This is a genomic window from Bacteroides sp. 44_46, from assembly GCF_001915465.1.
In the GTDB taxonomy this organism is placed as follows: domain Bacteria; phylum Bacteroidota; class Bacteroidia; order Bacteroidales; family Bacteroidaceae; genus Bacteroides; species Bacteroides clarus.
Genome location: NZ_MNQO01000015.1, coordinates 56,963 through 114,633, shown reverse-complemented (window position 1 = coordinate 114,633; position 57,671 = coordinate 56,963). Strand labels below are relative to the sequence as shown.

At 45.3% G+C, this 57,671-nt stretch carries 52 protein-coding genes, 2 tRNA genes and 1 pseudogene (1 of these 55 cut by a window edge); 25 read left to right on the top strand and 30 right to left on the bottom strand.

Features of this window, described 5'->3' with window-relative positions:
• The 4 genes from BHV73_RS07655 to BHV73_RS07640 form a co-directional block, all read right to left on the bottom strand.
• A protein-coding gene (locus BHV73_RS07655) for a Nif3-like dinuclear metal center hexameric protein (protein WP_087411961.1) crosses the window boundary here: on the bottom strand, positions 1 to 381 show its start. 714 nt of this gene lie to the left of the window's left edge; 381 of the gene's 1,095 nt are visible here — the first part of the coding sequence; it begins with the start codon at positions 379 to 381; its stop codon lies off the left edge, out of view.
• A 44-nt stretch (positions 382 to 425) separates the two neighbouring features.
• Positions 426 to 1,232 carry an ABC transporter permease gene (locus tag BHV73_RS07650; RefSeq protein ID WP_087411960.1) on the bottom strand — a complete coding sequence of 269 codons (807 nt, stop codon included), beginning with the start codon at positions 1,230 to 1,232 and terminating at the stop codon, positions 426 to 428.
• A 140-nt stretch (positions 1,233 to 1,372) separates the two neighbouring features.
• Positions 1,373 to 1,651, bottom strand: coding sequence for a hypothetical protein (locus tag BHV73_RS07645; protein ID WP_022219109.1), 279 nt, complete (start codon positions 1,649 to 1,651; stop codon positions 1,373 to 1,375).
• Positions 1,652 to 1,673: 22 nt separating this feature from the next.
• Positions 1,674 to 2,294, bottom strand: coding sequence for an ABC transporter ATP-binding protein (locus BHV73_RS07640; RefSeq protein WP_087411959.1), 621 nt, complete (start codon positions 2,292 to 2,294; stop codon positions 1,674 to 1,676).
• A gap of 101 nt (positions 2,295 to 2,395) precedes the next feature.
• On the opposite strand from BHV73_RS07640, the gene BHV73_RS07635 reads away from it, so the two are divergent.
• From BHV73_RS07635 to BHV73_RS07625, 3 genes are all read left to right on the top strand, one after another.
• Complete coding sequence (locus BHV73_RS07635; RefSeq protein WP_009120918.1) at positions 2,396 to 2,935, top strand: ferredoxin domain-containing protein; 540 nt, start codon at positions 2,396 to 2,398, stop codon at positions 2,933 to 2,935.
• 167 nt (positions 2,936 to 3,102) lie between these two features.
• The gene (locus BHV73_RS07630; RefSeq protein ID WP_087411958.1) at positions 3,103 to 4,218 is read left to right on the top strand and encodes an agmatine deiminase family protein; all 1,116 of its coding nucleotides are present in this window, start codon (positions 3,103 to 3,105) and stop codon (positions 4,216 to 4,218) included.
• A 34-nt stretch (positions 4,219 to 4,252) separates the two neighbouring features.
• Positions 4,253 to 5,137, top strand: coding sequence for a carbon-nitrogen hydrolase (locus BHV73_RS07625; RefSeq protein WP_022219112.1), 885 nt, complete (start codon positions 4,253 to 4,255; stop codon positions 5,135 to 5,137).
• A 15-nt stretch (positions 5,138 to 5,152) separates the two neighbouring features.
• Here BHV73_RS07625 and BHV73_RS07620 read toward each other — a convergent pair whose 3' ends face one another.
• The 3 genes from BHV73_RS07620 to BHV73_RS07610 all read right to left on the bottom strand — a co-directional run bounded on the left by BHV73_RS07620 (position 5,153) and on the right by BHV73_RS07610 (position 8,548).
• Positions 5,153 to 5,533 carry a GtrA family protein gene (locus BHV73_RS07620; RefSeq protein ID WP_286737567.1) on the bottom strand — a complete coding sequence of 127 codons (381 nt, stop codon included), beginning with the start codon at positions 5,531 to 5,533 and terminating at the stop codon, positions 5,153 to 5,155.
• A 20-nt stretch (positions 5,534 to 5,553) separates the two neighbouring features.
• Positions 5,554 to 7,311, bottom strand: a complete 1,758-nt coding sequence (gene aspS / locus BHV73_RS07615) for an aspartate--tRNA ligase (protein ID WP_087411957.1) — start codon at positions 7,309 to 7,311, stop codon at positions 5,554 to 5,556.
• A 193-nt stretch (positions 7,312 to 7,504) separates the two neighbouring features.
• Positions 7,505 to 8,548, bottom strand: a complete 1,044-nt coding sequence (locus BHV73_RS07610) for a diacylglycerol/lipid kinase family protein (protein ID WP_009120923.1) — start codon at positions 8,546 to 8,548, stop codon at positions 7,505 to 7,507.
• 206 nt (positions 8,549 to 8,754) lie between these two features.
• Here BHV73_RS07610 and spt point away from each other — a divergent pair, with 206 nt between their 5' ends.
• The 3 genes from spt to BHV73_RS07595 all read left to right on the top strand — a co-directional run bounded on the left by spt (position 8,755) and on the right by BHV73_RS07595 (position 11,712).
• Positions 8,755 to 9,942, top strand: coding sequence for a serine palmitoyltransferase (spt, locus tag BHV73_RS07605; RefSeq protein WP_009120924.1), 1,188 nt, complete (start codon positions 8,755 to 8,757; stop codon positions 9,940 to 9,942).
• Positions 9,943 to 10,040: 98 nt separating this feature from the next.
• A complete protein-coding gene (locus tag BHV73_RS07600) occupies positions 10,041 to 10,847 on the top strand; it encodes a M48 family metallopeptidase (protein WP_087411956.1) in 807 nt (268 codons plus the stop codon).
• Between the two features lie 184 nt (positions 10,848 to 11,031).
• Positions 11,032 to 11,712, top strand: coding sequence for a hypothetical protein (locus tag BHV73_RS07595; protein ID WP_087411955.1), 681 nt, complete (start codon positions 11,032 to 11,034; stop codon positions 11,710 to 11,712).
• A 61-nt stretch (positions 11,713 to 11,773) separates the two neighbouring features.
• Here BHV73_RS07595 and BHV73_RS07590 read toward each other — a convergent pair whose 3' ends face one another.
• Together BHV73_RS07590 and BHV73_RS07585 are read right to left on the bottom strand one after the other, a co-directional pair.
• On the bottom strand, positions 11,774 to 12,130 hold the full coding sequence (locus BHV73_RS07590) for a lipocalin-like domain-containing protein (RefSeq protein WP_009120928.1): 357 nt from the start codon (positions 12,128 to 12,130) through the stop codon (positions 11,774 to 11,776).
• A gap of 22 nt (positions 12,131 to 12,152) precedes the next feature.
• Positions 12,153 to 12,491, bottom strand: a complete 339-nt coding sequence (locus tag BHV73_RS07585; RefSeq protein WP_087411954.1) for a hypothetical protein — start codon at positions 12,489 to 12,491, stop codon at positions 12,153 to 12,155.
• A 198-nt stretch (positions 12,492 to 12,689) separates the two neighbouring features.
• Here BHV73_RS07585 and BHV73_RS07580 point away from each other — a divergent pair.
• A tRNA-Pro gene (locus BHV73_RS07580) sits at positions 12,690 to 12,764 on the top strand.
• 287 nt (positions 12,765 to 13,051) lie between these two features.
• Here the strand turns inward: BHV73_RS07580 and BHV73_RS07575 are convergent.
• Positions 13,052 to 13,762, bottom strand: a complete 711-nt coding sequence (locus BHV73_RS07575; protein ID WP_087411953.1) for a tRNA1(Val) (adenine(37)-N6)-methyltransferase — start codon at positions 13,760 to 13,762, stop codon at positions 13,052 to 13,054.
• Between the two features lie 170 nt (positions 13,763 to 13,932).
• Here BHV73_RS07575 and lon point away from each other — a divergent pair, with 170 nt between their 5' ends.
• Genes lon through BHV73_RS07560 form a run of 3 tightly spaced genes read left to right on the top strand, consistent with a single transcriptional unit; the run spans position 13,933 to position 18,679 of the window.
• The gene (lon, locus tag BHV73_RS07570) at positions 13,933 to 16,404 is read left to right on the top strand and encodes an endopeptidase La (protein ID WP_009120938.1); all 2,472 of its coding nucleotides are present in this window, start codon (positions 13,933 to 13,935) and stop codon (positions 16,402 to 16,404) included.
• A 5-nt stretch (positions 16,405 to 16,409) separates the two neighbouring features.
• On the top strand, positions 16,410 to 17,540 hold the full coding sequence (tgt, locus tag BHV73_RS07565) for a tRNA guanosine(34) transglycosylase Tgt (RefSeq protein WP_087411952.1): 1,131 nt from the start codon (positions 16,410 to 16,412) through the stop codon (positions 17,538 to 17,540).
• The gene (locus BHV73_RS07560; RefSeq protein WP_087411951.1) at positions 17,537 to 18,679 is read left to right on the top strand and encodes an LptF/LptG family permease; all 1,143 of its coding nucleotides are present in this window, start codon (positions 17,537 to 17,539) and stop codon (positions 18,677 to 18,679) included. The genes tgt and BHV73_RS07560 overlap by 4 nt, the downstream gene beginning before the upstream one ends.
• A 230-nt stretch (positions 18,680 to 18,909) precedes the next feature.
• Here the strand turns inward: BHV73_RS07560 and BHV73_RS07555 are convergent, their stop codons facing one another.
• Complete coding sequence (locus BHV73_RS07555) at positions 18,910 to 19,413, bottom strand: redoxin domain-containing protein (protein ID WP_005654168.1); 504 nt, start codon at positions 19,411 to 19,413, stop codon at positions 18,910 to 18,912.
• Between the two features lie 276 nt (positions 19,414 to 19,689).
• Here BHV73_RS07555 and serB point away from each other — a divergent pair, with 276 nt between their 5' ends.
• Positions 19,690 to 20,919, top strand: coding sequence for a phosphoserine phosphatase SerB (serB, locus tag BHV73_RS07550; protein WP_009120941.1), 1,230 nt, complete (start codon positions 19,690 to 19,692; stop codon positions 20,917 to 20,919).
• Between the two features lie 210 nt (positions 20,920 to 21,129).
• Positions 21,130 to 22,437, top strand: a complete 1,308-nt coding sequence (locus tag BHV73_RS07545; protein WP_022219120.1) for a DEAD/DEAH box helicase — start codon at positions 21,130 to 21,132, stop codon at positions 22,435 to 22,437.
• Between the two features lie 13 nt (positions 22,438 to 22,450).
• Here BHV73_RS07545 and BHV73_RS07540 read toward each other — a convergent pair whose 3' ends face one another.
• Genes BHV73_RS07540 through BHV73_RS07525 form a run of 4 tightly spaced genes read right to left on the bottom strand, consistent with a single transcriptional unit; the run spans position 22,451 to position 26,558 of the window.
• On the bottom strand, positions 22,451 to 23,239 hold the full coding sequence (locus tag BHV73_RS07540; RefSeq protein WP_022219121.1) for a DUF4738 domain-containing protein: 789 nt from the start codon (positions 23,237 to 23,239) through the stop codon (positions 22,451 to 22,453).
• Positions 23,240 to 23,254: 15 nt separating this feature from the next.
• Positions 23,255 to 24,568, bottom strand: a complete 1,314-nt coding sequence (locus BHV73_RS07535) for a UDP-glucose dehydrogenase family protein (protein ID WP_009120944.1) — start codon at positions 24,566 to 24,568, stop codon at positions 23,255 to 23,257.
• Positions 24,569 to 24,571: 3 nt separating this feature from the next.
• Positions 24,572 to 25,120 (bottom strand): dTDP-4-dehydrorhamnose 3,5-epimerase, encoded by a 549-nt coding sequence (gene rfbC, locus BHV73_RS07530; RefSeq protein ID WP_009120945.1) that lies wholly within the window; start codon positions 25,118 to 25,120, stop codon positions 24,572 to 24,574.
• A 4-nt stretch (positions 25,121 to 25,124) separates the two neighbouring features.
• Complete coding sequence (locus BHV73_RS07525) at positions 25,125 to 26,558, bottom strand: capsule assembly Wzi family protein (protein WP_255380067.1); 1,434 nt, start codon at positions 26,556 to 26,558, stop codon at positions 25,125 to 25,127.
• 244 nt (positions 26,559 to 26,802) lie between these two features.
• Between BHV73_RS07525 and BHV73_RS07520 the strand changes: the two genes are divergently transcribed.
• Together BHV73_RS07520 and BHV73_RS07515 are read left to right on the top strand one after the other, a co-directional pair.
• Positions 26,803 to 27,894, top strand: coding sequence for an HU domain-containing protein (locus BHV73_RS07520; RefSeq protein ID WP_255380063.1), 1,092 nt, complete (start codon positions 26,803 to 26,805; stop codon positions 27,892 to 27,894).
• A 45-nt stretch (positions 27,895 to 27,939) separates the two neighbouring features.
• Positions 27,940 to 28,461, top strand: coding sequence for an FHA domain-containing protein (locus tag BHV73_RS07515; protein ID WP_009120949.1), 522 nt, complete (start codon positions 27,940 to 27,942; stop codon positions 28,459 to 28,461).
• Here the strand turns inward: BHV73_RS07515 and BHV73_RS07510 are convergent.
• The 4 genes from BHV73_RS07510 to BHV73_RS07495 all read right to left on the bottom strand — a co-directional run bounded on the left by BHV73_RS07510 (position 28,439) and on the right by BHV73_RS07495 (position 32,387).
• Positions 28,439 to 28,891, bottom strand: a complete 453-nt coding sequence (locus BHV73_RS07510) for a hypothetical protein (RefSeq protein ID WP_009120950.1) — start codon at positions 28,889 to 28,891, stop codon at positions 28,439 to 28,441. The genes BHV73_RS07515 and BHV73_RS07510 overlap by 23 nt on opposite strands.
• A 296-nt stretch (positions 28,892 to 29,187) precedes the next feature.
• Complete coding sequence (locus BHV73_RS07505; RefSeq protein ID WP_039950337.1) at positions 29,188 to 29,622, bottom strand: DUF6078 family protein; 435 nt, start codon at positions 29,620 to 29,622, stop codon at positions 29,188 to 29,190.
• Positions 29,623 to 29,784: 162 nt separating this feature from the next.
• Positions 29,785 to 31,263, bottom strand: a complete 1,479-nt coding sequence (locus BHV73_RS07500; RefSeq protein ID WP_009120952.1) for a tagaturonate reductase — start codon at positions 31,261 to 31,263, stop codon at positions 29,785 to 29,787.
• Between the two features lie 62 nt (positions 31,264 to 31,325).
• Positions 31,326 to 32,387: a LacI family DNA-binding transcriptional regulator gene (locus BHV73_RS07495; protein WP_009120953.1), complete on the bottom strand. Its 1,062-nt coding sequence runs from the start codon at positions 32,385 to 32,387 to the stop codon at positions 31,326 to 31,328.
• Between the two features lie 230 nt (positions 32,388 to 32,617).
• On the opposite strand from BHV73_RS07495, the gene uxaC reads away from it, so the two are divergent.
• The gene (gene uxaC, locus BHV73_RS07490) at positions 32,618 to 34,024 is read left to right on the top strand and encodes a glucuronate isomerase (RefSeq protein ID WP_009120955.1); all 1,407 of its coding nucleotides are present in this window, start codon (positions 32,618 to 32,620) and stop codon (positions 34,022 to 34,024) included.
• A gap of 140 nt (positions 34,025 to 34,164) precedes the next feature.
• On the opposite strand, the gene BHV73_RS07485 is transcribed toward uxaC, so the two are convergent.
• Positions 34,165 to 34,857 (bottom strand): HAD family hydrolase, encoded by a 693-nt coding sequence (locus tag BHV73_RS07485; protein WP_087411947.1) that lies wholly within the window; start codon positions 34,855 to 34,857, stop codon positions 34,165 to 34,167.
• Positions 34,858 to 34,935: 78 nt separating this feature from the next.
• On the opposite strand from BHV73_RS07485, the pseudogene BHV73_RS07480 reads away from it, so the two are divergent.
• From BHV73_RS07480 to BHV73_RS07465, 4 genes and pseudogenes are all read left to right on the top strand, one after another.
• Positions 34,936 to 36,318 (top strand): annotated as a pseudogene (locus BHV73_RS07480) (peptide MFS transporter).
• A gap of 159 nt (positions 36,319 to 36,477) precedes the next feature.
• Positions 36,478 to 37,281 (top strand): MBL fold metallo-hydrolase, encoded by an 804-nt coding sequence (locus BHV73_RS07475; RefSeq protein WP_087411945.1) that lies wholly within the window; start codon positions 36,478 to 36,480, stop codon positions 37,279 to 37,281.
• 92 nt (positions 37,282 to 37,373) lie between these two features.
• Positions 37,374 to 37,446, top strand: a tRNA-Lys gene (locus BHV73_RS07470).
• Between the two features lie 102 nt (positions 37,447 to 37,548).
• The gene (locus BHV73_RS07465) at positions 37,549 to 38,106 is read left to right on the top strand and encodes an NAD(P)H-dependent oxidoreductase (RefSeq protein WP_087411944.1); all 558 of its coding nucleotides are present in this window, start codon (positions 37,549 to 37,551) and stop codon (positions 38,104 to 38,106) included.
• Between the two features lie 79 nt (positions 38,107 to 38,185).
• Here the strand turns inward: BHV73_RS07465 and BHV73_RS07460 are convergent, their stop codons facing one another.
• Positions 38,186 to 39,892: a phosphoethanolamine transferase family protein gene (locus BHV73_RS07460; RefSeq protein WP_286737550.1), complete on the bottom strand. Its 1,707-nt coding sequence runs from the start codon at positions 39,890 to 39,892 to the stop codon at positions 38,186 to 38,188.
• Complete coding sequence (locus BHV73_RS07455; RefSeq protein WP_286737549.1) at positions 39,879 to 41,072, bottom strand: BamA/TamA family outer membrane protein; 1,194 nt, start codon at positions 41,070 to 41,072, stop codon at positions 39,879 to 39,881. Before BHV73_RS07455 ends, BHV73_RS07460 begins: the two co-directional genes overlap by 14 nt.
• 195 nt (positions 41,073 to 41,267) lie before the next feature.
• Between BHV73_RS07455 and BHV73_RS07450 the strand changes: the two genes are divergently transcribed.
• The 3 genes from BHV73_RS07450 to BHV73_RS07440 all read left to right on the top strand — a co-directional run bounded on the left by BHV73_RS07450 (position 41,268) and on the right by BHV73_RS07440 (position 43,746).
• Positions 41,268 to 42,554 carry an NAD(P)/FAD-dependent oxidoreductase gene (locus BHV73_RS07450; RefSeq protein WP_286737548.1) on the top strand — a complete coding sequence of 429 codons (1,287 nt, stop codon included), beginning with the start codon at positions 41,268 to 41,270 and terminating at the stop codon, positions 42,552 to 42,554.
• Positions 42,555 to 42,611: 57 nt separating this feature from the next.
• Positions 42,612 to 43,040 carry a DoxX family protein gene (locus BHV73_RS07445; RefSeq protein ID WP_087412042.1) on the top strand — a complete coding sequence of 143 codons (429 nt, stop codon included), beginning with the start codon at positions 42,612 to 42,614 and terminating at the stop codon, positions 43,038 to 43,040.
• Positions 43,041 to 43,188: 148 nt separating this feature from the next.
• Complete coding sequence (locus BHV73_RS07440; protein ID WP_009120964.1) at positions 43,189 to 43,746, top strand: DUF3332 domain-containing protein; 558 nt, start codon at positions 43,189 to 43,191, stop codon at positions 43,744 to 43,746.
• A gap of 104 nt (positions 43,747 to 43,850) precedes the next feature.
• On the opposite strand, the gene tamL is transcribed toward BHV73_RS07440, so the two are convergent.
• The gene (gene tamL, locus BHV73_RS07435) at positions 43,851 to 46,163 is read right to left on the bottom strand and encodes a translocation and assembly module lipoprotein TamL (RefSeq protein WP_009120965.1); all 2,313 of its coding nucleotides are present in this window, start codon (positions 46,161 to 46,163) and stop codon (positions 43,851 to 43,853) included.
• An 80-nt stretch (positions 46,164 to 46,243) separates the two neighbouring features.
• On the opposite strand from tamL, the gene BHV73_RS07430 reads away from it, so the two are divergent.
• Positions 46,244 to 47,005: an RNA methyltransferase gene (locus BHV73_RS07430; RefSeq protein ID WP_009120966.1), complete on the top strand. Its 762-nt coding sequence runs from the start codon at positions 46,244 to 46,246 to the stop codon at positions 47,003 to 47,005.
• Here BHV73_RS07430 and BHV73_RS07425 read toward each other — a convergent pair.
• The 6 genes from BHV73_RS07425 to BHV73_RS07400 form a co-directional block, all read right to left on the bottom strand.
• Positions 46,956 to 47,360, bottom strand: coding sequence for a hypothetical protein (locus BHV73_RS07425; protein ID WP_073212641.1), 405 nt, complete (start codon positions 47,358 to 47,360; stop codon positions 46,956 to 46,958). The two genes, BHV73_RS07430 and BHV73_RS07425, sit on opposite strands and share 50 nt — an antisense overlap.
• Positions 47,360 to 48,295: a DUF4296 domain-containing protein gene (locus BHV73_RS07420; protein ID WP_286737542.1), complete on the bottom strand. Its 936-nt coding sequence runs from the start codon at positions 48,293 to 48,295 to the stop codon at positions 47,360 to 47,362. The genes BHV73_RS07425 and BHV73_RS07420 overlap by 1 nt, the downstream gene beginning before the upstream one ends.
• Entirely contained in the window at positions 48,292 to 48,921 is a 630-nt protein-coding gene (locus BHV73_RS07415) for a lipoprotein signal peptidase (protein WP_009120968.1), read from the bottom strand. The genes BHV73_RS07420 and BHV73_RS07415 overlap by 4 nt, the downstream gene beginning before the upstream one ends.
• 2 nt (positions 48,922 to 48,923) lie before the next feature.
• A complete protein-coding gene (locus BHV73_RS07410; protein WP_004290962.1) occupies positions 48,924 to 49,304 on the bottom strand; it encodes a TraR/DksA family transcriptional regulator in 381 nt (126 codons plus the stop codon).
• 33 nt (positions 49,305 to 49,337) lie between these two features.
• Positions 49,338 to 52,826, bottom strand: coding sequence for an isoleucine--tRNA ligase (gene ileS, locus BHV73_RS07405; protein ID WP_286737506.1), 3,489 nt, complete (start codon positions 52,824 to 52,826; stop codon positions 49,338 to 49,340).
• Positions 52,827 to 53,042: 216 nt separating this feature from the next.
• A complete protein-coding gene (locus BHV73_RS07400) occupies positions 53,043 to 54,578 on the bottom strand; it encodes a carbon-nitrogen hydrolase family protein (protein WP_286737504.1) in 1,536 nt (511 codons plus the stop codon).
• Positions 54,579 to 54,729: 151 nt separating this feature from the next.
• On the opposite strand from BHV73_RS07400, the gene BHV73_RS07395 reads away from it, so the two are divergent.
• The gene (locus BHV73_RS07395) at positions 54,730 to 55,911 is read left to right on the top strand and encodes an alkaline phosphatase family protein (RefSeq protein ID WP_286737851.1); all 1,182 of its coding nucleotides are present in this window, start codon (positions 54,730 to 54,732) and stop codon (positions 55,909 to 55,911) included.
• A 47-nt stretch (positions 55,912 to 55,958) separates the two neighbouring features.
• Positions 55,959 to 56,081 carry a hypothetical protein gene (locus BHV73_RS07390; RefSeq protein WP_259319598.1) on the top strand — a complete coding sequence of 41 codons (123 nt, stop codon included), beginning with the start codon at positions 55,959 to 55,961 and terminating at the stop codon, positions 56,079 to 56,081.
• A 72-nt stretch (positions 56,082 to 56,153) separates the two neighbouring features.
• Here BHV73_RS07390 and xylE read toward each other — a convergent pair whose 3' ends face one another.
• Complete coding sequence (gene xylE / locus BHV73_RS07385; RefSeq protein WP_009120972.1) at positions 56,154 to 57,629, bottom strand: D-xylose transporter XylE; 1,476 nt, start codon at positions 57,627 to 57,629, stop codon at positions 56,154 to 56,156.
• Positions 57,630 to 57,671: the final 42 nt, after the last annotated feature.

Below are 57,671 nucleotides of genomic sequence, written 5' to 3'. Positions count from 1 at the left end.
AGCTTCCAGTACACGTACATTCTTCAATCCTATTTTCTCGGCAATCTTGAAATTTACTCCTTCCGGCGCATTATCAAGGTTGGTGTGGGCGGAATAAATGACAATGTCGTTCTTGATGGCTTTCAAGATACAACGTTCCACATAATCCTTTCCTGTAATGGATTTATAACCTTTAAAAATGAGCGGATGATGCGATATAACAAGATTATATCCTAACGCAATCGCTTCATCCAATACGGCTTCAGTAACGTCAAGACACAACAAAGCCCCTGTTGCTTCCGCATCTGTCAATCCTATTTGCAGGCCGGCATTATCAAATCCGTCTTGCAATGGCAGAGGCGCGAACCGTTCAAGGGCGCTTACTATCTCCTTAATTTTCATTATCAGTAGAAAATTTGGTTGCAAATATACGAAAAAGTAGTGAACTACGATTTACTTTTTACTTTTTTTTCTATCATGACAGGTTGTAGCTTTCCGTAAGCGTCGAAAGACTTACGCGAAGCCAATGAAATGGTTATCATCAGCGAAAGCATAGATGCCGTAAATGTGATAACCATAATCATCATCTGATATTTGATAGCGACATTCGGACTGCTCCCACCCAATATCTGTCCGATCATTGTTCCGGGAAATGCGACCAAGCCCATGACGGAGATATTGGCGATGAGCGGACTAAATGCCTTGATAATGGCCTGACGGATAAACGGTGCTTGCGCTTCGGTACGGGTAGCCCCGTTGCCAAGCAGATAACGGTAAAGTTGCTGTTCACGTTTCAATCCGCTATAATAAGTATTTAGGGCTATGACATTGCTGGATAGCATATTCCCCATCAGTATACCGAAAATTGGAATGAAATACTGGGCACTGAACATATTTTCAAGACGCAGCACGATTCCTATGAAATACATTCCCACACATGCCACACTACACAGAAAGCCTATGGATATAGGTATCAGTAATATCTTGCGTTTCAGTTGTGTGCGTGCCAATGCCGTTTGCGAAGCTACGAGTATCATGACGATTACCCATAGAAAATTAATCCACGGATTATTCCACAGAAAAAGGAATTTCAGATAGACGCCGATGAAGAAAAGCTGCACAATCATACGCGCCGTACCGATGAGAGTTGCACGCAGCAGACCTGTCTTGAACTTCCATATATAGAATAAGGGTATTAATAGTAGAAGTAGTCCGATGCCCAGGCTGAGGTATGATATGTCGATAGTTCCCATAAATATTTCCGATAGCTTGTAATGCAAAGGTAGCGCTATTAATAAATTACAGAAGAATTTATTAATAAATTTCCAGGAATTTATTAATAAATCTTGGAAAATTCATTAGTATTTCGGTAGGCCTTTTTTTTCTTATGGAATTAGCGGGTAAATATGAAAACCAATACAGACGCAGTAAGAATACAAATTCCCATAATAATCAACATCATCCGCACGGTGTACCTCTGCTCGGAATATTCCTTTTGCCGGGTAAGTCTGGTTATCTTTTCCATGTCTTCTGCTGTTGTGTTTCGTGGCATACCATGCCCTTTGTACATTTTATCTAAACGCTCATTGAGACGTTCCCGGCGAAGAAGACGTAAATTGCGATTCTCCTTATCACGGCGTATCATATCAAAGACAAATCCGGCAAAACTCATGGTTTTATTTTTATCAGGTTGATTACATTATTATATGCCGGTCACATCCTTCGGCAAAATCTTTGTCGTGTGACACAGCCAGCACAGCGGTTCCCTTACGGGTTTGATGCCGTAAAAAGGCAAGTACTCTCTCCGTAGAGCCCGAGTCGAGCGCAGAGGTTGGCTCGTCTACGATGATTAAAGGTTTGTTAATCATGGAAGCTACGGCTATCATCATACGTTGGCGTTGTCCGCCGGATATCTCATTTACACGCTTATAATATAGTTCTCTTTCAAGTCCTAATTCCTCAAAGCAGTTGAATAATTGTGCTTCGGAAAACGGTGTGGTTCGATTGGCTTTTAGACCGAAAGGTAGTTGAATCATGTCTCTTACCCACTCTAATGGAAGTGCCAATTCTTGTGGAATCCAAGCTATTTGTTTGCGAATGAGGTCTATGCTGTTTTTATCCAATATGATGTTATTGACAGTAATACGTCCTTCTTTTAACGGAGTAAAACCCAGTATGGCATTGAGAAGAGATGTCTTCCCGCATCCCGACGAACCGGAAATGCTGGCAATCTCTCCCCTTTTCAATTGCAGGTTGAATTTGGAGAATAATATCTCATCACCGTATGCAATACTGGCATCCTCTATTTGTAGCATAAATAAATACTTTAGTCTTTATTGCAAAGGTAAGGAAAAAAGATTTGCAAAGATAACTTTATACTTTTATCTTTGTATCACTAATTAATTCAGGAAAAAGTATGATACAAAACGAACGGGATTGCCGCCATGAACATGTGCTCAATGTGGCGAGACAAATGATGACCGCCGCACGTACGGCGCCTAAAGGAAAAGGTGTAGATGTAATTGAAACTGCGCTGGTTACGGGAGAAGATTTGAAAAAGCTTTCGGAAAAAATGATTGCCATGGCCGAAGAGCTGGGCATGAAGTTCTTTCTTCGTGATGCTGCAAATGTCTTACAGGCCGAATGTGTCGTTATAATAGGTACGCGCGAGCAGGCACAAGGCTTGAACTGCGGACATTGTGGTTTTCCAACTTGTGCCGGACGTTCCGAGGGGGTACCATGCGCCTTGAATACAGTTGATGTGGGGATTGCCGTCGGATCGGCTTGCGCTATGGCCGCCGATATGAGGGTAGATACCCGGGTAATGTTTTCTGCGGGGTTGGCTGCGCAGCGAATGAATTGGCTGAAAGATTGCAAGGCTGTATTCGCTATTCCGGTCAGCGCATCTTCCAAGAATCCGTTCTTTGACAGAAAGCCTAAGGAAGAAAAGAAATAAATGTATTCCGAACCTTAAGTCGAGATATGGAAACGTAGAGCTGAGATTCAGAATTCTAAAGTAGAACTAGGGAAATGCAGAATAGGGCTTTACGAAGATTGAGATTCAGGAATATCGGTACTCGAGTTTCATTGCCTTACTTAACGAATTAAATGACTTAGAATGATATGGGATATTTTGTCGGACTTCCCCTGGGTGGAGGAACGGAAAAAGATTGCCAAGTGCGTTTTGGCAAGAATATGACCTTCCAGGTGGAAACACGTGCTCCTCACCTGCCTGCAGAATGGACTTTACAGAGCGGTATACAGCTTACATGGCCTCATGCGAATACCGACTGGGCTTATATGCTGGAAGAGGTACAGCGATGTTTTATTGCCATTGCTTCCGAAATAGCAAAGCGGGAGTTGCTGCTAATCGTAACTCCGGAACCGGAGGAAGTAAAAAAGCAAATCTCCATGATGGTCAACATGGATAATGTTCGTTTTCTGGAGTGTGAGACGAATGATACTTGGGCACGCGACCATGGAGCTATCACTATGATAGATACGGAAGGGCCTTCTCTGCTTGATTTTACATTTAACGGTTGGGGCTTGAAATTCGCTTCGGACAAAGACAATCAAATAACACGCCGGGCTGTTGAAGCCGGAATTCTAACAGGCCGATATGTGAACCGTTTAGGTTTTGTGCTGGAAGGTGGTTCCATTGAAAGTGACGGTATGGGAACATTGCTTACCACTTCGGAGTGCCTGCTGTCGCCTAACCGTAACGGTCAGTTAAATAAAGTGGAGATTGAGGAGTATCTTCGCTCCGCCTTTCATCTTGAACGGGTACTTTGGCTGGATTATGGATATTTGGCCGGAGATGATACGGACAGCCACATAGATACGCTTGTCCGTTTGTGCTCGCCGGATACGATTGCTTATGTGCAGTGCCGGGATGTGAATGATGAACATTATGAGGAATTGTATCGAATGGAAGAGCAGCTTAAAACGTTCCGAACACTCGCAGGAGAACCTTATAAACTGTTGGCACTGCCAATGGCTGATAAAATAGAAGTGGAGGGAGAAAGGCTGCCGGCTACGTATGCTAACTTTTTGATAATGAATGATGCAGTGTTATATCCTACGTATAATCAGCCGGAGAATGATATCCGTGCCAAAGAGGTGTTGCAAGAAGCTTTTCCCGGACATGAGATTGTAGGTATAGACTGTCGTGCTTTGATAAAACAACATGGTTCGCTGCACTGTGTCACGATGCAATATCCGATAGGAGTAATCAGATAGACAAAAAGAAAAACATTCAAAAGAAATATAGATTATGAGAAAAATAAAAGTCGGTATTATTCAGCAGGCAAATGTTGCGGATATGCGCATTAATCTGATGAATCTGGCCAAGAGCATCGAAGCATGTGCCACTCATGGTGCACAGTTAGTGGTGTTGCAGGAACTGCACAACTCACTCTATTTCTGCCAGACGGAGAATACCCAACTGTTTGACTTGGCGGAACCTATTCCCGGACCGTCAACCGGTTTCTATTCAGAGTTGGCGGCTGCCAACAACATTGTATTGGTAACCTCGTTATTTGAAAAACGCGCTCCGGGTTTATATCATAATACGGCTGTTGTTTTTGAACGTGACGGAAGCATTGCCGGGAAATATCGCAAGATGCACATTCCGGACGATCCGGCTTATTATGAAAAGTTCTATTTTACCCCCGGAGATTTGGGATTTGAACCTATACAGACGTCTTTGGGGAAATTGGGCGTTTTGGTTTGTTGGGACCAGTGGTATCCCGAAGCTGCTCGTCTTATGGCGCTGAAAGGAGCCGAATTACTGATTTATCCTACCGCTATCGGTTGGGAAAGCAGTGATACAGATGATGAGAAAGCCCGTCAGCTCAACGCATGGATAATCTCTCAGCGTGGACATGCCGTAGCAAACGGTCTTCCGGTTATTTCGGTGAATCGTGTGGGACATGAACCCGATCCTTCCATGCAGACAAACGGTATCCGGTTTTGGGGAAATAGCTTTGTGGTTGGGCCACAAGGTGAATTTTTGGCACAAGCAGGTAATGAGCAGCCGGAAAATATTGTAGTGGAAGTGGATATGGAACGTTCGGAGAATGTTCGCCGTTGGTGGCCGTTCTTGCGCGACCGCAGAATCGATGCTTATGAGGGATTGACCAAACGCTTCTTAGATTAAAGGAAAGGAATGCTTTTATTTGAACGTGACCTTTCTGTTCATCAAGAAGTTAACTCCGCCATATACAAATAGTCCCAAGAACTGGGCGAGATATTCATCACAATTCAACCCCTCTACCAATCCGATGAGGAAAAGGAATTGTGCGCAATAAGCCATTCCGAAGGCTATGGAAAAGAGCAGCACTTGTCGCCAAGTGTTGCTCTTTTTTTCTGTTGGGAATATCCAATACTTGCACCAGATAAAGTTATGAGTCTGTGCCAGTATATATGCAGTGACATTGGAGAGTATGTAATTAATATCCAATCCATCCATCATTATCCAGATGGTGATTGCTGTTATTAAGGCGTTTAGCGTACCGATTACTGCAAAACGGCAAATACGTGTGGACTCTTTCACTCTCTCCTGTTCTCTGGTTTTTATTCTTTTACCTCAACAATAAGGTTCAGTTCATCCAATTGCTTTTGGTCGATGGCCGAAGGCGCATCCAACATGACATCGCGGCCGGAGTTATTCTTCGGGAATGCAATGCAGTCACGGATACTGTCGAGGCCGGCAAAGATGCTTACCCAACGGTCAAGGCCGTAAGCCAAACCGCCATGAGGAGGTGCGCCGAATTTGAAGGCATTCATCAAAAAGCCGAACTGTTCTTCAGCCTTTTCCGGTGTGAAGCCCAATATTTCGAACATCTTAGCCTGCAATTGGGCATCGTGGATACGGATAGAGCCACCCCCCACTTCAATACCGTTACATACCATATCGTAAGCATCGGCACGAACAGCCGCAGGATCTGTGTCCAACAAAGGAATATCTTCATCTTTCGGATGCGTAAACGGATGATGCATAGCCATTAAGCGACCTTCTTCTTCACTCCATTCGAACATGGGGAAGTCGACTATCCAAAGCAATGCAAACTTATTCTTGTCGCGTAAGCCTAATTGATTACCCATTTCAAGACGAAGTTCGTTCAGTTGCTTGCGGGTTTTCATTACATCATCACCGCTCAAGATAAGAATCAAGTCGCCGGGTTTTGCGCCAAAGGCTGCTTTCATATCTTGCAGAATTTCTTGTGTATAGAACTTGTCGACACTCGATTTTACAGTACCGTCAGCTTCTATACGGGCATATACCATACCCTTTGCTCCGATTTGCGGTTTCTTTACGAATTCGGTCAAGGCGTCCAATTGTTTGCGGGTGTAGCTTGCGGCGCCTTCCGCACAAATACCGCCGATATATGCGGCATTGTCGAATACAGAGAAACCATGGCCTTTCATGATGTCCATCAATTCCACAAACTTCATACCGAAGCGCAAATCGGGTTTGTCGCTACCATAATATTTCATGGCATCCGCCCAAGGCATCCGCTGGAACGGTTCTGTCAACTCAACACCACGAATTTCCTTGAAAAGGTACTTTGCCATACCTTCAAAAAGCTCGATTACATCGTCTTGTTGTACAAAAGACATTTCACAGTCGATTTGTGTAAATTCCGGTTGGCGGTCGGCACGGAGGTCTTCGTCACGGAAACATTTCGCGATTTGGAAGTAGCGGTCAAAGCCTGAAACCATCAGTAATTGCTTCAATGTTTGAGGGCTCTGCGGCAGTGCATAGAATTGTCCCGGGTTCATACGTGAGGGAACAACAAAGTCGCGCGCGCCTTCCGGGGTGGAACCGATGAGAAGAGGAGTCTCTACTTCAATGAATCCTTTGCTATCCAGATATTTACGTACCTCGATTGTCATTTTATGGCGCAACTCCAGATTCTTGCGTACTGCGGCGCGGCGTAAGTCCAGATAACGGTATTTCATACGGATATCATCGCCGCCGTCCGTATTATCTTCGATTGTGAAAGGCGGAGTTAAAGCTGAATTAAGTATATTCAGTTCTGAAACAATGATTTCGATATCTCCCGTAGGAATATTTTTGTTTTTGCTGAAACGCTCATTTACCGTTCCTACTATTTGAATTACGAATTCACGGCCCAAGCGGTTGGCCTGCTCGCAAAGTTCGGCATCTACTTCTTCATTAAATACTAATTGGGTGATTCCGTAACGGTCGCGAAGGTCCACGAATGTCATACCTCCCATTTTACGGCTGCGCTGTACCCAACCTGCCAGCGTCACTTGCTTATTAACGTCGGAGATACGCAATTCTCCACAGGTGTGTGATCTATACATATTATTATATATAACTTTATAATTTATTCTTTTGGCTATACAATGCCCTTTACTGCATAAATATCATGCAAAAATACATAAAACATATTACAGACGTATCAAAACAGAAGAGTTTATTTTAAAAAATAACCGTATCTAGCAGTTGACAGTAAAATTATCAATCCTAAAACAGCTGCAACGTCACTCGTAGAGTTTAATTCTTTCTGAGTCTTTTTATTTGTTCCTTGCCTTTATCCAATATCCTTCTATTCGTATGGGTAATGTCTTCCATTATGGCTTCATTTATTTGTTTCAGGCCATTGATGTAATCCTGGGCACGTTGCAATACGTTTGAAGTGTCTTTTTCGGCATTCTTGGGTACAATAACCTGTAAGCCTCTTTTGAGGATATTCACATCGATGTTTTCTCCCATCATCATCGGGTCTCCATCGAAATGTATCACTCCCGGTTTGGAACGGTGAATACGAAGTGTTTTACAACGGAAAGTCTTTATACGGCTGTTTTGGTCGATAGTCTTGTTGAACAACTGGAATGATAATGCCGGTACGTCCAATACGGTAAAAGGCTCCAAAATAGTAACATCCAGCAATCCGTCATTTAACGTGGCCTGTGGGGTTATATAGGCGTTATTCCCATATTGTGAGGCATTGCCGCATGCTATCAGGAAAGCTTTGTATCGCGAGGTACTGCCATCCATCTCCAACTCATATGTTTCCGGCTTGTACTTGAGGCTTTCAAGCAGTGTCTTCTCCAGATATATGAGCGGGCCTCTCCTGCCGGCTTTGGAAAATTGCAGACTGACAAATGCGTCGAATCCTACTCCGCAGGTACAGAAAAAAGGAACATCATTGATTTTACCATAGTCAATGATATCTATCAATCCCTCATTGATAATATCAATTGCTTTTTTTGCCTCCATGGGAATCTGCAGATGGCGTGCCAACCCGTTGCCGGAACCGCATGGGATGATGCCCAATGCCGTTTTAGTGTGCACCAATGAGCGTGCTATCTCGTTGATTGTTCCGTCTCCGCCGATGGCAACAACGGCAAAAACCTCTTCTTTAGCTTTCCGGGCGGCTATTTCAACGGCGTGCCCCGCCCATTCCGTATAAATTACTTCCGGTATGTAGCGGCTCTTATCCAGCTTTTCATCGAGCCATTTCAATATTTGCTCCTTACCCTGCGTACCGGATATGGGATTTATTATAAATGATATTTTCTTTTTACTATCGTCCATTTAAACGGATATTACTATGGGGTTTTCTGTCATGCAAAAGTAATATAAATCCTTTAAATTTTAACCATATGAATCTCTTAAAACGAGTTAGAGCAGATTTTTTAGAGTAAATGGAACAGATAACAACATATTTTGCTATCTTTGCCCCCTGTTTTTAAGAACTTGTTTTTAATAGAATTAAATATTCATTATATAAAAGACATTTCATGGGTTTACTGCAAGACAAATTCGCGAAATATGATTTGCCGCAACAATTTATGGCAAAAGGGGTATACCCTTATTTCCGCACAATTAACAGCCACCAGGATACAGAGGTGATGATGGATGGCAAAAAGGTTCTGATGTTCGGTTCGAACGCATATATGGGACTGACATACGACAAACGAATCATTGACGCTTCAATAGCTGCCACTGAAAAATATGGTACAGGTTGTGCCGGTTCCCGTTTTCTGAATGGTACTCTTGATATACATGTTGAATTGGAAAAGGAATTGGCCGAATTCGTAGGCAAAGACGAAGCTCTTTGTTTTTCTACCGGTTTTACTGTAAATGAAGGTATTATTCCCGCGGTGGTAGGACGTGGTGATTACATTATTTGTGATGACCGTGACCATGCTTCTATCGTAGACGGACGCCGCCTTTCTTTCGCTACACAATTAAAGTATAAGCACAATGATATGGAAGACCTTGAAAAGGAACTCCAGAAGTGTGAGCCGGATGCCGTAAAGCTGATTGTTGTAGATGGCGTATTCTCAATGGAGGGTGATTTGGCTAATTTGCCGGAAATCGTTCGTTTGAAAAAGAAATATAATGCCAGTATTTATGTGGACGAAGCTCACGGTTTGGGTGTATTCGGTAAGCAAGGCCGTGGTGTTTGCGACCATTTCGGAGTGACCGAAGATATCGACCTGATAATGGGAACTTTCAGTAAGTCATTGGCTTCTATCGGCGGTTTTATCGCGGGTGACAAAGATGTCATCAATTGGTTGCGTCACAATGCCCGTTCTTATATATTCCAGGCAAGCAGTACGCCGGGAGCAACGGCTGCAGCCCGTGAAGCTCTCCATATTATTAAATCAGAACCGGAACGCATTCAACGCCTGTGGGATATTACCAATTACGCATTGAAGAGTTTCCGTGATGCCGGTTTTGAGATTGGCGAAACCGAATCGCCTATCATACCTTTGTATGTGCGTGATACGGAAAAGACATTTGTTGTAACGAAGATGGCTTTTGATGAAGGTATCTTTATCAATCCGGTAATTCCGCCTGCATGCGCTCCTCAAGATACATTGGTACGCGTAGCATTGATGGCTACTCATACTAAGGAACAGGTAGATTATGCCGTTGAGAAGTTGACTAAATGCTTCAGGGAATTGGGAATAATCAAGTAAAAGAATGAAGAATTAAAGCAAAGATAAAAGCCGTTTAATCGTGGGTCGGTTAAACGGCTTTCTTTTATAAAATAATCCATTAAAACAAACCAAACAACATGAAAAAACAAATTCTGATTTTCGCCGCTATTGTATGCGGAATGACTTACACTACAACTGCCTATGCGCAGTTTAAAATTGGCGGTAAGAAAATAAATGTAGGTAAGGTTGTTCAGGCCGGCACTGATGCCGCTAAAGCTATAACTCTTTCGGATGCGGATATTGTAGCTATGAGTAAGGAGTATATGCAATGGATGGATACTCACAATCCTTTGACCAAACCTGATACGGAGTATGGTAAACGTCTGGAAAAACTGACCGGGCATATTAAAGAGGTGGATGGTCTGAAAGTAAACTTTGGCGTTTATGAAGTTATCGACGTGAACGCTTTTGCTTGCGGTGACGGCAGCGTACGTATTTGCGCCGGGTTAATGGATATTATGACGGATGATGAAGTGATGGCTGTGGTAGGTCATGAGATAGGCCATGTAATTCATACAGACTCCAAAGATGCTATGAAGAGCGCTTATCTTCGTTCTGCAGTGAAGAATGCCGCAGGCGCTGCAAGCTCTACCGTATCAAAGCTGACTGATTCCGAGTTAGGCGCTATGGCGGAAGCTTTGGCGGGTGCGCAATACTCCCAAAAGCAGGAAGCGGAAGCGGACGATTACGGTTTTGAATTTTCTATAAAGAATAATTTGGATCCTTATGCCATGTATAATGCTTTGAATAAACTGCTGGAACTTTCAGCGGAAGCTCCCAAGGAGTCTAAATTCCAAAAGATGTTTTCATCTCATCCGGATACGGCGAAACGAGTAGCTCGTGCTAAGGAGAAAGCTGATGAATATATGAAAAACAAGCAATAAGAGATTGTATTTCCAAATTACAGAGAGAGGCAGGATTTCATTTGAATTCTGCCTTTTTTCTTGATAATAAAAGGATAAAACGTACTTTTGCTTTGATTTACCGGTTTTACTTGTCTGATTGCTTTGATATTGAATTTATTTTAGTATGTTTGCTGTTATTATTAATGAAAAGCACAACATTTGAATGAAAAAGCAAGATTTCCTTTTCGTCCTAATCGTAATCTTCTTACCTTTTTTCGTGAGTGATGCGGTTTACGGCTGGTATAAGTCTTTCAATGCCACACATGGTATGGTAATGAGTTTCCTGAAATTCGGAGTGCTTGCTACTTTAGGTGAGATGCTGGGGCTTCGCATCAGTGCCGGAGTATATAACAGAAAAGGATTCGGAGTACTTTCCCGTGCGGTTGTATGGGGTATTTTAGGGATGGGAATCAATATGGCGATGATTATCTTTTCTAAAGGTGTGCCACAGTTTATGGAGTATATGGGGATGGCGGATGCTTCGGTGATAATTAACGGCGGTTTCTGTTTGGACAAGTTATGGATTGCTCTGGCTATATCTGTTGCCATGAACACAATCTTTGCTCCTGTATTCATGACATTTCACAAGATAACGGATACACATATTCTGGATTGTGGCGGTTCGCTTCGCAGTCTTATTACCCCTATCCCGATGACGCGTATTATTACGCATCTTAATTGGGATGCGCAATGGAATTTTGTTTTTAAGAAAACGATTCCTTTTTTCTGGTACCCCGCCCACACCATTACTTTCTTGTTACCGGGCGAGGTAAGAGTTTTGTTTGCCGCTATTTTGGGTGTTGTGCTCGGGGTGCTGCTGGCTATTGCTGCAAGAATGAAATAATGGTTCTTTGGGTATAAAAAGGAAGGGGAATACGGACTGTTGCGCATTCCCCTTTATTATCTTACTTTTCTCTTACATAACGTAGTGTATAGCCGTAATTGGAATTTAAGATTAATGAGTCAGCCGTAAGTTTCTCAATTCTTAAGGTGTCTATCCCCTCTATCTCCATACCGTTACCAATGCTTTTTACCGTGAGATAAAGTTCATCTCCTTGTTGTTCCCAATATTTATATACCAGCGTAGCCATATTAATGGAAGATGCATCCCCGCCCTCTTCCAGTTTGATACCCTGCATTTTTCCCGGCTGTCCTTCGATAGGCATTACCCATGAGCCAATGATAGAGTCTTTGCTTTGCTTTTCATTACAAGCGGCCATTGCAATAACCAATACGGCGGCTGCCAATAAAAGTTTCTTCATACTATATGTTTTTAAAAGTGAGTTAATGTATTTTCGTTATGGCAGATGCAATGTTAATGCCGGGTTCATCTTCGGTAACCGTGTACGAAACCTCTAATGTATCTCCTACTGATAGTCCTTCTTCCAAGGCTATATCCTGATCCATTGTACTTATATATAAGGTATCGTTTTTCGGGGTAACCATTGTGAATCCATTCATGGTAGCATCCATAACTACGCCTTGTGCATGATATACGGAATCGTTAATCTCCTCTGTACCGGGCTTTGCGCTTTCCTGTTCTGTATTTCCGGCTTTATTTTTGCAGGAAGCACATCCCAACAGAATAACGGTAACAAGTAAAATAGGTTTGGTCAACTTCATATTCTCTGATTTTATTAAGATTATTTCTACAAAAATAGATATAAAAGAGAACGTATCAAAGAGGCAGAGAATAATTAACTGTTCCCGTATATTGTTTCCCAGACTTTTATAATTTTATTTCAGATAAAATCATAAAAAGATTTGGTCTATATCAAAAAAGATTTTACCTTTGCACTCGCTTTTAAGAAGTAAAGCACTCGGGGTGTAGCGCAGTCCGGTTAGCGCACCTGCTTTGGGAGCAGGGGGTCGTGGGTTCGAATCCCGCTACCCCGACAGAAAACGAGCCACTGAAATTCAGTGGTTCGTTTTTTTTGTATCATAGATACTCTCCGACGACGATGGATTATACATAAATAAACCGGGTTTGTACTTTTGCCCTTCACCTTCCACACACCTGTTTATACGGGTTAGCGGGTGAATCCTTGTTCTTTTGCTATATAAGGAATTGCCTCGTGAGATAAATAAAACCATCTCCCGAGACGAATTAATTCGTCTCACAAGACAAATATATCCGTTTCTCAGGATGAATATATTCATTCCGCAAGACGAATTTGCACAGCTTACATTCTCAAATAAAAGTCTTTGGTCAGGGCGATGTACTCCGGGGTAAACTGTCCGTGCTTCTCTCCTTCTATGTAAAGACTGTCCTCGATACATGGTACATCCTGATAGCCGAAAGTCAATAACACGCGCCGGCAAGGTTTTCCGGGTTTGGTAAAAACATACAAGCGGCGATGTGGATGAAAATTATACTTCCAGGCTGTATCAACCACCGTCTTTTCAACTTCCGCCGGAATGATAATGCTTATACTTCCCCGTTCCGATAAGAAATGCGCCGAATGTCCGAAGAGCAATTCATAGCTCAGTTCACTCGTGTGCCGTGCCATGCAGCGCTGATTGTCCGGGCATTTCAGGGCATCGACAAAATAAGGCGGGTTGGAAACAATCAGGTCGAATTTGTCTTCCGGATGATACTTGCGGAAGTCACAGCATACCACTTCCATCCGATGGTTCCAGGGGGACGATTGAATATTCTCTTGGGCTTGCGCCGCCGCTGCCGGGTCTATTTCGACAGAGGTAATTGCGGCTTCCGGATTACGCTGCGCTAATTGTAAGGATATTAGACCACTACCCGCTCCTACATCAAGAATTCGTTTAGCACCTTGAACCGGAGCCCACGCCCCTAATAGCACTCCGTCTGTACCTACTTTCATGGCGCATTTGTCGTGCCGGACGGTAAATTGTTTGAACTGGAAATAAGGATTCGGCATATTTGTTTTTGTTAATCGGACTCAAAAATAATCAAAGCCGCCCAAATAGCGGCAATTTTGGCATCGTTTTTGTCTTTTTAAAGAAAGGAACGCCTATTTAATAGAAGAAATAGCTAACTTTGCAGACGCCTTATTGGCCTGCCAATATGACATAAACTAAAAAGAATGAGATGAAGAAAAGAAATTACTTGAGTGATATCGAAGATAGGAATGAAAATGCGTTTTCTGTAATTGCTGATTTTGAGGGGAATGAAGAACAATTGATGGATATTGAGGTTGATGAAATCCTGCCGGTATTACCTCTGCGGAACATGGTTTTGTTTCCGGGTGTGTTTATGCCGGTGTCTGTCGGAAGAAAATCTTCCCTGAAATTGGTGCGTGAGGCAGAAAAGAAAGGTACATATATCGCCGTGGTGTGTCAGAAAGTAGCTGATACGGAAACGCCTTTGTTTGAGGACCTGCATACAATCGGTACGGTTGCCAAGATTGTCCGTGTGCTGGAAATGCCGGATCAAACGACTACCGTTATCCTGCAAGGCTCCAAGCGCATTGAATTGAAAGAGATAACGGAAGTTACTCCATATTTGAAAGGACGTGTAAGCACGCTTAATGAGGAAATTCCCGCAAAAGACGATAAGGAGTTCCAGGCATTGGTAGAAGCGTGTAAAGACTTGACCGTACGCTATATCAAATCTTCGGATATGTTTCCGCAGGATTCTGCATTTGCCATCAAGAACATTACCAACCCGATGTTTCTGGTGGACTTTATCTGCACCAACCTGCCCTTGAAGAAGGATGAAAAGATAGAGTTGCTGCGCATTGACGCATTGCGTGCCCGCACCTATCGTTTGCTCGAAATTCTGAACCGGGAAGTTCAGCTCGCCGAAATCAAGGAATCTATCCAGATGCGCGCCCGCGAGGATATAGACCAGCAACAACGCGAGTATTTCTTGCAACAGCAGATTAAAACCATTCAGGATGAACTGGGTGGCGGCAGCCAGGAGCAAGAATTGGAAGAGATGCGTAAAAAAGCGGAAACCATAAAATGGAATGAAGAAGTAAAAAGCACCTTCCTGAAAGAAGTGGATAAGTTGGAGCGCATGCATCCGCAATCGCCCGATTACAGTGTGCAACTGAACTATCTGCAAACCATGATGAGTCTGCCGTGGGGCGTTTATACAACGGATAATCTGAACTTGACCAATGCCGAGAAGACGTTGAATAAAGACCATTACGGTTTGGAGAAAGTAAAGGAACGTATATTGGAACACCTCGCCGTATTGAAGTTGAAGGGAGACATGAAGTCGCCTATCATCTGCCTGTATGGCCCTCCGGGTGTGGGTAAAACCTCTTTGGGGCGTTCTATTGCGGCTGCTTTGAAGCGGAAGTATATCCGTATGTCTTTGGGTGGCGTGCACGATGAAGCCGAAATACGCGGACACCGCAAGACTTATATCGGAGCGATGCCGGGACGCATCATCAAAAGTCTGATTAAAGCCGGTTCTTCAAATCCGGTATTTATATTGGATGAGATAGACAAGGTGAGCGCCGACCGTCAGGGAGACCCCTCTTCCGCTCTGCTCGAAGTACTCGACCCGGAGCAGAATACTACGTTTCACGACAACTTCCTGGATGTGGATTATGATTTGTCGAAAGTAATGTTCATTGCTACCGCCAATAATCTGAATACGATTCCCGGACCGTTGCTCGACCGCATGGAGTTGATTGAAGTAAGCGGTTATATCACCGAGGAAAAGATAGAGATTGCCCGTCGCCATTTGGTTCCCAAAGAGTTGGAAGCAAACGGTATGAAGAAAAACGATATCAAGATTCCCAAGAATACGCTGGAAGCGATCATAGAGTCTTATACCCGTGAAAGCGGTGTGCGTGAGTTGGAGAAGAAGATTGGAAAGATTCTGCGTAAATCGGCTCGTCAATATGCTACGGACGGTTATTTCGCAAAGACCGAAATTAAGCCGGGTGATTTGTACGAATTCCTGGGCGCTCCCGAATATACGCGCGACAAGTATCAAGGCAATGAATATGCCGGTGTGGTTACCGGCTTGGCGTGGACTGCTGTCGGCGGTGAGATTCTGTTCGTCGAAACCAGTCTCAGTCGCGGCAAAGGCGGCCGCCTGACGCTGACCGGAAACTTGGGCGATGTAATGAAAGAGTCGGCTATGCTGGCGCTGGAGTACATTAAGGCACATGCTTCGTTGCTGAATCTTGATGAAGATATTTTCGACAACTGGAATATCCATGTTCATGTTCCCGAAGGAGCTATTCCCAAGGATGGTCCGTCGGCGGGTATAACGATGGCTACTTCGCTGGCATCCGCACTTACGCAGAGAAAAGTAAAAGCCAACCTTGCCATGACGGGCGAAATCACGCTCCGTGGAAAAGTGCTTCCCGTCGGTGGCATCAAAGAAAAAATTCTGGCTGCCAAACGTGCCGGCATCAAGGAGATTATCCTCAGCGACGAGAACCGTAAGAACATTGAAGAGATACAGGAAATTTATCTGAAAGGACTGACTTTCCACTATGTGAAAGATGTAAAAGAGGTGTTTGCCATTGCGCTGACTGATGAAAAAGTAGCTGATGCCATCGACTTGTCCGTTAAAAAAGAAAAGATAGAAAAGTAAGAAGAATGACATTTGAGTTACAGTACACAGACAGCAAGACGAATGCGCGTGCAGGTTTGATTACCACTGACCATGGGCAGATTGAAACTCCCATCTTTATGCCGGTAGGTACGTTGGGAACCGTAAAAGGCGTGCATCTGACAGAATTGAAAGAAGATATAAAGGCGCAGATTATATTAGGGAATACCTATCATCTTTATTTGCGTCCCGGATTGGATGTTATAGAGAAAGCCGGCGGACTGCATAAGTTCAACGGCTTTGACCGTCCGATGCTGACCGACAGCGGCGGTTTCCAGGTCTTTTCATTGGCGGGTATCCGCAAACTGCGCGAAGAAGGCGCCGAGTTCCGTTCGCACATCGACGGAAGCAAGCACGTCTTCACTCCGGAGAGGGTAATGGACATCGAGCGTACTATCGGAGCGGACATAATGATGGCGTTTGACGAATGTACTCCGGGCGATGCGGAATATGCCTATGCCAAGAAGTCGATGGAAATGACGCACCGTTGGCTGAACCGTTGCATCACGCGATTCAACGAAACGGAACCCAAGTACGGTTATCATCAGGCGCTTTTCCCTATCGTGCAAGGATGTGTCTATCCCGACCTGCGTAAACGGTCGGCGGAGTTCATAGCCTCTAAAGGAGCCGAGGGTAATGCAATCGGCGGTCTGGCCGTAGGTGAGCCTACGGAGAAGATGTACGAAATGATAGAGTTGGTGAATGAGATTCTTCCGAAAGACAAACCCCGTTATCTGATGGGGGTAGGTACGCCTGTAAACATTCTGGAAGGCATCGAACGCGGAGTTGACATGTTCGACTGCGTGATGCCTACACGCAACGGACGTAACGGGATGCTGTTCACCAAAGACGGTATCATCAATATGCGTAATAAGAAATGGGAAACCGACTTCTCTCCTATTGAGGCGGACGGCGCATCTTACGTAGATACATTATATAGTAAGGCCTATCTGCGCCATCTGTTCCATGCGCAGGAATTGCTGGCCATGCAGATTGCTTCCATTCACAATCTGGCGTTTTACCTCTGGCTTGCCGGTGAAGCCCGCAAGCATATTATCGCCGGTGATTTCTCTACATGGAAACCGATGATGGTACAACGTGTATCGACAAGATTATGAGCAAGATTGACCGGAAGATACTGAAAGATATAAAACTGCCTGTCGGGAAAAACAAGTTCCTCAAGCGGCTGGACTGGTACATCATTAAGAAGTTCCTGGGAACATACGTGTTTGCCATAGCCCTGATTATCTCCATCGCCGTAGTATTCGACTTTAATGAGAAAATGGACCGCTTTATGTCCCATGAAGCGCCGTGGAAAGCCATTATCTTCGATTACTACATGAACTTCATCCCCTACTTTGCCAATCTGTTCAGCCCGCTGTTCGTCTTTATCGCGGTAATCTTCTTTACTTCCAAGCTTGCGGAGAACTCGGAGATTATCGCAATGTTCTCTACGGGAATGAGCTTTAAGCGTATGCTGCGTCCTTATATGGTGTCGGCGGCTATCATTGCGATCACTACGTTCTGTCTCGGTTCGTACGTCATTCCTAAAGGCAGCGTCACGCGACTTAATTTCGAGGATAAATACTATAAGCCCCGTAAGTCCACCACAGCCCGCAATATTCAGTTGGAGGTCGATTCGGGAGTCATTGCCTATATAGAGCGTTTTGAGGATTACAGCAAAACCGGTTATCGCTTTTCACTCGATAAGTTCAAGGACAAACAGCTGGTGTCTCACCTCACTGCACGCAGCATCACCTACGATACGGCAGCTGTGCATAAATGGAAAGTGAAAGACTACATGATTCGTGAAATGGACGGTATGCGCGAAAGTATCGTCAAAGGAGAGCGGCTGGATACCATCCTGTTTATGGAGCCTGCCGACTTCCTTATCATGAAGAACCAGCAGGAGATGCTTACCAGCCCTCAGCTGAGCGAGTACATAGGCAGGCAACGGCAGCGTGGTTTTGCCAATATCAAGGAGTTCGAGATAGAATATCATAAACGTATAGCCATGTCTTTCGCCTCGTTCATCCTGACGCTGATAGGTGTATCTCTTTCTTCGAAAAAGACAAAAGGCGGTATGGGATTGCATCTGGGTATAGGCTTGGGATTAAGTTTCTCGTACATTCTGTTCCAAACGATTGCCTCCACATTTGCGGTGAACGGTAATGTGCCGCCCGTCATTGCGGTATGGATACCGAACCTGCTTTATGCATTCATAGCATTCTACCTGTATAAGAAAGCGCCGAAGTAAGTAATTGCAGGAAGCTGTCGCCAAGGCAAATCACAGGATATTTAAAATAAGAAGCCGTCCCGCTCTTGTGTTTCCACAAGTGCGGGACGGCTTTTTTGTTGTATTCATTTCCTCTTTTGTTTTGTTCTTCCTTCTTTTCAGGCGGACAGACCGCCCGTTGTCGGAAGAAACCCCACTTTCTTCTTACAGGTTCTTTAATCCCTTCGTTGCAGCGTTGTGCATTGAAGCGCTTAATTCAAGTAAGCTGAAAGCTCTGCAGCAGAGATGTTTTTGGCAATAATCACACCATTCTCATCTAATAAATAGTTAGTAAATCCGCGGCCTAAGCGATATTTCTTGAATAAGCCGGAGGACTCGCCTTTAGTTTCCACGAAACAAGTGGGCGTAACTATTTGGTCCTTACGAACAGTTTCCTTAAAAATAGATTGGTACTCATCGAATGAGACGGAAACCATTTCCACATTTTCATTGCGGGAAGCGGAACGAAGCACATTGCTCAAACTTGCGTTTTGCATCCGGGAGTGCGCGTCATAACTTGCCCAAAAGCTAAGCAACACATATTTGCCTTTCATGTCTGAAAGTTCGGCTAACGGTTGCCCGGCAGACATAGATTGGATTTTAAAGTCCGGGGCTATGTCACCCACATTCAAACCACCGGTCGGTTTGTCTTTTTCTACAAAAGAAGTCAAGGAACCAATTAGTAATACAACAAAAATCCATTTTACATATTTCATGTAACACGATTTTGGTTAATACTATCCGGGACTGTCCTTTTTGGCAGTGATTTCTTCCCGGAACGTCATCTTCTCAGACCTTGCAATGAGAGGAATTCATTGATACTCAAAGCCTTTAATTCTGAAATCGGGTGCAAAGGTAAGTAATTCTTAAAGTAACTTCCAAATAAACAAGCAATTTTCTCACTTTTTTAGTGCACTTTTTTATGTTATTTAGCATAAAAGGCGAGATTTTTCCTTACTTTTGTGGCTTGTTATCCTATTAATAGACAACTTATGCAACCATTAAGTACAGAACTTATTCTTATCCGCGTAACAGGTGAAGACCGTCCGGGACTGACGGCTTCGGTTACAGAAATTCTTGCCAAGTACGATGCTACCATCCTCGACATCGGACAAGCCGACATCCATAACACCCTGTCATTGGGTATCCTATGTAAAACGGAAGAACAACATTCCGGCTTTATCATGAAAGAGTTGCTTTTCAAGGCATCGTCTTTGGGTGTCACTATCCGCTTCTATCCTATTACGGCGCAAGAGTATGAAAACTGGGTGAGCATGCAGGGTAAGAACCGTTATATTCTCACGCTGCTCGGACGTAAGTTGTCTGCCCGCCAGATTTCGGCGGTTACCCGTATTCTGGCGGAGCAAGGTATGAATATCGATGCCATCAAGCGCCTTACGGGACGTATTCCGCTGGATGAATGCGATACGAAAACACGCGCCTGCATTGAGTTCTCCGTACGAGGCACACCTAAAGACCGCATAGCCATGCAGGAGCAGCTGATGCAACTGGCCAGCGAACTGGAAATGGACTTTTCTTTCCAGCTGGACAATATGTATCGTCGTATGCGCCGCCTTATTTGCTTTGACATGGACTCTACATTGATAGAGACCGAGGTTATAGACGAACTGGCCATACGTGCAGGTGTCGGCGAGCAGGTAAAGGCTATTACGGAACGTGCCATGCGTGGAGAGATAGACTTTACGGAAAGCTTCCGCGAGCGGGTGGCTCTGCTGAAAGGCCTGGACGAGTCTGTCATGCAGGAGATCGCCGAGAACCTGCCTATTACGGAAGGTGTTGACCGCCTGATGTATGTTCTGAAGAAATACGGTTATAAGATTGCCATCCTTTCGGGCGGTTTCACTTATTTCGGGCGTTATCTCCAGCAGAAATACGGTATCGACTATGTCTATGCCAATGAACTGGAAATAGAGAACGGCAAACTGACCGGACGTTATCTCGGCGATGTAGTGGACGGCAAGCGCAAAGCCGAACTGCTGCGCCTGATAGCGCAAGTTGAGAAAGTAGACATAGCCCAAACCATTGCGGTGGGTGACGGCGCCAATGATTTGCCGATGCTGGGTATCGCCGGATTGGGTATCGCTTTCCACGCCAAGCCTAAGGTCGTGGCAAATGCCAAGCAGTCCATCAACACAATCGGTCTGGACGGAGTGCTTTACTTCCTGGGATTCAAAGATTCTTATATAGATATTCCGCGATAAAATAAGTTCATACCATATATGCGTAAGCTCCTGCGATAATTAATTCTCGCAGGAGCTTATTTTTTAGCAAGCTTATTTTGTTCTACTTTCGGTTTGCATTATCTTTGTACCAAATACGAAAATAAGCTGCACCTCGGCATAAAAAATGAACAAGTTCATTTTATTCTGTTCTCGGTTTGCATTATCTTTGTGGCAAATATAACGAAATTCATGAAGTTTTCTGAACTAAAATTAAACGACAACGTGCTTGAAGCACTGGATGCAATGCGTTTCGACGAGTGCACCCCCATACAAGAAAAATCAATACCAGTTATACTCGAAGGCCGGGATTTGATAGCTGTTGCACAAACCGGAACCGGAAAAACCGCCGCGTACCTGTTGCCCATATTGAACAAGCTTTCGGAAGGCGGGCATCCCGAAGATTCCATCAACTGTATAGTAATGGCACCTACACGGGAGTTGGCGCAACAGATAGACCAGCAAATGGAGGGTTTCTCCTATTTCATGCCGGTGAGCAGCGTGGCTGTGTACGGCGGTAATGACGGAGTGCTTTTCGAGCAGCAAAAAAGAGGTCTGACTTTGGGTGCGGATGTTGTAATCGCAACTCCGGGACGCCTGATAGCGCATCTCAGTCTGGGATATGTAGACCTTTCACGCGTCTCCTACTTCATTCTGGATGAAGCAGACCGCATGCTGGACATGGGATTCTATGATGACATTATGCAGATTGTGAAATACCTGCCTAAAGAACGTCAGACCATTATGTTCTCGGCTACGATGCCTGCCAAGATACAGCAACTGGCGCAGAGTATCCTGAACGATCCGGCAGAAGTGAAACTTGCCGTTTCCAAACCTGCCGAAAAGATTGTGCAGGCCGCTTATGTATGCTATGAGAACCAAAAGTTAGGAATCATCCGCAGTCTTTTCGCCGAGCAGACGCCCGAACGCGTCATTATCTTCGCATCTTCCAAACTGAAGGTGAAAGAAGTAACCAAAGCGCTGAAGCAAATGAAGCTGAACGTCGGGGAAATGCACTCCGACCTCGAGCAGGCGCAGCGCGAGGAAGTAATGTACGAGTTCAAGGCGGGTCGGGTCAATATATTGGTTGCCACCGATATTGTGGCGCGCGGTATCGATATAGACGATATCCGCTTGGTTATCAATTATGATGTGCCGCATGACAGCGAAGACTACGTACACCGCATCGGACGTACGGCACGTGCCAACAATGACGGCGTAGCTCTTACTTTCGTCAACGAAAAGGAACAGACGAACTTCAAGGGCATAGAGAATTTTCTGGAAAAGGAAATCTATAAGATACCGGTGCCGGAAGAATTGGGCGAAGCCCCCGAGTATAAACCGCGCTCCAATGACGGACGCAAACGCAGCAACTTCAAAGGCGGCGGACGCCGGAGTGGCGGAAACGAAAAAAGCGGAAACGGAAAAGGCGGTAACCGGAATAACAACAAACGCAGGGAAGGCGGCAAAAAGCCTGCCCGGGCAAAGAAACAAGAATAAGTAAAAGCGGAATTTATTCCGCTTTTTTTATCTCCGTCCGATTGTCGAATCCGATTGTAATATCCGCCAGACTGTATACGGAACTTTCCGGTACGCGTAAGGTTGCCTGGTATCGGTAGCCTTCGTTGTCAACTCCCATAAAATTCATATCGGCAAGAATCATTTGGCTCAACGTCTCCTCAGGAAAGATACCGGCAAACATTTTCTTGGTAATGTCTTTGCCATACAACATCCGCCTGCCCTCATACACGCAGATATGTATGACATTGTCGTAATAAACATTATCCACACTGATACCACCCTCTGAATAGGACGAGCGGACAACCTTCATCTTCGAGGGATTGATGTACACATATCCCCGGTAGCGTGTACCTTTGTACATTACTACGCTATCCTTTTTCACTACTTCCGTAGTGGGTATGACTTCCACTTCCCTGTTCTCAAAGGCAAGCGCATCTTCGGGACTTTCCGATTTATGCAGCTTTACAATCTCATCCGCCAATGAATGAAACCAAAAGCTGTACTCGGTCTGCCTGTCAATCTTGTAGGTTACGGTATTGCTGCCGTACACATATATCGTATCTCGTATAATCTTAAATGATACGGGGATATTCTGGGGATCGGCATAGTATATGGTGTCTCCTTCTATGCGCATCAAAGGCAGTTCGGTTTCATCATCTATCCAAACGCCTTGAAGCAGAGCCTTGGCCGTAGAGTCCTCTTCGACAGTATTTTGCTCCTTACCATTACCGCATGCAGCCAACACTATGACGCAACACAACTCTATTACGAGTTTTTTCATGTCTGTCTCCTTCCTTTATTTACCTATACAGTGGTAGGTAAATCCAAGTTCTTCTATTTCTTTCTTTTCGTAGATATTGCGACCGTCCAATAATACCGGGGTTCTCATGGCCTTTTTGATGACAGCCCATGACGGCAGGCGGAACTCTTTCCATTCCGTCACCAGCATCAAGGCATCCGCATCGAGTGCGGCATCGTACATGTCGGTAGCGTAGCAGACGCTATCGCCTATCCTACGGCGGCATTCCGTCATGGCGGCCGGATCGTATACGCGCACTTTACAGCCCGCATTCAGCAACTTGTTTATCAGAATCAACGAAGGCGCTTCGCGCATATCGTCTGTTTCCGGCTTGAAAGCCAATCCCCATAAGGCGATTGTCTTATCCTGCAAATCGCCGCTGAAGTGTCGCTGCAGCTTTTCAAATAAGACGCTTTTCTGCTTTTCATTGACCTCCTCCACTGCTTGGAGCACACGCATCCGATAACCGTTCTGTTCGGCGGTCTTGATTAACGCCTTTACGTCTTTCGGGAAACACGAACCGCCATACCCGATGCCCGGATAGAGGAACTTGCGGCCGATACGCGTATCGGAGCCGATGCCGCTGCGCACCATATTGACGTCAGCTCCCACCAGCTCGCACAGATTGGCGATATCGTTCATGAAGCTGATGCGGGTAGCCAGCATGGAATTAGCCGCATACTTTGTCATTTCGGCAGATGGGATATCCATGAAGATGACGCGGAAGTTATTCAGCAAGAACGGTTTGTAGAGCTTGCTCATCAGCTGCTTTGCCCGTTCGGACTCTACTCCCACCACTACCCGGTCGGGGCTCATAAAGTCGGCCACGGCGTTTCCCTCTTTCAGGAATTCGGGGTTGGAAGCAACGTCAAACTCTATTCGTACTCCCCGTTTATCCAGTTCAGCCTGAATCGTCGCACGTACTTTCCCGGCAGTGCCCACCGGAACGGTACTCTTGGTTACCACCAGTACGTATTTCGTCATGTTGCGTCCGATGGTACGCGCCACTTCGAGCACATAACTCAAGTCCGCGCTGCCATCTTCATCGGGCGGAGTACCCACAGCGCTGAATATAACATCTACCTCGTCCAGGCAACTTTCCAAAGAAGTCGTGAATTGCAGGCGTCCCGCTTTCGCGTTCCGGTTTACCATTTCCTCCAGTCCGTTTTCGTAGATTGGAATCACTCCCTGCTTCAGCGCTTCTATCTTTTCGCCGTTCGTATCGACGCAAATAACGTTGACGCCTATTTCTGCAAAACAAGTACCGGTTACTAAGCCGACGTATCCCGTACCGACAATGGCTATTTTCATATCCTATTCAAAATATTCCGCATCTTTGAACGATACGGCATGTCCGTCTTTCTCTGATACTATGAATTGAGATTCCGCAACCGGCCAGTCGATACCGACGGTTTCGTCGTTGAAGCGAATGGAGGCCTCTGCCTGCGGTGCATAGCCGTTATCTACTTTATAAGTGAAGATTGCCTCGTCGCTCAACACCAAAAAGCCATGGGCAAAGCCGCGGGGAATAAAGAACTGACGCTTGTTCTCCTCGCTCAGCTCCACGCTGACGTACTTGCCGAATGTAGGAGACGAACGGCGCAGGTCGACCGCAACATCCAGTACCTTGCCTTTTATGACACGTACCAGTTTGGCCTGACTGTATTCGCCTTTCTGATAATGCAGTCCGCGTAATACACCGAAAGAAGATTTAGACTCGTTGTCCTGTACGAAATGTACATCGCCGATGTTGGCACGGAATTCTTCTTCTTTAAACGCTTCCATAAAGTAGCCGCGCGCGTCATTGAACACTCTCGGTTCGATGATCCATACGCCATCAATTTCTGTTTGTATGTAGTTCATTGCTTTAGAACGATTTATGTATCTTTAATTGAAATCCGAAATTATCTCCGTATATCTCTCCCATGTCCAAGGCAAGAGAAGCGTTGAAGTTCCAGCCTTTCCATCTTTCGGGAGCATAAGAGAACGAGGCGTAGGCCGAAAAGTTCTCCAGAATATCCAGCGTGGGAGCGCCGGGAGTACCCCACGTCCTGTTGTGGCTCATCTTGGCGATGTAGCTCCATTCCGGACTTATCTGTCCGCTCCAGCCGATGTGCAACGCTTTTACACGGTTGTACTTGAAGGTCATGTCGCCGTCTTTATTATAGATGGGCGACGCAATCAACGGATTGGCTATCATCATGCCCCAATGCGCCCAGCCGGGGTAAAGGCTGTTGTTGTAATAGTTGTCGGAGCCGCCTGTTTTGTGCACAGGGCCTTCTTCGGGTTCGTGCAAGCCGTGCAGCGGACCGCTCATGTTGGTAGTCTGCAAAAACTCGAACACAACCGCGTTGACAGGTTTGAAATGGTTGAAACTCATTTCAAGTCCCCACAATCCGTCCCAGCCGTTCTGCTTACCCATGGCGGAAAAGTCGTCGAAGTGGTTGCACAGATATGCGCTGATTGAGAACTTATCGGAACGGTGGGTCAGCCTTATTTGCTCGCTGCCCAGGAAGTTGCCCTGAAAGAAATTGCTGTCGTTCCACGGCTTGTCTTCATCGCCGGCGCCGGGAATAAATACTCTGAAATAATCTTTCAACGTGTTTCCCAGATTGGCTACGTTGCCGTTCGAATCTACTATGCTTCCGCCGAATTGCGTATCGAGCGTCATGCCGATGTCGAGCTGCCATTTTCCGTTAGGCACGCCGACACGGATAAATCCCTCTTTGTGATGATACTTGATGTCTTTTGTGTACCAATGCCCTGCTCCTACTTTGCGCTCCTGGTATTTGTTGTCGGTGAACCATCCGTAAGATATTTCACCTTTGATGGCGAGGCGCGGAAGTATGTAAAGGTATTCGGGGATGCCCACCATGATTTGGGGAATCGGCCTGGCGTTGCCCGACCATGTCATGTCACCGCTGCTCAAAGCGTTGTTCAGCAACGGAGCGCCTTTCTCGCGGCTTCCGGCAAACAGTCCCAGCCACTTGTAACGCGCGTCTATATATGCCTGCTGGATAAAGATGTCCTTGTCGCCTTTGAAGTTCATGCCCACGGCAGCTACCATGTCCAGCTTTTCTTCGAATTTCCACTTGCCGAGCTGATGCTTGTAGCCCAGTCCGCCCCGTATGTATGTATTGTCATAAACAGAGCCGAGCCCCTGTTGGTTGCTTACTTGCCATAAAGGAGTGTTGTCTCCCGTATGCACGGTAGCCCCGTATTCCACGAAAGGAGAAACCTGCGCCGTTGCCATGTTGCCGCCCATGAGAATAAAGGCCAATAAACAGATAGGGATACGCATGATGGTGAATAGTCTGTATCTGGTTAAGTGCTGACAGTTATCTGTGTTCATTTCAAAATATATAATATAGTTTATAGTCCTAATTAAAGAGAGATGTGGAAGACGGTGCAAAAGTAGGAAAAAAATCTAATATATCGGCCATGGGCGATAAAGGAGTTTCCAAAGTTCGCCGTGTTTATAAGTTGTTAATAAGAAAAGCTGTCCGAAAGTGGCGTATATCCGATAAAACCGCTACTTTTGCAACATGATTGAATTAGCGCAGCACATAGAAGTATTGTTATTGGAGAATGATTGTGTCATTGTTCCGGGTTTGGGCGGATTTGTCGCTCATTATACTCCGGCAATGAGAGTGGCGGAAGAAAATACTTTCCTGCCCCCCACCCGTATTATCGGTTTCAATCCGCAGTTGAAGATGAATGACGGACTGCTGGTGCAATCCTATATGGCTGTGTACGGTACGGACTTTTCCGATGCCACCAGGATTGTGGATAAATCGGTGAAAGAGCTGCTGTCGCTTCTCCATGAGAATGGTAAAGCGGATTTGCCCAATATCGGCGAGTTGCGCTACAACATTCACGATGCCTACGATTTCGTGCCGTACGACAATAAGATTACCACTCCTTACTTATATGGGCTCGACAGTTTCGAGATGCAGGAACTGGCCGTTCTGCGTAAGCCTTACGAGAGCAAGACCATTCCTTTCGCACCCGTTGTCCGGGAAGAAAAGAAGCGTAAGTACGAGATTCGTATCAGCCCCTCTTATCTGACCAATGCGGTTGCCATGATTGCCATTGTGGCTCTGTTCTTCTTCTTTTCCGCGCCCATAGAGAATACGGAAGTGGTGGAAGCCAACTATGCCCGTCTGCTGCCCGGTGAGTTATTCGAGCAGATAGAAAAGCAATCGCTGGTTATTACTCCGATTGTCGTTCATCAGCAGGCAGCCGCTAAGAAGGCGAAAGCCTCTCAAACCGGCCTGTCGCAGTCTGCGGGTAAAAAAGTCGTCGCCCCTGTTGCCGTGAAAGAAGTGAAAGTCCGCAGGCAGTCCGCAGCGGCTCCCGTTCAGCCTAAAACGGAAACGACAGCTGCTGTTCCTGTCGTTCAGCCCGCCAAAACGCCTTACCATATCATCATTGCCAGCGTAGGAACCGAAAAGGATGCCGATGCCATGGCGCAGCGGTTGATTGCCAAAGGCCATACCGGCGCCAAAGCGATTATCGGTGACGGCAAAATGCGTGTCAGCATTCAGTCGTGCGCCACAGAAGCGGAAGCTTATCGCGCTTTAAACAAGATTCGTCAGGATGAAGCGTTTCAGAACGCCTGGGTGCTGAAAAGATGACTTTCTCCATAGCGAATTATTAATTACCAACTATCCATCAATTCAATGAAACGTATCCGTTGCCCCAAATGTGAGAACTATCTGACTTTCGACGAAACAAAATACACGGAAGGCCAGTCCTTGGTGTTTGTCTGCGAGAACTGCAAAAAGCAATTCAGCATACGTTTGGGCAAGACGAAAATGAAAGCGCCGCAGAAAGAAGAGAATCCGGACGAGACCGAATACAAGGAAGCTTTCGGAAACATTACGGTCATTGAGAATGTCTTTGGCTTCAAGCAAGTGCTGCCTTTGCAAGAGGGCGACAATAAGATAGGCCGTCGCTGCGTAGGAACGGTTATCAATGTCCCGATAGAAACCTCGGATATGAGCATGGACCGCAACCACTGTGTTATCAACGTGAAACGCAACAAGCAGGGCAAACTCGTTTATACACTGCGTGACGCTCCGAGCCTGACGGGTACTTTCCTTAACAATGAAATTCTGGGCGATAAAGACCGTGTCCGTATTGAGGACGGAGCTATTGTAACCATCGGCGCCACCACCTTCATTCTTCGGGCGGCGGAGTAAGCAGATTGCTTTTTCTGCTTACCCACCAATAGCGTATAAACAATACCCCGGTGGACATGAGTGCAAGCGAAAGCCCGGTATAGAATACCGAAATAAACGCGTCCGGCAATAAATGGAACGAGCGTATCGTAATGCCGAACGTTATCATAAAGACCATTACAATCCAACCTTTTACATCGAAGAAAGAAAAAGGGCAATTCTTCTCTTTCTTTTTTTGTTCGATACGTTTGGTGTGCTTGTAGTAGAGTTTCTTGAAGACCAGCAAAAAGAACAGAAGAAATACAACCGTAGCCTCTCCTATCTTGAACAGCCAATATTGTGAATCCGTCAGCCATGTCACGATTCCTATCCGGAGGATATTGGCTCCGGCTGCCATCCACACGATTCCGGCGGTGATAAGCAATACTTTCCTGTTTACTCCGTATTTCATTTTTCTATATTTGGGTAATCTTACTGATACAGGGAACAAAGATAGGAAAAATATGTTCGCAAATTCATATTGTATACTTCACTGTCTATCAGACCTGTGTATGTACCAGGGAGTTCCTGCCTTTGGTACGTCCCGTACCTCAGCGTGGTACGGCCTGTACCCTACTGTGGTACGACGTGTACCATAGTAAGGTACAAGACGTACCAACGGTTGGTATTCCTTGTACCAACCGTTGGAAATTAAAATATCATGCGGGAGAAAATCGGCGGTTCCGCAGGGAAACGCGGGCGGGATGCCTACCAGTCGTATTCTTCGGTGTATCGGTCGAAAGCGATCTCCTTGTTCCAACCATGTTTCCTGCACACTTGGCGGATACATTCCTGTTGCTTCGGAGTAAGTCCCAACTTTTGATTGCGGTATCGGTAATAGGGAGAATGATTGAAGACGGCTTCCAAATTGAGGTGGATGGCGCGGGAAATGCGTGCGGGCATGTCATCGTACAGGTTTTTGAAACCCCACGCTACCCGTATCTTCTTGTTTGTACGGAAATGCGGGCATTCCTTTCCCGCTTCCGGATAACAGAGGGGATTGATAACGGACAGTCGGATGTTTTTCGCCGTATTGTATTGTGTCATACTGTGTCGCAAGCAGCTTTCGGCCTTAGCGCAGCAGTCGTTGAAGCATAGGGTGTATCGGGCTGCCTGGTTGTTTAAGTCGGAGTTGTTTTCCATTATTTGTTCGGATTTTAATGAATATGTATTATCTGGTAAAGGTACATGAAAAAAGTCGGCCGGGCATCATATAACTACTGTTATATTTAGTGTGGCAGGTATAAAAAACAGGGTAAAACCGAAGTCTTACCCTGTTTTCTTTCGTTATATATCGGTTCTTGTTTAGAGAATACCTTTCACTGTTTCCAGCATACCCTTTTCTTGAATGGAGTTCAAGAAACCGGTAACCATATCCGTTAATCCCGGGATGGTGTTCAAGTCCCCGTGTTCGCCCCAAATAAGGTCTTTGGCTGCCAATACGCCTTCCGCTACTTTGCGGGTGTCGCCTGTCGCCCAAAGGTCTTTCAGTAATTGCATGATTTCGGGAGCGTCGTTCGGAGTGATTTCCGCACCGTCGGCACGCACACCGCCCTTATAATATGTGATGATGGCGGCAAGACCGAGCACGAGTCCTTTCGGAAGTTCGCCTTTGCGTTCCAGATAAGTCTTCAAGCCCGGCAGGTCGCGGGTTTGGTATTTCGGGAAGGAGTTCAGCATGATGCTGGTCACCTGATGTTCTACGTAAGGATTGTCGAAACGTTCCAATACATCGGCGGCGAATTTCTTCAATTCGTCCATGGGCAGATTCAATGTCTGCATCAGTTCGTCGAACTGTACTTTGCGGACGTACTTGCCGATAACAGGGTGGTTACAGGCGTCGCGCACGATGTTTACGCCACTGAGGTAAGCCACCGGAGAAAGCACGGTGTGAGGACCGTTCAGCAAGGTTACCTTTCTTTCGTGGTAAGGAGCCTCGGACTTCACGAAGAGTACGTTCATGCCTGCCTTGTTTGCGGGGAATTCCTCTGCCAACTGGCGGAGAGAGAGGTTCTCGGCAGCTTCGATAACCCACAGATGGAAGATTTCGGCCTGTACAACCAAGTTGTCGGCATAACAGATTTTCTTCTGAATCTGCGCGATTTCCTTACGCGGGAAGCCCGGAACGATACGGTCTACCAGAGTAGCGCATACGTAGCAGTACTTTGTGAACCAGGTCTTGAACTTCTCGTAATCTGCGCCGAAGTCGTCTTTCCACAGTTCGATGTACTGATAGATGCATTCTTTCAGGTGATGGCCGTTCAGGAAAATCAATTCGCAAGGCATGATGATAAGACCTTTGCTCTTGTCGCCCTTGAAAGTTTTGAAACGACGGTACAGAAGCTGAGTCAGTTTGCCCGGATAAGACGATGCGGGAGCGTCGGTGAATTTGCAATTCGGGTCGAATGCAATACCGGCTTCCGTTGTGTTGGAGATAACGAAACGTATCTCGGGCTGGTCGGCAAGCGCCATGAATGCGGAGTTTTGAGAGTACGGATTCAATGCGCGGCTGATACAGTCGATACGCGTGAGGCTGTTGACAGCCTCACCGTTCAGACGGCCTTGCAGATTGACGTGGTAAAGACAGTCCTGGCCGTTCAGCCATTCTGCCATACCTCTTTCTATGGGCTGAACCACTACAACGCTACTGTTGAAGTCGGTTTTCTGATTCATGTTGTAAACAATCCAGTCTACAAATGCACGAAGGAAGTTACCTTCACCGAATTGGATAATTCGCTCGGGAGCAACGGACTTGGGAGCCGTCTGTTTGTTTAATGCTTTCATCTTAAAACTGATTTTAATTATGATTTATGGATTATGATTTAAATTGTACGATGCTTGGGGAACTACTCGAATTCGAAGTAGAAGTCGATGTTTTCTTTCATCAGAACGTCGATGGGCATATACTTTACGGCAGTCACCGGCTTCTTGAATACGATGTGATTGCATAACGCTTTAACGCCGCAATATCCTTGCAATCCGGGGCGTTGTCCGATGAGATAGTTCACCTCGCCGCTTTTCAGGTATTCCACATTCTTTTGAAGCAGGTCGTAACCTACCAGCGCGTCCAGCTTTTGCTTCTTTCTCTGCAAGTAGCCTGCCACTTGATATACGCGAGAGTTGAAGACGGCTCCTAAAGCGACTTTGGGATGTTCGGCAAAGAAAGTATCCAGCTGCTTTTCATTAGCGTCGGTGTTTTCTTTGTGGAGAACAAAGTCGTGTACAATCAGATTCCGGTGCTCGGCGGCAAGGTATTGCATAAAACCTTCCAGGCGGCGTTGCATCTGCACCTCGGCGGGGCTGTTCTTTTGGTTGTTCAGGAAAAGCACCAGCTCCTGGCCTTCCCGGTAACGGCGCATCAGTATCTTGGCCGCAATGTATCCGCTGACCTGAGAGTCCTGGCCTATATAACATAAAGCATGGGTCTGCTCCATGTTGAAGTCGATAAAGGCGTAAGGTATATTCTTGCTTTCCAGATACGATGTCAGTTTCAAAGTATCGTCCTGAAAATTCGGAGCAATCAATACCGCATCGACGGACTCGGATTGAAGCCGCGTGCATGCCTCTTGATAAGAAGGCTTGTTTGCATGGCTGTAAAACAGGTAATCCACGCCTACGTTGAACGGACGCATTTCCTGCGCGGCGCGGTCTATTCCCTGCGCCACGGAATGCCAGTAATCATGCTCTATATAATAAGGTATGATACATACCACATGATAACGCTTTTTGGCCGCCAGACCTATGGCAAACATATTGGGATGATAATCTATTTCATCAAGAACTTTCTGAACCTTTTCTCTGCTTGCGCGGGATACGTCGCCCCGGTTATGGAGCACACGGTCTACAGTTCCGGCAGACACGCCTGCCATACGTGCAATGTCCTTTATCGTATAATTCTTGTTTTCCATTCTCTCCTACCTAAAGGCGTTTAAAGGTCTTACGTTCAAAACTTAAATATTATAAATATTTGCCGCAAAGATACGAATTATTTTGTTTCTCCAAGTAAAATTTCTACTTTTGTGTTCGATAACGGTTAATAAAAGCAAAAAGCCTTATCAGGCCTATCAGCTTTACAATCAATACTATATAGGTGTAATAACAAGAAAGTAATTTTTTTAGATACTTAAAACACAAGAAGATGAAAAACTTTATGGACGAGAACTTCCTGTTGCAGACAGAAACCGCACAGAAGTTGTACCACGAACATGCGGCTAAAATGCCGATTATCGACTATCACTGTCACTTAATTCCACAAATGGTAGCAGACGATTACCAATTCAAGTCACTGACGGAAATCTGGTTGGGTGGCGACCACTACAAATGGCGCGCAATGCGTACCAACGGCGTGGACGAACGTTTCTGCACCGGTAAGGACACCACCGATTGGGAAAAGTTCGAGAAATGGGCGGAAACCGTACCTTATACTTTCCGTAATCCTTTGTACCACTGGACGCACTTGGAATTGAAGACTGCATTCGGCATCGACAAGATTTTGAACCCTAAAACCGCACGTGAAATCTATGACGAATGTAACGAGAAGCTGAAACAACCCGAATACTCGGCTCGCGGCATGATGCGCCGTTATAACGTGGAAGCTGTTTGTACGACCGATGACCCCGTCGATTCACTGGAATATCATATCAAGACCCGTGAAAGCGGCTTTGAAATCAAGATGTTGCCTACTTGGCGTCCCGACAAGGCGATGGCGGTAGAAGTTCCTGCTGATTTCCGCACTTATGTAGAGAAGCTGGCAGAAGTGAGCGGTGTGGCTATTTCTACTTTCGACGATATGATTGCCGCTTTGCGCAAGCGTCATGACTTCTTCGCCGCTCAAGGATGTAAACTGTCCGACCATGGTATCGAAGAATTCTATGCGGAAGATTATACGGATGCGGAAATCAAGGCAATCTTCAATAAAGTGTATGGCGGCGCCGAATTGACCAAGGAAGAAATCCTGAAGTTCAAGTCGGCTATGCTGATTGCCTTTGGTGAAATGGATTGGGAGAAGGGCTGGACACAGCAATTCCACTATGGAGCCATCCGCAACAACAACAGTAAAATGTTCAAGTTGCTCGGCCCTGACACCGGTTTTGACTCTATCGGTGAGTTTACTACCGCTAAAGCAATGGCTAAGTTCCTCGACCGCTTGAATTCGGCAGGCAAACTGACCAAGACCATTCTTTATAATCTGAACCCGTGTGCCAATGAAGTAATCGCTACTATGCTGGGTAACTTCCAGGACGGTACGATTGCCGGTAAGATTCAGTTCGGTTCAGGCTGGTGGTTCCTCGACCAGAAAGACGGTATGGAAAAGCAAATGAACGCACTTTCCGTACTTGGCTTGCTGAGCCGTTTCGTAGGTATGTTGACAGACTCACGTTCTTTCCTCTCCTATCCGCGTCATGAATATTTCCGTCGTACATTGTGTAACCTCGTAGGTCGTGATGTGGAAAACGGCGAAATTCCTGTTGCTGAAATGGAACGCGTAAATCAGATGATTGAAGATATCAGCTACTACAACGCTAAGAAGTTCTTCCAGTTCTAAGACAAGGACGAGATAATTAAAATCAGCCCTTCCACGCTTGATGCTTTATGGCGAGCGTGGAAGGGCTTTTTATTAAATACTGCTGATTTTAGACTTATACTATCTGTCATTCTTCGTTGCGCTCTGAATGACAGGTTACCTTATAAGAGGTATTCCGTTATATCTTTGATGTTCTTTAATTGGATGAAGTTGGGGCTTGTTATGTTTCCGTCATGGGTTTCATATTGCCAGGTAATATGGTAAGGAATGTGGGCGGCATATCCGCCTAACTCCAATACCGGCAGTATATCCGATTTGACGGAGTTTCCCAGCATCAGGAAATTTCGCGGATTGCATTTCATGGTGTCGAGAAGTTTTTGATAATCGGTTTCTTTCTTGTCACTCATTATTTCAACGTGGCAGAAGTACTTCATCAGTCCCGAGCTCATCACCTTTCTTCTTTGGTCGAACAGGTCTCCTTTGGTTGCCAGTACCAGCTTGTATTTTCCTTGCAGTTGGAGTAATACATCTTCTACTCCGTCTAAAAGCGTGACGGGCTTTTGCAGAAGTTCCTGTCCCAATTTGATGATTTCTTCCACGCAATGCATGTTTTCTGTTCCGTCGGTAATCCGGCATGCGGTTTCAATCATACTGAGCATCATGCTTTTCAGACCATATCCATACATGTGCAGGTTCTTCATCTCTGTCTTAAACAGTTCCTGCGAGACTGTTGCCGATGGCTGATATGCTTTTAGCAAATCACAGAACTTACGTTCGAACTCCTGAAAATAAAGCTCATTTTCCCAAAGGGTATCGTCCGCATCGAATGCCACGACTTCTATTTTGTCTGTCATACGTTGTCCGTTTTATTGTTATTGTCTATCTTTGCCGCAAAGATAAGTAATAAAAACGTAATAATTAATCAGTAAAGGATGACTCAATCACCCCAAACTAATGCCAAAGGTTTTAGCAAGGCCTTTTGGGTAAGCAACACGGTAGAACTTTTTGAACGCATGGCGTATTATGCCGTATTTATTGTTCTCACCATTTATCTGTCCAGTATTTTAGGTTTCAATGATTTTGAGGCGAGTATGATTTCCGGTCTGTTCTCGGGCGGGCTGTATCTGCTTCCCATATTTACCGGAGCTTATGCCGATAAGATAGGTTTCCGTAAATCGATGATTATCGCATTCTCTTTGTTGTCTGCGGGTTATTTGGGCTTGGGAGTGTTACCTACCTTGCTGGAAGCAGCCGGACTGGTGGAATATGGCGAAGTGACACGCTTTTCGGGACTGACCGATAGCAGTGAACGCTGAATGATTGTTCCTGTGCTGTTTGTCATCATGCTTGGCGGTTCGTTCATTAAGTCTGTTATTTCCGCATCGGTGGCGAAAGAAACCACCGAAACGACCCGTGCCCGCGGTTATTCCATCTTTTATATGATGGTGAACTTCGGCGCTTTTACAGGAAAGACCATTATCGATCCGTTGCGCGACGCTATCGGCGAGCAGGCTTATATCTATATCAATTTCTTTTCCGCCTCAATGACCATTCTGGCGTTGTTGTCCGTTATTCTTCTGTATAAATCGGCGCATACGGCAGGTGAAGGTAAAAGTATGAGTGAGATAGGACGAGGTTTTCTGCGCATCATCACAAACTGGCGTTTATTGATTCTTATCCTTATTGTAACGGGATTCTGGATGGTGCAACAGCAACTGTACGCCACAATGCCTAAATATGTTATCCGTATGGCCGGCGAAACTGCCAAACCGGGTTGGATAGCCAATGTAAATCCTTTTGTGGTGGTTTGTTGTGTAAGTTTCATCACCAGATGGATGGCGAAACGCACGGCCATTACTTCCATGAATATCGGTATGTTCCTGATTCCTGTTTCTGCATTGCTGATGGCATGCGGAAATCTGTTGGGCAGCGATGTTATTGCGGGAATGAGCAATATTACCTTGATGATGATACTCGGTATTGTGGTACAAGCGTTGGCGGAATGTTTTATTTCTCCGCGATATTTGGAATATTTCTCATTGCAGGCTCCAGAGGGAGAAGAAGGTATGTATCTCGGGTTCAGCCATCTCCATTCTTTTCTGTCATCCATTTTCGGATTTGGCATAGCGGGTGTGTTACTGACCAAATACTGTCCCGATCCGGCTTTGTTTGCAAGTCGGGAAGCTTGGGAAGCGGCCAGTATGAACGCGCATTATATCTGGTATTATTTTGCGGGAATAGGATTGGTGGCCGCCGTAGCTCTGTTGATTTTTGCCAAAACCACCGAATTCATCGACAAAAAGAAGAAAGTATAATCTTTTATATTGCATATTTTCCGTATATTTGTCGCCCAATGCGAAGACAGGCTGCTTTCGGCATAATTTAAGTACGCTTAATTCTGCCCTCATTTGCACTGTCTTCGCCGTCATTTTTTCTCAAAAAAGTGACGGCTTTTTGTAATTAAGTAGATTAGAATGAAAGTAAGATTTATAAGCCTTGCAAGTGGTAGCAGTGGCAATTGTTACTATATAGGCACAGAGAAATACGGAATACTTATTGATGCCGGTATCGCTGTCCGTACCATAAAAAAAGGATTAAAAGAGGCAGGTATCAATATGGAAATGATACGTGCGGTGTTCGTTACCCATGACCATGCCGACCATATAAAGGCGGTAGGCGGACTGGGAGAAAAACTGAATATACCTATTTATACGACGGCGCGCATTCACGAAGGTATAAACAAGAGTTACTGTATGACGGAGAAGCTGCATTCGTCCGTCCGTTATCTGGAAAAGCAACAACCTATGCAGTTGGAAGATTTCCATATCGAATCTTTTGAAGTTCCCCATGACGGTACGGACAATGTAGGTTATTGTATCGAGATAGACGGAAAAGTATTCTCTTTCCTCACCGACCTTGGAGAAATCACTCCTACCGCGGCGTATTATATCTGCAAAGCCAATTATCTGATATTGGAAGCCAATTACGATGACGAAATGCTGCGCATGGGTACTTATCCCCAATACTTAAAGGAGCGTATCACCAGCCGTACCGGACACATGAGTAACATCGCTACCGCAGAGTTTCTTGCTGAAAATATCACTGAGCATTTGCAATATATCTGGCTTTGCCATTTAAGCAAAGATAACAACCATCCGGAACTGGCCTATAAAACCGTTGAATGGAAATTGAGAGAGAAAGGTATCATTGTAGGTAAAGACGTGCAACTCTGTGCTTTAAAGAGGACTACTCCTTCCGAACTATACGAGTTTGAATAAAAAGATACCGATTCCATCGAAAAAAGTCCTGGAATTGTTTGCGGAATAAAATAAAAGGACTACCTTTGCACCCGCAAACAGGAAATAAGAATGCACTCTTAGCTCAGTTGGTAGAGCAACTGACTCTTAATCAGTGGGTCCAGGGTTCGAATCCCTGAGGGTGTACTTAAAAAAGGAACAACAATAGTTGTTCCTTTTTTGTTATATATCCATGTTTTTCTATCTTTGTGACTAATCAACAGATATTTCTAATTTATAAAATACACTATGGATAAAAGTGCAAAACAAGTCGTGGTTCTTCTGGCACACCCCGATATTAAAAGTTCGCAAGCCAATAAGGCATTGGCGGATGCCATCAAAGAGTTGGAAGAAGTGGCGATATACAATTTGTATGAAATGCGTCCCGAAGACGCTTTTAATGTAGATTTATGGAGCAAGATTATATCCCAGGCGTCTACTCTTGTGTTTCAGTTTCCGTTATATTGGATGTCGGCTCCTTCTTTGTTGAAGAAATGGCAGGATGAGGTGTTTACTTATCTGGCTAAGACTCCGGCGGTGGCGGGCAAGGCGTTGTTGGTGGCGGTTACTACCGGTTCCGAATACAGCGCATATCGTAGCGGCGGAAGAAACAACTTTACGATAGATGAACTATTAAGACCTTATCAGGGAAGCGCCATACATGCCGGAATGGTATGGCAAACTCCTGTCGTCGCGTATGGTATGGGAACGGCAGACGCCGGAAAGAATATTGCGGAAGGGGCTAATAATTACAAATTGAAGATAGAATCTCTGACTGGAAAGAATCACGCAGGCAGTGATTGGTAATATACAAACCGAGGGGCAGAATAAGGTTTGAAATTCGTTCTGCCCCTCTTTGTTGTTTTAGTGCTCGGAATATTTGGTTTTACCGATATATTATTCCTTTCTTCTGCAGCATTTCAAAATCTTCTTTACGCATTCCTATATCATCCAAAGACCGGGCTTCATTGTGGTCGTTGAGATATACGCCGGGCTTTTCGGAATACAAAGCGCTTGTAACGGATAATGAATCATTCCGGTAAGGCGTCTCCACTCCTCCCAGTTCCAGCATAGTCTGAAAGAAAGACGCGCTGGATGAAATGTTTTTCTGCTTGTTTGCTTCAGCGTTTCGCAGAAGAACCGGATAATGCCGTCGGTATCCGTCAGACATCCACACCAAGAAAGGTACGTGTATCTGATAATAGGACGGTACCGGTGATGCGTGCAGGAAAAGACGACGGTTATCATCGAAAATATCTTCTCCATGGTCTGAAGTATAGAGCATTGCCGCATCTACATTCTGCTCTTGCAACATCTCAATGAGACGTGCCAGAAAATCATCCGTATAGCGGATGGAGTTATCATAGGCATTTACCAGATTATCCTTATATTTCACTTCTGCATCTACCGGAAAATCCGGTAGGAAGTAAGCATTGTCCGACGGATAACGTTCCCGATAATTGAAATGAGAGCCATAGGTGTGGAGAACAATAAATTGTTTGGAAGCATTTTGGGCCAATTCGGCAGCTACCAGCTTCAATAGTTCATCGTCAGAAGGATTATGGTTGGCGTCTCCCGCATTTTCTTTAATAAAATCGTACGTATCAGCTTCTTTTCCAAAAAAGTCGATAAATGAATGGTTATAGCGCTGGTTGGAGAAAAAAGCCGTTCGATATCCCGCTTCCTTGAATGCTGTAATAACTCCTTTTTGTTGATATATGGAATTGAAGTCATGAGCCGAAATCGGAGACATCAGCATCGGTACGCTTTTGTGCGTGGTGTTAGACTCGGTCAGCACGTGGCAAAAGGCTGTCAACCCCTCTATTTGGGAAAGTTTCGGGTTCGTTTCACGATTATAACCATAAAGCGACCAGTTGGCGGCACGGGATGTTTCTCCAATTACCATGACGTAGACTTCCCTATCCTCTCCCGGATGAACGGCTTTTGCCTGATAAGTGAAATCTTTCGAGGTCTCTGCATAGTTCTGTGTCTGTGCGGTACGTTGAAAGGCCAGTGCAATGTTATAGCACACATTGGCCGGATATAAATCCGATTTCAATTCATAACGGGAATCGAACAGATAGGCGGTTCCCAATGACAGGACTCCGATGATTATCGCTATCCGGGCATGTCTGCGCTCTCTGTGGATGAACGGTTCCGGCAGTTTCCGTTTCCTGATGACAGATACCGCAGCCAGAATCAACGCCGGAATGTACAGCAATACTACGATGACAATGGCGGGAATCAGATTATCCAGTAATTCCAATGCTTCACTGGAATTGGTCGTTACCAAATTGAGAAACATATCTACCGCAATGATGGACTGTCCGAAAAGGTATAACAATACAATTTGGAATGCTCCGAAAAACAAAAAAGGGAACAATATCCAGAAAGTCTTGCCGCAATTCCTCGACCGGCTCATCACTATATAATAGACGGAGAATGGCAATAGCACATTACACGCTTTTGCCACCGGCGGCATAGGTTCCGTAAAGCATAGTACAATATTGGGTACTATCAGAATTATCAGGAACAAATAAAACAAATTCTCTTGGTTTTCAAACCATTTTTTGATTTCTCTAAAAAGCTTCATTGATATTAAATATAAATCCGGTCTGGTGTTTGCCAAACCCTAAATCCAAACGTACATTCACTCTCTTCTTAAATTCCCAGCGATAGCCGAAACCATAATTGGGAAGAATATGTTTCACATCGAACTCGGAGACTTTCGGGAAAACAGTACCCGCTCCTACCCATACGGCCACTCCGTTCCGTTTCCACACATGCTGGCGAAGTTCTATTTGGGCATCCATCGCGCATTTGTCGCGATAACGTCCTTCATAATAGCCGCGCATGGAATACGAACTGCCTAAAGTTGCCATCAGTCCCCAGGGAGGATTTCCATAATTCAGCAATGTATGAAACTGTCCGGCCAGAACACCGCCTTTCCATACGGTATGATAGTACCTTGTATCCAGTTCTGTGCTGCTGAACGCATATTTATTTCCTAAAAAGGCAGGGCTGAAACGCTGGTCTATTCTCAGGTAGTATCCTTTGTATGCGTTCGTCAGAAAGTCGCGCGAATCATAAAGCAACGACAAGCCTAAACTGAGATTGGTAGTACGTGCGCTCATGCCTTCCCATGATTCCGGTTTTTCAAAATCATGTCCGTATATATAATCGAATACAGCCATAGGACCTATGTAGAAGTTCGGAGCCAGCCGAAACATGAAGTCGGCTTTCATTTGTGCCTGAAAACGGTCATAGTCGCTTTCATTATCGCTGTTGGCTCCGTTGTCATACCCTGTTCCCCAATACAAACTGGGAAAAGAATAGAAATACAGGTTGTAATTCAAACGGTATCTGTCATGAGGAAACAGATGCGTTCCGCGTATTCCCAACAGATAAAAACCTACCGTAGAAATATCTCCGTACAGTGAAACATTGGAAGGCGGAAGAATCGTATCGTTCCGGTCGGAGCGGTAAAGTCCCGCAGCTACCAGTCCCAGTCCTAATTTGGTGTCGCTGGAGTAGTGCGGTCCGCCGATAATACTGAAATCGAATTTCTTGTTTTTCTTTTCTTTATTGGCGTCATTGAAGTAATTCAGGAACTTTTTAAAGAAGTTCCGCTTTGCAGGAACAGAGTCAAGGGTGATGGCAGAACCCTTGTCTGCCGAAGTATTTGCTTCTGCCAAACGTGTTTGTGCATGAACAGCAGTTACAGTCACCAACAAGATTAAAGATAATAGACATCCTTTTAGTTTTGTGCTCATTCTCTATTGCTAAGAAAACTTCGGGGCAAAGTTAGTTGTAAATAATCCATGTTACAACAATGTTACGAGCCTTTTTGTTTCCATTTCTTCCTATTTAGTGTCTATAATTTCCTTAGAGTATTTTAACCCGGGTCTTGACAGAACATTCCTTAATTCCTTGTGTTTCTTTATAATGAACAAAGAACAACTTGAAATATGAAAACAGCAATGGATATCCCCGATAAAGAGGGACGTAAACGACTGGTTATTGTAGGTGGCGGTTTTGGCGGACTGAAACTGGCAAGAAAACTAAAGAGTGATAAGTATCAGGTCGTCTTACTGGATAAGAACAACCACCATATTTTCCAACCTCTACTCTATCAAGTGGCTACGGCAGGTATCGAGCCAAGCGCCATTTCCTTTCCTTACCGCAAAATCTTTAAGAAAAGAGACCATTTCCACATACGTATTTGTGAAGCTCAACGCGTAATTCCGGAGAACGACTTATTGGAAACTTCCATCGGTACGCTGGCTTATGACTATCTGGTGATCGCCACCGGATGCGATACAAACTATTTTGGCAACAACGATATGGCCAAGCAGACCATGGCTTTAAAGAATACATCGGAAGCCCTGTTCAACCGTAATCAAATTCTGGACAGTTTTGAACAAGCTCAAAATACCGGAAATCAGGAAGAACGTAAGCGTCTGATGACATTCACCATAGTGGGCGGTGGAGCTACGGGGATAGAGTTGGCAGGCGCTTTGGCGGAAATGCGAAAGTTTGTATTGCCGCAAGACTATCCGGACTTGAATATCAACGAAATGCGTATCATTCTGATAGACGGCGCTCCCCGCCTCTTGTCCGCCTTTTCAGAAAAATCCTCTCAAGAGGTGGCGGACTACCTGCGAAGCCGGGATGTAGAGATAAAGCTGAACGCGCGAGTGATGAATTATGAAGGTAATAAGCTTGTACTGAGCGAGGGCTCCGTAATCGACACGAAAAATGTATTTTGGGTGGCCGGTGTAAAGGCAAACAGCCTGCAAGGCTTACCGGCTGAAGCCTACGGACCGGGAAACCGCCTAAAAGTAGACAATTATAACCGTTTGTATGAGTATCCCAATATTTTTGCCATTGGCGATACAGCTTTGATGACTTCCGATGTTTTTCCCAAAGGGCATCCGCAAGTTGTCCAACCTGCCATTCAGCAAGCAAGGAATTTAATAATAAACCTGCAACGTATCGAGCAAGGTCTGCCTTTGCAACCTTTTGTTTATCACAACAAAGGTTCTATGGCCACCATCGGCCGTAATCATGCGGTTGTTGAATTAAAAAAACTGCGTTTTGGCGGTTTTCCGGCATGGGCTGTATGGCTGTTTATTCATTTAATGAGTATTGTGGGCGTAAAAAACCGCTTGTTTATATTTGTAGACTGGATGTGGAGCTACTTTACTTACGATCCGTCATTACGGATAATCATCAAACCATTGAAGCGGGAGTAAACATTTATTCATTCTTATTTGTTAAGAGTATATATCAACTTAAAAAAACGAATGATTATGTTAAAGCGATTTTTATTCCCCTCTAAACCGGACGGTACCTTTATATCTGTTATATTATTAACGGTCAGAGTTGTGTTCGGTATTCTGATGATGAACCACGGCATTGATAAATGGGCAAACTATCAGGAACTATCCGCGGTATTCCCTGACCCTCTCGGTATCGGCAGTCCCCTTTCTCTCGGTTTGGCTATTTTTGGTGAGCTGGCGTGTTCAATGGCGTTTATTATCGGTTTCTTATACAGACTGGCCATGATTCCCATGATATTTACAATGTGTGTGGCATTCTTCGTCGTTCATGGCAGCGACCCGTTTGCGGTAAAAGAACTTGCGTTCGTTTATTTGGTAGTATTTGTACTGATGTACATCATAGGCCCGGGTAGATTTGCGGTAGACCGCTGGATTTCCAAATCCCTTTCTCGCAAATAGAGAGAAAGGCTACTCTTTTATTTTACAAAATGTTGTTTTTTTGCGGCTTTTTTGTGTTTTTTTATAAAAATGGTTATATTTGCACTAACCTATAAATAGATAATGAGATACTATCTCAATAAATACAGTAAAATAAAAGAAAGTGATTATGAAAAAGTTCAATTTGAAATTGGCCGCAACTGTAATGGTATGCGGTGCTTTTCTTTTCAGTTCATGTATCGGTTCTTTTGCCTTGCACGGCAAGTTGTTAAGCTGGAACCAGGGTGTCAGCAATAAGTTTGTCAATGAACTTGTTTTTCTTGCGTTCAACATCATTCCGGTGTATGGCGTATGCTACTTGGCAGATGCTTTGGTGATCAACTCTATCGAATTCTGGAGTGGAAATAATCCTTTGGCAAGTATCGGTGATGTAAAGAAAGTAAAAGGCGAAAACGGAAACTACCTGGTAGAAACTCTTGAAAACGGTTATTCCATCACAAAAGAAGGTGATGAAACCGCATCTATGGAGCTAATCTACGATAAGGATTTAAATACCTGGAATGTTGTAGCAGACGGCGTAAGTACCGAACTTTTGCAGATGAACAATGACGGTACGGCACAGATGACTTTACCTAACGGTGAAGATATGACTGTTACTTTGGACGCTCAAGGTGTATCTGCCGCTCGTCAGGCAACTATGATCAATACGTATTATGCCGCACGTTGAGAACTGAAAAATAAGAATTAAGATAAAATAGAAGGCTGCGCGGTTCTTTAAAGAACATTGCGCAGCCTTTTGTTTTATATTTTTTTCAGGCGGATATTCTCATGTTAGAACGGATATCCCACTGCAAAATGGAATGCAAAGTCACGACTGAATTTGGGATGTATAATAGGAAAATGTTCTTTTCTGTTGTTATACACCGGGTTGACAGCTTTCATACCACCGTCAAAACGCAGAACGAAGAAATCCAGGTCCAATCGTAATCCCAAACCGTAAGCTACGGCTATCTGCTTATAGAATTTATTGAATTCGAACTTACCGCCCGGCTGGTCTTTGTAATCGCGCAGTGTCCAGATATTACCCGCGTCCACAAAGACTGCTCCTCTGAACTTCCAGAACAAGCGCGTGCGATATTCTATGTTTGCATCCAGTTTAATATCTCCCGACTGATTCATGAAGTTTCCGTCACCGGGAAAAACACCCGGACCCAAATCGCGTACCGACCAGCCGCGTACGCTGTTTGCACCGCCGGAGAAATAACGCTTTTCAAAAGGTACAATCGTTGCATTGCCGTAAGGTACGGCAATACCGGCTCCCACATGGAACGCAATGGAGTTACGGTTGTCTATAACGACATTCTTGGCAAAGTCAAAATCTCCCTTGACATATTGTGCGAATGGGATACTCAGTAATGAATATTCCCCGTCTTCATTCTTCTTCATGTTTGTCATTTTGGCAAAAGCATACAAGAGATTGCCTGCCGACTCAAAATTAAAGCGAATAGAGTATGAATTGCCGATGATTGCATTATTCATCAGGGCTTGTCCTGCGCTATTGTATGTATAACTATACCCTGTACGAACAATCAGGCGGTCGTCGTAGTTGTATTTTAAAATATAGTTCTGCTCGTTATTCAAATATTTGTCGCGAAACTCCTGCGAAATGGAAGGCATGTACAGATAGTTGATGTCCAGCAAGTCAATGCGGTGCTGTGCTCTCTGGCGTTGCAACCCCCATTTGTAGCTCCAACTGGCAGAGGCGATGATGCGTGAAAACTCCGGACGTATCTGATAATTGTACTGTACGCCGAATTCCGTAGTGGCGCGTATTTTCCTCCGGAAGTCGTTGGAGAGGAACGGAAAGAGGAAACGCGGGAAATTTATGGTTGCTTCCGCTCCTAACTCCGTATAATCCTCGTGATTATAACCGCCCTGCAAACCAGATACCGCTTCGTATGCGCCACGCAGCTTTATCATAAAGGTTTCGGAACCCTTGAACATATTCCGGTTCTGGAATGATACGGATGCGGCAGCACCCAAGTCTCCCGCAGAATTGGTTCCTTCCAACTCAAACGATACGGACTGGTATTTCCCTTTCGTCAGCATCACATAAGCATTCAACTTGGCGGTATCGCCTACCTGCGTTTCAAAGAAACGGATATTGGTATATTTCAATGCCTGCAAGCGTCCGAAATTGGAGTAGGTACGTTGCACATCCGGTTCGTTGTACAAGCTGCCCGGTACAATACGCAGATTATTGGTCAGTACCTTCGGGCGCAGATAGAGTTTATCCTTATAATATATGGGAAAGCCCTTGTAATGTATGGAGTCGTTGATTTCTATACTGCTCAAAGCAGATGATTCCAACACATTGTAGTCCGTTATAAAATTTACCTTGTTGATGTAGTACTGCCGATGATTTTGCGGGGTATCGTCATTGTGCTGCCGAAAAGGCGCCAAATGCATGGTTACGTCCACTTGGTAGGTATTCCGTACCGTATCTGCCGTATATGAGATGTATTCCTTGTTGAACTTATAATATCCGTTACGAAGAAGATTGTCCGTAATGCGCTGACGCTCTGCATCCAAACGGTTCACATCAAAGTACATGCCTTCGGTCAGATAGGTGTCTGCCGAATCCTGTCGCATGTATTCCTTGATTTTCTCATCTTTGATGTCGTATTTAAGCGAACGGATTTTATAGGGCTTTCCGCTGGAAACCTTATAAGTCAACTTTAATTTCTTCTTCTTGACATGTGTAACCGGTTCTACGGTGGCACTCATATAGCCCATGTTTTGTATGGCCTTTGTCATTTCCTCACCGGACCGTTCGGTTTCCTCCGCCTTGTAGATAACCGGCGCGTCTCCCATTCGTCGCAAGGTACGATTTATCCAGCGCGTGGAATCCCTGCCCGACCAGTTGTAAACATACAGCTGTGTCTTTATCAGGCTGAACCATTTGGCATTCGGATTTTGGCGGACATACATCGAGAGGCTTGAAGGCTTGATTTCCTTGTTGTCCGTTTGTATGCGCACTTCGTCCAATAAATACGAACCTTCCGGCACATATTTCGTGGCAGAACATGAAGCTAATAAAAGTATGGCGGTAGCAAGTAGTGCGTAGCGAAAGCCTTTCTTCATACTAAGTTATTAATTGGCGCATAAATTACTGCAAATATAGAAATAATCGTGTACTTTTGCCAAATAAAACCAAACAACTTATGGCACTGAGTAAGAATCGTATCAAATATATCCGTTCATTGGAGTTGAAGAAGAATCGTAAGGCTGATAAAGTATTTCTGGCGGAGGGGCCGAAGCTGGTAGGCGATTTGTTGGGGCACTTCCGTTGCCGCTTTCTGATTGCAACGGCAGAATGGCTTTCCGCACACAAACATCTATCGGTAGAAGACATAACCGAAGTCTCCGAAGAGGAACTCTCACGCGCCAGTCTGTTGAAAACTCCGCAACAGGTACTCGCCGTGTTTGAACAACCGGAAGAAGCAATGGATGCTTCCGTTATAAGCCGTTCCCTCTGTCTGGCATTGGACGATGTACAGGATCCCGGTAATCTGGGCACTATCATCCGCCTTGCCGACTGGTTTGGTATCGAGCATATCTTCTGTTCGCCCAATACGGTGGATGTCTATAACCCCAAGACCGTACAGGCCACTATGGGCGGCATTGCACGGGTAAAACTGCATTATACTTCCCTACCCGAACTGATAGGTTCATTAAAAGACATACCGGTATACGGTACTTTTTTGGATGGGGCAAACATGTATACTCAACCGCTTTCGGCCCATGGATTGATTGTTATGGGAAATGAAGGCAACGGTATAGGAAACGAGGTGGAGCAGCTTATCAATCGTAAACTTTATATTCCCAACTATCCGTCGGAACGTGAAACTTCCGAATCTTTGAATGTTGCCATTGCTACCGCAGTAGTTTGTGCCGAGTTCCGTCGACAGGCAGCATTGTTGTAATGTCAAAATTAGAGAAATAGACGGGTCGCAGTCTGCAACTCCCGTTAATAGAGGGCGGCGGAGCCATTAATAAATTCCGGGGGAATTTTACTATATTTTTTTTAGAATTATAGTAAAATTCTGCGGACGTTTTACTATAATTTTGTTGAGCGTTTGGTATGGGGGAATTTATGTCAGGTTCTTTCAACTCTTCTTGCGTCAGCAGCACGATAGCCCCCGGCAACCATTCCACATTTTCCATCTCCTCGGTTAATGGAAATAAACGTACAACCACCCCTTCTTCCGTTTCTACCGCATATTGCTTTAGATAGCCATATGCGGGCAAGAACAAAAAATGGGAAGCGAAGCGTTTCATTACTTTTCGGTAGTTTGGCGTAATCTCGGACGAGGACGCATTTCAGGACGGCGGATACTGTCTTTCTTTTCATCCTGTTTCTTCAATTCTACGGGTTTGCCCGGAACCGTATCTTTCTTTATCGCCTTATCATCGGTTTGCAGACTTTCTTTATCAACGTTAAACAAGGTGTCCGTTGCATGATAACGCATCAGGCTGATACGGTCTGCTAATATACTCTGCGTAGATTTCTGTGCAGGATAATAGATAAAACCTCGTATTTCTTTTATTTCTCCCAATGTATCGGCAAATAAAGAAATGGTTTCCGTACCCGAACGCTTTACTTTAAGCATCTCGTTCAGCGTATCTTTGGCATAAAGAATCTGCATGGCCATTAATGGAGCATGCAGGCTGTCGGGCGCTCCGTTCAAGAAACGGAAGCGAACCGTCCACCGCAGTGTATCCCTGTCCTTGAAGTTGGTATCCGAAGGAAGCGTAAAGGCCAGCTTGTTGTCCAACGGCGTTCCGGTAAGATGATAGATATGCCGGCCTATCCATACGTTGATACTGTCGCCCGGAAGAGATTCTTTGGGCTTGTTGTCACGCAAGGCTATTAAATGGTTGATACCGTCTCTCTCGGCCTTTAACCGTTGGTTCACTTTCTCGTAGACTTTTGTGAGAGCATCCGGATGGCGGGCATACCACACCATTGAGGTGTCGAAATCGGCTTGAGTGATGCCGTGTTTCCTGTAAACCGATTCAATGTACAGCACACGCTTGTAACTGTCGCTATAAGGAACTTCCTCTCCCATTGCCTTTGCAATGTGGAAGTCATAAAGCACATTTTCCATTTTGGCGTCCGGTATGACCGTATCAGGTCTTTTAACCTGGCACGCTGTCAGACCGAACGCCAAAAGGATTACGCTATACCATTGAATCCGTTTTTTCCTTTTCATGATTTCTTTATAACATGATAGGAATCATTCAAATATTTACTGTAAAACAGCAACAGTGCTATGATACCGCAACTGATCGCAGCATCGGCAAAGTTGAAAATCGGGCTGAAGAAGATGAAATGGTTTCCACCTATGAACGGCATCCATTCAGGCCAGTTTGTTTCGATAATGGGGAAATAGAACATATCGACCACTTTGCCGTAGAACAGCGGAGCGTATCCGCCGCCTTCGGGCATAAAAGTTGCCAGTTGCGAATAGGTGCTTTCATTAAACAGCACTCCGTAGAATACGCTGTCGATGATATTGCCCAATGCTCCCGTCAGAATGAGTGAAACACAGACAATAAATCCCGTCTTCATGCCATGCTTTATGAACTTATACAGGAACCAGCCTATCACTCCTACCGCAACGATTCGAAATGAAGTAAGGAACAATTTCCCGAATATCTCCAAGCCGAAAGCCATACCGTTGTTTTCGGTAAAATAGATATAGAACCAATCAGTGATGCGTATACTCTCATGCCAATACATTTGCGTCTTAACAATCACCTTGATTACCTGGTCGATAATCAATACCGAGAAAATAACGAGTAAGGCTATCCGCCCTTTCGTGAAAAATTTCTTCATCCTTATTTCTTGCCGTTGTTTTTAGCTTCAATGCTTAATGTTGCATGAGGCACCGCACGCAGACGTTCGGCAGGAATCAGTTTACCTGTTTCGCGGCAGATACCATACGTTTTGTTCTCGATACGTACCAAAGCCGCCTGTAAACCCTGGATGAACTTCAGCTGGCGTTGCGCCAAACGTGTCGTTTCTTCCTTAGACAAGGTATTAGCCCCTTCTTCCAGTACTTTGTACGTTGGAGATGTATCGTCGGTATCATTACCGTCTGCACCTGTCAGACTGGCTTTCAGCAATTCATAATCGCGTTGTGCCAACTCTAACTTTTCCATAATAATGGCGCGGAATTCTTCCAATTCAGCATCCGAGTATCTTGTCTTTTCTGCCATAACTTTACGTGTTTAATCGTTAGTATTAATAATTTATTCTTTTACAACGCTTACATACAGTTTGAAATCGTCGAACTCAAGTTCTGTACCGCTTTCTACATCGTCTGCCAGCGTCAGTGAGGTTCCTAAAACCTGGTTACAAATATAGTCTTTATATTCATTTACCGCATCATCTGTTTGCGGATTTTTTGATAATGTAATCTTTATTTTATCCGTTATCTCAAAGCCGCTTGACTTGCGGATATTCTGGATACGGTTCACCAATTCGCGGGCGATACCCTCGCGACGAAGCTCCTCGGTTATGGTAACTTCCAGAGCGACAGTCAGCTTGCCTTCATTGGCAACCAGCCAGCCCGGAATATCTTCACTGAAGATTTCCACGTCGGATGTTTCGATTACGGCTTCCGCGCCGTCCAGGTTCAGTGTATAAAAACCGTTCTTTTCCAGTTCGGCGATGGCTTCCTGCGGCATTTCGGCTACGGCGGCGGCAACAGCTTTCATTTGCTTGCCGAATTTCGGGCCCAGCTTCTTGAAGTCGCACTTCACTTTCTTCACGAGTACCCCGGCCGCACCGTCCACAAACCGGATTTCCTTTACATTCACCTCGTTCATGATAAGCGCTTTTACGGCTTCGATGTGGGCACGTTGCTCTTCGTCCACAACCGGAATCATGATGCATTGCAGCGGCTGGCGCACTTTGATGTTCACCTTGCGGCGCAAAGCCAATACCATAGAAGTAACGTCCTGTGCCATTTGCATGCGTGCTTCCAGCTCCTTGTCTATCGCTTCTTCCTCGCATTCGGGGAATTTGGCCAAGTGAACGGACACGACATTGTCACGTCCGGTTGCCGCTATCAGGTCAGAATAGAGCATATCGGCATAGAACGGAGCGATAGGCGCCATTAGTTTGGCTACGGTTTCCAGACAGGTATAGAGCGTTTGGAAAGCAGACAGCTTATCTTGTGTCATGCCACCACCCCAGAAACGTTTACGGTTCAGGCGGACATACCAGTTAGAAAGGTTGTCGTTCACAAAGTCCGAAATCAATCGTCCGGCTTTGGTCGGCTCGTATTCGTTGTAGCAGTTGTCTACGTCTTTCACCAGCGTGTTCAGTACGGAGATAATCCAACGGTCTATTTCCGGACGTTCCGCCATCGGTACATCGGCTTCCTTGTATTCAAATCCGTCCACATTTGCGTAGAGGGCGAAGAAAGAATATGTATTATATAAGGTACCGAAGAACTTACGGCGTACTTCTTCCACTCCGTCTACGTCGAACTTCAGGTTGTCCCACGGAGAAGAATTGGTAATCATATACCAGCGTAGGGGGTCGGAACCGTATTTCTCGATAGTAGAGAACGGGTCTACGGCATTGCCCAAACGCTTGGACATCTTATTGCCGTTCTTGTCGAGTACCAGACCGTTTGAGATTACAGCCTTATAAGATATGCTGTCGAACACCATTGTGGCGATAGCGTGCAGGGTGAAGAACCAACCGCGTGTCTGGTCTACGCCTTCTGCGATGAAATCGGCGGGATATACCTGATGGCTATCCAGCAATTCCTTGTTTTCAAACGGATAGTGTATCTGCGCATACGGCATGGAACCGGAGTCGAACCATACGTCAATCAAGTCTGATTCGCGCTTCATAGGCTTGCCGTCTTTGGATACGAGGATGATATCATCCACGTAAGGACGGTGAAGGTCTATCTTGTCATAGTTCTCCTGCGTGTACACACCCGGGCGGAAGTCTTTCTCCTTGTAAGGATTGGACGCCATCAGTCCGGCTGCAACGGATTTCTCTATCTCGTTGTAGAGTTCTTCCACGGATTCGATACACTTTTCCTCATCACCGTCTTCCGTACGCCAGATAGGCAACGGAGTACCCCAGTAACGTGAACGGCTCAGATTCCAGTCGTTCAGGTTCTCCAGCCATTTGCCGAAACGTCCCGTACCGGTACTTTCCGGTTTCCAGTTGATAGTCTTGTTCAGCTCTATCATACGTTCCTTGCAGGCGGTACTGCGGATAAACCAGCTATCCAACGGATAATACAATACGGGTTTGTCCGTACGCCAGCAATGCGGATAGTTATGCACGTGCTTCTCTATCTTGAACGCCTGGTTGGCTGCCTTCATCATCATACATATATATATGTCGAGAGTTTCGGCAGCTTGCGCGGCTTTCTCATCATATTTGCCGTCAACGGTAAATTGAGGGTCGTAGGCATTCTTCACCCAACGGCCCTGATATTCTTTGTAAGCATCTGTATCAACGCATTCTTTCACGAACTTCTCATCCAGTTCGTCCAGTAAATAGAACTTACCGGTAAGGTCTACCATAGGACGGGTTTCACCGCGCTTGTTAATCATGAACAAGGAAGGGATACCTGCCGCACGGGCTACGAAAGCATCGTCCGCACCGAATGTGGGAGCGATGTGTACGATACCCGTACCGTCTTCCGTGGTCACATAGTCACCGAGGATTACACGGAAGCCTTTGTCGCTGACGCTCCAATTACCGTCATTATCCACGTCCACCGGTTTCACCCACGGAATGAGTTGTTCATATTCCATTCCTACCAAATCCGGGCCTTTATATTCGCCTACAATCTTGAACGGAATCAGTTTATCACCGGGTTTATAATCCTCTAATGCAAGTCCTTCCGCTTTTTTGTTGAAGTGAGTATAGAGCAATGCTTTGGCAAGTACCACAGTCATCTTTTCACCCGTATAGCCGTTGTAGGTCTGTACGGCCACGTAGTCGATTTTCGGACCTACGCAGAGAGCGGTATTTGAGGGCAATGTCCAAGGAGTTGTAGTCCATGCCAAGAAATAAGGAGTACCCCACTCCGCCATTTCAGGCTTCGAGTTCTTCATCTTGAACTGTCCTACCACGGTTGTATCTTTTACATCGCGATAGCAACCGGGCTGGTTCAACTCGTGAGAGCTCAAGCCGGTTCCTGCAGCCGGAGAGTACGGTTGTATGGTATACCCCTTATAAAGAAGTCCTTTTTTATGAAGTTGCTTCAACAGCCACCACAAGGTTTCGATGTAACGATTGTCATAGGTGATATAAGGGTTCTGCATATCCACCCAATAACCCATTTTGTGGGTAAGGTCTTCCCACTCTTTGGTAAACTTCATCACGTCCTTGCGGCATGCGGCATTATATTCGGCAACGGAGATAGTCTTACCGATATCCTCTTTGGTAATGCCGAGCGCTTTTTCCACACCCAGTTCCACAGGAAGCCCGTGTGTGTCCCACCCGGCCTTACGCTTCACCTGGAAACCTTTCATGGTTTTGTAGCGGCAGAAAATATCCTTAATGGAGCGAGCCATTACATGGTGAATACCCGGCATACCGTTGGCCGAGGGAGGTCCTTCGAAAAACACGAAAGAAGGACAACCTTCACGTTCTGTCATACTCTTGGCGAAAACCCGGTTTTCGTCCCATTTCTTCAACACTTCCTTATTTACTTCCGAAAGGTCAAACTTTGAATATTCGGCAAACTTCTTACCCATCTTGATATTTACGATTTGACTATTTACGATTTACTACTCTTAGAGATAGCCCGAGGAGTCTTTTCAGCGCACCTGGAGCTATCCTCTTTGTTTTAAGGGTGCAAATTTACAAAAAAGTTAGAGAAAAGAGATTTTTGAATAGATAATTTTAAAATGATGCATTGTTGCATACGTGTATCGCGACAAAAGCTCGCCGCCGGTTACGCGGATTTATCCTTACTTCTTCATCCTCACTTCATATAAATCATTTCTGCGGTCTTTCAGGTTACGAACGCTGCCATAGGTGTGTAGCTCGTTCAATAAATCCAAATCCACGTCGGACACAAGAATCATTTCCGTGTTCGGAGTGGCTTCGGCACGCTTTCCGTCGGTGGGGAAAGCGAAGTCGCAAGGAGTAAACACACCCGACTGGGCATATTGTATATCCATATTGTGTACACGGGGAAGATTACCCACACTGCCCGCAATGACAACGAAACACTCGTTTTCAATGGCACGGGCGTGAGCGCATACCTTCACACGCGAGTAGGCGTTCTGCGTATCGGTAAGGAACGGAACAAACAATATTTGCATTCCCTGGTCTGCCATGATACGTGAAAGTTCCGGGAACTCCACATCATAACATATCAGCACACCGATTTTGGCGCAATCCGTGTCGAATGTCTGCAAGGATTTACCGCCGCTCAATCCCCAGCTTTTAATCTCATCGGGAGTGACATGTATCTTTTCGTACATTTCGTATGTTCCGTCGCGACGGCACAGAAAACCTACGTTGTACAAACGTCCGTCCTCTTCTTTGATAAGCGGCATACTGCCTGTAATGATATTGATGTTGTAACTGATGGCCAGTTTTACAAACCGTTCTCTGATTTCATTGGTATAAGCGGCCAGTCCGCGGATGGCTTCCGACTCTCCCTCGTCATTGAATTTCGCCATTAACGGCGCATTGAAATACTCCGGGAAAAGTACAAAGTCGCTCTTGTAGTCGGATACGGCATCCACGAAAAACTCCACCTGTTCGAATAAATCGTCCAATGTTTTGTAAGTACGCATCTGCCATTGCACCAGGCCGACGCGCACGGTGGTTTTCGGACTAATATACTCCTGCGTAGGCGGCTGGTAATAAATATTATCCCATTGCAAGAGGCAGGCGTAGTGCTTGGATTCCTCATCGTTAGGGAGATAGTTGCGCATCACTTTACGCACGTGGAAGTCGTTGCTCAACTGGAAAGTCAGTACGGGGTCGTAAATCTCTTTTTGTTTTACTTTATCAATATACTCCTTAGGGCGTATCTGGTCGGCGTATTTATGGTAATTGGGAATGCGTCCGCCGAACATGATGGCTTTCAGGTTCAGCATTTCGCAGATTTCCTTGCGGTATTCGTACATACGGCGTGCCAGACGCAATCCGCGGTATTGAGGATGGATAAAAACTTCGATACCGTAGAGAATATTACCTTTGGGATTATGCGTATTGAAAGTTTCCTTACCCGTAACCTGGGCATAGGTATGGTCATTCTTCACATCGTCATAGTTTACGATGATGGAAAGCGCACATCCCACTATCTTCTCATCGACAACCGTCACAATCTGTCCTTCCGGAAAGATACGGATCAGTTTCTCTATCTGTTTGTGCGTCCAAAAAACATCACTTCCGTCTGAATAAACACGCGTGAAGGATTGTGCCAATTGGTCATAATCTTCTATTTGCAGATTACGTATCTGCACTTTATTGATTTTCATTTCGTCCATACTCATTGTGTTACATCTGAATTAAAAACAGTGCAAAGTTACAGTTTTACCGATACATTAATCTTTATGGATATGATTTTTTCCTACCTTTACCGCCAAAATGATATTTATCCCCGCACATACTAAATATAAATAAGATATGCGTAAACTTATGATGTTGGCATTCAGCGCTTTATTTTTGCTTTCACTGAATGCGGCAAATCCGAAAAAGCACTACACCGTTATTGTTTCACTGGACGGTTTTCGTTGGGACTATCCCGCTATGTACCGAACTCTCAATTTAGACCGTATGGCGGCAGATGGGGTAAAAGCCGTAATGCTTCCCTCCTATCCCGCTTCTACATTTCCCAATCACTATACCCTGGCTACCGGGTTGGTTCCCGACCATCACGGCATAATCAACAATACCTTTTGGGATGCAAAAAACAAACGGCAGTATTCGATGGGCGATTCCGCCACCCGTAACAATCCGGAATATTACTTAGGGGAGCCGATATGGATTACAGCCCAGAAACAAGGTATTAAAACCGGCAACATGTATTGGGTAGGTGCTGACATTGCCATCAAAAACGCTCATCCCACTTATTACAGGCCTTGGAACGCCAAACCTTTTCTGAGTTTTGAACAACGAATAGATACTGTGCTGACCTGGCTGCAAAAGCCCGAGGAAGAACGTCCCGGACTTGTCATGTTGTATTTTGAAGAACCTGACGGCAGCGGACATCATAACGGTCCGCGCAGTTCGCAGACAGGCGCAGTGGTTCAGCGTATGGACAGCCTGATGGGAGTATTGAGAAAAAAGATAGAAGCCCTTCCTTTTGCCGGAGATGTCAATCTTATTGTCACTTCAGACCACGGCATGACCGATATCAGCGCTGAGCGTGTAGTCAATATAAATGATTATTTAAAACCGGAATGGTGTGAAGTGGTAGACGGCCGTACGCCTACTTCCATATTTTCTAAACCCGAATATCGTGATTCTATCTATAATACACTGAAAAAAGCGACCCATATCAACGTATGGAAAAAAGAGGAGATTCCCGCAGAACTGCATTACGGCAGCAGTGACCGCATAGGCGATATTGTCGTTGCTCCGGAACTCGGATGGCAGTTCACGGATGTGGCGCGTGACACCAAAGGCGCGCATGGATATTTCCCTCAAAGTCCCGATATGCAGGTGATGTTTCGTGCCATCGGACCGGATTTTAAAACAGGATATACTGCCAAAGGTTTTGTGAATGTAGACATCTATCCCCTTTTATCCTATCTTTTGCAGATTGTTCCGGAAAAAACCGACGGACAGTTTGAACGAATCAGGGATATATTACGATAGGCAACGGCATGCTTATAATCAAATAACTGCATGTACCAACTTATTTCATGCCTTGGTACCGACCGTACCATGTTGAGGTACGCGGTGTACCACCGGGTGGCAGTCTCCGTACCATGCCTTGGTACGAGCAGTACCACCTGATGGTAGGCATCAAAAGTCGAGAGGTTTAAACGCAAAAGGCTGTGCAATTCATTTTGAATCGCACAGCCTTTCATATTCTGTTGAATGAAGTCCTTACAAACTTATTTCTTTTTCTTCCAAAGCTTGGTCATATCTTCTAAAGTCTTGCCTTTCGTTTCGGGTACGAGCTTCCATACGAAGATGGCCGCCACTACGCAGATAATGCCATAAAGAGCATAGGCGAACATGTGGCCGAACTTATCTCCCATTTCCCCGAGGCGCATGTTGTACATCGGCAGGAAAGTAGACGAAACAATGAAGTTGAAAATCCATTGGAATGCCACCGCAATAGCTACTGCAGCGCCACGGATGGTATTCGGGAAGATTTCGGCAATCAATACCCAGCAGATGGGTCCCCAACTGAACATAAACGAAGCGCTGTAAATCATAATGCTGATAACGGAGATTATCGCCGGAAGTCCTGTGACGATGTTGCAAAGCGCCACACCGAAAGCTCCTACGGCCATACCGATGGAACCGGAAATAAGCAACGGCTTGCGTCCCCATTTCTCAACCGTAAATACGGCCAGCAAGGTAAACAGGATATTCACGACACCCATGAGCACTGTCTGCACCATAGGATTAGCCATCCCCATTGTATCGAATATACGCGGGGCAAAATACAGTACGGCATTGATACCGACAGCCTGTTGGAATACGCTCAACATGATGCCGATGAAGATAACCATCCAACCGTACGTAAATAGTTTTTCCGTCTTTTCTTCGGTAGTGGCTTTTATCTCGGCCAAAATTACTTTGGCTTGTGACGAACCGTTGATTCGGCTCAATACATTCAGAGCCTTTTCATCTCTGCCGCACATGGCAAGGTAACGCGGCGTTTCAGGAACCAGCAATACCAGCAATGCGAATAATCCCGCCGGAACAGCCTCGCTGACAAACATCAAACGCCAACCAGTTTCTGTGGTCCATGCAGCAGCTTCGGGGTTCATTATCTGATTTACTCCGTTCACCAAATCGATTACAGGATTGGCATGACTGCCCAAAATCAGGAAGTTCACGAAATACACCACCAACTGACCGAAGATAATGGCAAACTGGTTCCATGACACCAATGTTCCGCGAATGTTACTTGGAGCAATTTCGGCAATGTACATCGGACAAATGGCAGAAGCCAGTCCTACGCCTACACCACCCAAAACCCGGTAAAAGTTGAACGCTACCAAAAGAGAATAGGAAGGAACGCCGTGTTCGAAGAACAGGAATTCCGGGTAATATGAACCCAGCGCCGATAAAAAGAACAGGATACCGGCCAAAAAGAGAGAGTTCTTGCGCCCTAATCTGGAAGCAAAAAAACCGGAGACGGCACTACCGATGATACAACCTATCAGTGCGCTGGATGATGTAATGCCGTGTATTGCATCTGTGTATTCAAAATCGGCCCCCATAAAAAAAGCTTGCAGTCCCTTTTCAGCACCGGAGATAACCGCGGTATCATAACCGAAAAGCAGACCGCCAATGACGGCCACAAGTACGATAGAGAAGAGGTAGAGTTTGCTACCTTTTTCTGTATAATTCATGATAATAGTGATTAGGAGTTAGTGATTAGGGATTAGTGATGA

Excerpts from the sequence above, each read along its gene's own strand:
- BHV73_RS07650 (WP_087411960.1), bottom strand. The coding sequence starts at position 1,232 with ATGGGAACTATCGACATATCATACCTCAGCCTGGGCATCGGACTACTT.
- BHV73_RS07645 (WP_022219109.1), bottom strand. The coding sequence starts at position 1,651 with ATGAGTTTTGCCGGATTTGTCTTTGATATGATACGCCGTGATAAGGAG.
- BHV73_RS07640 (WP_087411959.1), bottom strand. The coding sequence starts at position 2,294 with ATGCTACAAATAGAGGATGCCAGTATTGCATACGGTGATGAGATATTA.
- BHV73_RS07635 (WP_009120918.1), top strand. The coding sequence starts at position 2,396 with ATGATACAAAACGAACGGGATTGCCGCCATGAACATGTGCTCAATGTG.
- BHV73_RS07630 (WP_087411958.1), top strand. The coding sequence starts at position 3,103 with ATGGGATATTTTGTCGGACTTCCCCTGGGTGGAGGAACGGAAAAAGAT.
- BHV73_RS07625 (WP_022219112.1), top strand. The coding sequence starts at position 4,253 with ATGAGAAAAATAAAAGTCGGTATTATTCAGCAGGCAAATGTTGCGGAT.
- aspS (WP_087411957.1), bottom strand. The coding sequence starts at position 7,311 with ATGTATAGATCACACACCTGTGGAGAATTGCGTATCTCCGACGTTAAT.
- BHV73_RS07610 (WP_009120923.1), bottom strand. The coding sequence starts at position 8,548 with ATGGACGATAGTAAAAAGAAAATATCATTTATAATAAATCCCATATCC.
- spt (WP_009120924.1), top strand. The coding sequence starts at position 8,755 with ATGGGTTTACTGCAAGACAAATTCGCGAAATATGATTTGCCGCAACAA.
- BHV73_RS07600 (WP_087411956.1), top strand. The coding sequence starts at position 10,041 with ATGAAAAAACAAATTCTGATTTTCGCCGCTATTGTATGCGGAATGACT.
- BHV73_RS07595 (WP_087411955.1), top strand. The coding sequence starts at position 11,032 with ATGAAAAAGCAAGATTTCCTTTTCGTCCTAATCGTAATCTTCTTACCT.
- BHV73_RS07590 (WP_009120928.1), bottom strand. The coding sequence starts at position 12,130 with ATGAAGAAACTTTTATTGGCAGCCGCCGTATTGGTTATTGCAATGGCC.
- BHV73_RS07585 (WP_087411954.1), bottom strand. The coding sequence starts at position 12,491 with ATGAAGTTGACCAAACCTATTTTACTTGTTACCGTTATTCTGTTGGGA.
- BHV73_RS07575 (WP_087411953.1), bottom strand. The coding sequence starts at position 13,762 with ATGCCGAATCCTTATTTCCAGTTCAAACAATTTACCGTCCGGCACGAC.
- lon (WP_009120938.1), top strand. The coding sequence starts at position 13,933 with ATGAAGAAAAGAAATTACTTGAGTGATATCGAAGATAGGAATGAAAAT.
- tgt (WP_087411952.1), top strand. The coding sequence starts at position 16,410 with ATGACATTTGAGTTACAGTACACAGACAGCAAGACGAATGCGCGTGCA.
- BHV73_RS07560 (WP_087411951.1), top strand. The coding sequence starts at position 17,537 with ATGAGCAAGATTGACCGGAAGATACTGAAAGATATAAAACTGCCTGTC.
- BHV73_RS07555 (WP_005654168.1), bottom strand. The coding sequence starts at position 19,413 with ATGAAATATGTAAAATGGATTTTTGTTGTATTACTAATTGGTTCCTTG.
- serB (WP_009120941.1), top strand. The coding sequence starts at position 19,690 with ATGCAACCATTAAGTACAGAACTTATTCTTATCCGCGTAACAGGTGAA.
- BHV73_RS07545 (WP_022219120.1), top strand. The coding sequence starts at position 21,130 with ATGAAGTTTTCTGAACTAAAATTAAACGACAACGTGCTTGAAGCACTG.
- BHV73_RS07540 (WP_022219121.1), bottom strand. The coding sequence starts at position 23,239 with ATGAAAAAACTCGTAATAGAGTTGTGTTGCGTCATAGTGTTGGCTGCA.
- BHV73_RS07535 (WP_009120944.1), bottom strand. The coding sequence starts at position 24,568 with ATGAAAATAGCCATTGTCGGTACGGGATACGTCGGCTTAGTAACCGGT.
- rfbC (WP_009120945.1), bottom strand. The coding sequence starts at position 25,120 with ATGAACTACATACAAACAGAAATTGATGGCGTATGGATCATCGAACCG.
- BHV73_RS07525 (WP_255380067.1), bottom strand. The coding sequence starts at position 26,558 with ATGCGTATCCCTATCTGTTTATTGGCCTTTATTCTCATGGGCGGCAAC.
- BHV73_RS07520 (WP_255380063.1), top strand. The coding sequence starts at position 26,803 with ATGATTGAATTAGCGCAGCACATAGAAGTATTGTTATTGGAGAATGAT.
- BHV73_RS07515 (WP_009120949.1), top strand. The coding sequence starts at position 27,940 with ATGAAACGTATCCGTTGCCCCAAATGTGAGAACTATCTGACTTTCGAC.
- BHV73_RS07510 (WP_009120950.1), bottom strand. The coding sequence starts at position 28,891 with ATGAAATACGGAGTAAACAGGAAAGTATTGCTTATCACCGCCGGAATC.
- BHV73_RS07505 (WP_039950337.1), bottom strand. The coding sequence starts at position 29,622 with ATGGAAAACAACTCCGACTTAAACAACCAGGCAGCCCGATACACCCTA.
- BHV73_RS07500 (WP_009120952.1), bottom strand. The coding sequence starts at position 31,263 with ATGAAAGCATTAAACAAACAGACGGCTCCCAAGTCCGTTGCTCCCGAG.
- BHV73_RS07495 (WP_009120953.1), bottom strand. The coding sequence starts at position 32,387 with ATGGAAAACAAGAATTATACGATAAAGGACATTGCACGTATGGCAGGC.
- uxaC (WP_009120955.1), top strand. The coding sequence starts at position 32,618 with ATGAAAAACTTTATGGACGAGAACTTCCTGTTGCAGACAGAAACCGCA.
- BHV73_RS07485 (WP_087411947.1), bottom strand. The coding sequence starts at position 34,857 with ATGACAGACAAAATAGAAGTCGTGGCATTCGATGCGGACGATACCCTT.
- BHV73_RS07475 (WP_087411945.1), top strand. The coding sequence starts at position 36,478 with ATGAAAGTAAGATTTATAAGCCTTGCAAGTGGTAGCAGTGGCAATTGT.
- BHV73_RS07465 (WP_087411944.1), top strand. The coding sequence starts at position 37,549 with ATGGATAAAAGTGCAAAACAAGTCGTGGTTCTTCTGGCACACCCCGAT.
- BHV73_RS07460 (WP_286737550.1), bottom strand. The coding sequence starts at position 39,892 with ATGAAGCTTTTTAGAGAAATCAAAAAATGGTTTGAAAACCAAGAGAAT.
- BHV73_RS07455 (WP_286737549.1), bottom strand. The coding sequence starts at position 41,072 with ATGAGCACAAAACTAAAAGGATGTCTATTATCTTTAATCTTGTTGGTG.
- BHV73_RS07450 (WP_286737548.1), top strand. The coding sequence starts at position 41,268 with ATGAAAACAGCAATGGATATCCCCGATAAAGAGGGACGTAAACGACTG.
- BHV73_RS07445 (WP_087412042.1), top strand. The coding sequence starts at position 42,612 with ATGTTAAAGCGATTTTTATTCCCCTCTAAACCGGACGGTACCTTTATA.
- BHV73_RS07440 (WP_009120964.1), top strand. The coding sequence starts at position 43,189 with ATGAAAAAGTTCAATTTGAAATTGGCCGCAACTGTAATGGTATGCGGT.
- tamL (WP_009120965.1), bottom strand. The coding sequence starts at position 46,163 with ATGAAGAAAGGCTTTCGCTACGCACTACTTGCTACCGCCATACTTTTA.
- BHV73_RS07430 (WP_009120966.1), top strand. The coding sequence starts at position 46,244 with ATGGCACTGAGTAAGAATCGTATCAAATATATCCGTTCATTGGAGTTG.
- BHV73_RS07425 (WP_073212641.1), bottom strand. The coding sequence starts at position 47,360 with ATGAAACGCTTCGCTTCCCATTTTTTGTTCTTGCCCGCATATGGCTAT.
- BHV73_RS07420 (WP_286737542.1), bottom strand. The coding sequence starts at position 48,295 with ATGAAAAGGAAAAAACGGATTCAATGGTATAGCGTAATCCTTTTGGCG.
- BHV73_RS07415 (WP_009120968.1), bottom strand. The coding sequence starts at position 48,921 with ATGAAGAAATTTTTCACGAAAGGGCGGATAGCCTTACTCGTTATTTTC.
- BHV73_RS07410 (WP_004290962.1), bottom strand. The coding sequence starts at position 49,304 with ATGGCAGAAAAGACAAGATACTCGGATGCTGAATTGGAAGAATTCCGC.
- ileS (WP_286737506.1), bottom strand. The coding sequence starts at position 52,826 with ATGGGTAAGAAGTTTGCCGAATATTCAAAGTTTGACCTTTCGGAAGTA.
- BHV73_RS07400 (WP_286737504.1), bottom strand. The coding sequence starts at position 54,578 with ATGGACGAAATGAAAATCAATAAAGTGCAGATACGTAATCTGCAAATA.
- BHV73_RS07395 (WP_286737851.1), top strand. The coding sequence starts at position 54,730 with ATGATGTTGGCATTCAGCGCTTTATTTTTGCTTTCACTGAATGCGGCA.
- BHV73_RS07390 (WP_259319598.1), top strand. The coding sequence starts at position 55,959 with ATGCCTTGGTACCGACCGTACCATGTTGAGGTACGCGGTGTACCACCG.
- xylE (WP_009120972.1), bottom strand. The coding sequence starts at position 57,629 with ATGAATTATACAGAAAAAGGTAGCAAACTCTACCTCTTCTCTATCGTA.